This window comes from Acinetobacter sp. PW68 (genome assembly GCF_020982655.1).
GTDB lineage: Bacteria > Pseudomonadota > Gammaproteobacteria > Pseudomonadales > Moraxellaceae > Acinetobacter > Acinetobacter towneri_A.
The window spans coordinates 1036984-1094654 of sequence record NZ_JAHZSX010000001.1 but is presented as its reverse complement, the minus strand read 5'-3'; the positions used below and the strand labels follow the sequence as shown (position 1 = coordinate 1094654).

The 57671-nt window shown below is 42.9% G+C and carries 45 protein-coding genes, 9 pseudogenes and 1 other annotated feature (2 of these 55 only partly in view); of the genes and pseudogenes, 31 read left to right on the top strand and 23 right to left on the bottom strand.

Annotated elements, in window-relative coordinates; translation table 11 throughout:
• Positions 1–429, bottom strand: a pseudogene (locus K1T76_RS05225) (IS3 family transposase); its annotated part reaches 281 nt to the left of the window's first position; the annotation flags it as partial.
• Positions 41–154: a sequence feature (AL1L pseudoknot), on the bottom strand. (Overlaps the previous pseudogene by 114 nt.)
• Positions 430–644: 215 nt before the next feature.
• On the opposite strand from K1T76_RS05225, the gene K1T76_RS05220 reads away from it, so the two are divergent.
• Positions 645–2039, top strand: coding sequence for a serpin family protein (locus tag K1T76_RS05220; protein WP_230244425.1), 1395 nt, complete (start codon positions 645–647; stop codon positions 2037–2039).
• Between the two features lie 151 nt (positions 2040–2190).
• Here K1T76_RS05220 and K1T76_RS05215 read toward each other — a convergent pair.
• From K1T76_RS05215 to K1T76_RS05195, 5 genes and pseudogenes are all read right to left on the bottom strand, one after another.
• Positions 2191–2376 (bottom strand): annotated as a pseudogene (locus K1T76_RS05215) (hypothetical protein); the annotation flags it as partial.
• Positions 2377–2405: 29 nt separating this feature from the next.
• A complete protein-coding gene (gene tnpC, locus K1T76_RS05210) occupies positions 2406–4031 on the bottom strand; it encodes an IS66 family transposase (protein WP_230244423.1) in 1626 nt (541 codons plus the stop codon).
• Positions 4032–4105: 74 nt separating this feature from the next.
• Positions 4106–4441: an IS66 family insertion sequence element accessory protein TnpB gene (gene tnpB, locus K1T76_RS05205; protein WP_004780063.1), complete on the bottom strand. Its 336-nt coding sequence runs from the start codon at positions 4439–4441 to the stop codon at positions 4106–4108.
• On the bottom strand, positions 4438–4821 hold the full coding sequence (locus K1T76_RS05200) for a transposase (protein WP_230243836.1): 384 nt from the start codon (positions 4819–4821) through the stop codon (positions 4438–4440). Before K1T76_RS05200 ends, tnpB (K1T76_RS05205) begins: the two co-directional genes overlap by 4 nt.
• 87 nt (positions 4822–4908) lie before the next feature.
• Positions 4909–5577: pseudogene (locus tag K1T76_RS05195) on the bottom strand (IS5 family transposase); the annotation flags it as partial.
• A 188-nt stretch (positions 5578–5765) separates the two neighbouring features.
• Here K1T76_RS05195 and K1T76_RS05190 point away from each other — a divergent pair.
• Genes K1T76_RS05190 through cap3 form a run of 4 tightly spaced genes read left to right on the top strand, consistent with a single transcriptional unit; the run spans position 5766 to position 10389 of the window.
• Positions 5766–6869, top strand: coding sequence for a CBASS cGAMP-activated phospholipase (locus K1T76_RS05190; RefSeq protein WP_230244416.1), 1104 nt, complete (start codon positions 5766–5768; stop codon positions 6867–6869).
• Positions 6866–8167 carry a CBASS cGAMP synthase gene (locus tag K1T76_RS05185; protein ID WP_230244414.1) on the top strand — a complete coding sequence of 434 codons (1302 nt, stop codon included), beginning with the start codon at positions 6866–6868 and terminating at the stop codon, positions 8165–8167. Before K1T76_RS05190 ends, K1T76_RS05185 begins: the two co-directional genes overlap by 4 nt.
• Before the next feature lie 4 nt (positions 8168–8171).
• On the top strand, positions 8172–9938 hold the full coding sequence (locus K1T76_RS05180; RefSeq protein WP_230244412.1) for an E2/UBC family protein: 1767 nt from the start codon (positions 8172–8174) through the stop codon (positions 9936–9938).
• Positions 9928–10389: a CBASS system CD-NTase/cGAS isopeptidase Cap3 gene (gene cap3 / locus K1T76_RS05175; protein ID WP_230244410.1), complete on the top strand. Its 462-nt coding sequence runs from the start codon at positions 9928–9930 to the stop codon at positions 10387–10389. The genes K1T76_RS05180 and cap3 overlap by 11 nt, the downstream gene beginning before the upstream one ends.
• Before the next feature lie 81 nt (positions 10390–10470).
• On the opposite strand, the gene K1T76_RS05170 is transcribed toward cap3, so the two are convergent.
• Complete coding sequence (locus K1T76_RS05170; protein ID WP_268259889.1) at positions 10471–10734, bottom strand: Imm63 family immunity protein; 264 nt, start codon at positions 10732–10734, stop codon at positions 10471–10473.
• A 65-nt stretch (positions 10735–10799) separates the two neighbouring features.
• Here K1T76_RS05170 and K1T76_RS05165 point away from each other — a divergent pair.
• Positions 10800–11622 (top strand): IS5 family transposase gene (locus tag K1T76_RS05165; RefSeq protein WP_107010335.1). Its coding sequence is split into 2 segments (ribosomal slippage): positions 10800–11180 and positions 11182–11622, totalling 822 coding nucleotides; the frame shifts between segments, so codons are not numbered across the junction.
• Between the two features lie 179 nt (positions 11623–11801).
• Positions 11802–13010, top strand: coding sequence for an IS256 family transposase (locus K1T76_RS05160; protein ID WP_042090285.1), 1209 nt, complete (start codon positions 11802–11804; stop codon positions 13008–13010).
• A 75-nt stretch (positions 13011–13085) separates the two neighbouring features.
• Here K1T76_RS05160 and K1T76_RS15105 read toward each other — a convergent pair whose 3' ends face one another.
• From K1T76_RS15105 to K1T76_RS05120, 7 genes and pseudogenes are all read right to left on the bottom strand, one after another.
• Positions 13086–13373 (bottom strand): TNT domain-containing protein, encoded by a 288-nt coding sequence (locus K1T76_RS15105; RefSeq protein WP_131261663.1) that lies wholly within the window; start codon positions 13371–13373, stop codon positions 13086–13088.
• 4 nt (positions 13374–13377) lie between these two features.
• A complete protein-coding gene (locus tag K1T76_RS05155; protein WP_131261659.1) occupies positions 13378–13629 on the bottom strand; it encodes a hypothetical protein in 252 nt (83 codons plus the stop codon).
• 1 nt (position 13630) lies between these two features.
• Positions 13631–19504: pseudogene (locus K1T76_RS15100) on the bottom strand (hemagglutinin repeat-containing protein); the annotation flags it as partial.
• Between the two features lie 3 nt (positions 19505–19507).
• A pseudogene (locus tag K1T76_RS05135) lies at positions 19508–20526 on the bottom strand (IS4-like element ISAba1 family transposase); the annotation flags it as partial.
• A 6-nt stretch (positions 20527–20532) separates the two neighbouring features.
• Positions 20533–21692, bottom strand: a protein-coding gene (locus K1T76_RS05130) for an IS3 family transposase (RefSeq protein ID WP_087514482.1) whose coding sequence is annotated in 2 segments (ribosomal slippage) — positions 20533–21458 and positions 21458–21692 — 1161 coding nt in all. Because the reading frame shifts where the segments join, the coding sequence is not laid out codon by codon here.
• A 285-nt stretch (positions 21693–21977) separates the two neighbouring features.
• Positions 21978–23330, bottom strand: a complete 1353-nt coding sequence (gorA, locus tag K1T76_RS05125; protein WP_002122354.1) for a glutathione-disulfide reductase — start codon at positions 23328–23330, stop codon at positions 21978–21980.
• 78 nt (positions 23331–23408) lie between these two features.
• A protein-coding gene (locus K1T76_RS05120; protein ID WP_085944217.1) for an IS3-like element ISAba22 family transposase occupies positions 23409–24574 on the bottom strand; the annotation gives its coding sequence in 2 pieces (ribosomal slippage) (positions 23409–24316 and positions 24316–24574; 1167 coding nt in all).
• Between the two features lie 66 nt (positions 24575–24640).
• On the opposite strand from K1T76_RS05120, the pseudogene istB (K1T76_RS05115) reads away from it, so the two are divergent.
• The 8 genes and pseudogenes from istB (K1T76_RS05115) to K1T76_RS05080 form a co-directional block, all read left to right on the top strand.
• Positions 24641–25333 (top strand): annotated as a pseudogene (istB, locus tag K1T76_RS05115) (IS21-like element ISPst3 family helper ATPase IstB); the annotation flags it as partial.
• A gap of 520 nt (positions 25334–25853) precedes the next feature.
• On the top strand, positions 25854–26297 hold the full coding sequence (msrB, locus tag K1T76_RS05110; RefSeq protein WP_003464965.1) for a peptide-methionine (R)-S-oxide reductase MsrB: 444 nt from the start codon (positions 25854–25856) through the stop codon (positions 26295–26297).
• Between the two features lies 1 nt (position 26298).
• Entirely contained in the window at positions 26299–26838 is a 540-nt protein-coding gene (gene msrA / locus K1T76_RS05105; RefSeq protein WP_023294902.1) for a peptide-methionine (S)-S-oxide reductase MsrA, read from the top strand.
• A gap of 140 nt (positions 26839–26978) precedes the next feature.
• Complete coding sequence (locus K1T76_RS05100) at positions 26979–27683, top strand: glutathione S-transferase N-terminal domain-containing protein (RefSeq protein ID WP_005006007.1); 705 nt, start codon at positions 26979–26981, stop codon at positions 27681–27683.
• Positions 27680–28648 (top strand): magnesium and cobalt transport protein CorA, encoded by a 969-nt coding sequence (locus K1T76_RS05095; RefSeq protein WP_002118270.1) that lies wholly within the window; start codon positions 27680–27682, stop codon positions 28646–28648. Before K1T76_RS05100 ends, K1T76_RS05095 begins: the two co-directional genes overlap by 4 nt.
• Before the next feature lie 445 nt (positions 28649–29093).
• Positions 29094–30107 carry a zinc-binding alcohol dehydrogenase family protein gene (locus tag K1T76_RS05090; RefSeq protein WP_002118279.1) on the top strand — a complete coding sequence of 338 codons (1014 nt, stop codon included), beginning with the start codon at positions 29094–29096 and terminating at the stop codon, positions 30105–30107.
• Positions 30108–30179: 72 nt separating this feature from the next.
• On the top strand, positions 30180–30611 hold the full coding sequence (locus K1T76_RS05085; protein ID WP_005006001.1) for a GlcG/HbpS family heme-binding protein: 432 nt from the start codon (positions 30180–30182) through the stop codon (positions 30609–30611).
• Positions 30612–30669: 58 nt separating this feature from the next.
• Complete coding sequence (locus K1T76_RS05080; RefSeq protein ID WP_010591688.1) at positions 30670–30963, top strand: DUF1330 domain-containing protein; 294 nt, start codon at positions 30670–30672, stop codon at positions 30961–30963.
• 528 nt (positions 30964–31491) lie between these two features.
• Here the strand turns inward: K1T76_RS05080 and K1T76_RS05075 are convergent.
• Positions 31492–31962 (bottom strand): DM13 domain-containing protein, encoded by a 471-nt coding sequence (locus K1T76_RS05075; protein WP_039048263.1) that lies wholly within the window; start codon positions 31960–31962, stop codon positions 31492–31494.
• 101 nt (positions 31963–32063) lie between these two features.
• On the opposite strand from K1T76_RS05075, the gene K1T76_RS05070 reads away from it, so the two are divergent.
• On the top strand, positions 32064–32735 hold the full coding sequence (locus K1T76_RS05070; RefSeq protein ID WP_230244406.1) for a phage integrase N-terminal SAM-like domain-containing protein: 672 nt from the start codon (positions 32064–32066) through the stop codon (positions 32733–32735).
• 94 nt (positions 32736–32829) lie between these two features.
• Here the strand turns inward: K1T76_RS05070 and K1T76_RS05065 are convergent, their stop codons facing one another.
• Positions 32830–34611, bottom strand: a complete 1782-nt coding sequence (locus tag K1T76_RS05065; RefSeq protein ID WP_442780670.1) for a transposase — start codon at positions 34609–34611, stop codon at positions 32830–32832.
• Positions 34612–35078: 467 nt separating this feature from the next.
• On the opposite strand from K1T76_RS05065, the gene K1T76_RS05060 reads away from it, so the two are divergent.
• The 5 genes from K1T76_RS05060 to K1T76_RS05040 all read left to right on the top strand — a co-directional run bounded on the left by K1T76_RS05060 (position 35079) and on the right by K1T76_RS05040 (position 37931).
• Positions 35079–35681, top strand: a complete 603-nt coding sequence (locus tag K1T76_RS05060) for a sulfite oxidase-like oxidoreductase (RefSeq protein ID WP_003464980.1) — start codon at positions 35079–35081, stop codon at positions 35679–35681.
• Complete coding sequence (locus K1T76_RS05055; protein WP_002118292.1) at positions 35674–36420, top strand: ferredoxin reductase; 747 nt, start codon at positions 35674–35676, stop codon at positions 36418–36420. Before K1T76_RS05060 ends, K1T76_RS05055 begins: the two co-directional genes overlap by 8 nt.
• Positions 36421–36873: 453 nt before the next feature.
• On the top strand, positions 36874–37146 hold the full coding sequence (gene grxC / locus K1T76_RS05050) for a glutaredoxin 3 (RefSeq protein WP_005005995.1): 273 nt from the start codon (positions 36874–36876) through the stop codon (positions 37144–37146).
• Positions 37147–37213: 67 nt separating this feature from the next.
• Positions 37214–37495, top strand: coding sequence for a DUF427 domain-containing protein (locus K1T76_RS05045; protein ID WP_003464986.1), 282 nt, complete (start codon positions 37214–37216; stop codon positions 37493–37495).
• Between the two features lie 169 nt (positions 37496–37664).
• The gene (locus K1T76_RS05040) at positions 37665–37931 is read left to right on the top strand and encodes a hypothetical protein (RefSeq protein ID WP_230244404.1); all 267 of its coding nucleotides are present in this window, start codon (positions 37665–37667) and stop codon (positions 37929–37931) included.
• An 860-nt stretch (positions 37932–38791) separates the two neighbouring features.
• Here K1T76_RS05040 and sdhC read toward each other — a convergent pair.
• A complete protein-coding gene (gene sdhC / locus K1T76_RS05035) occupies positions 38792–39166 on the bottom strand; it encodes a succinate dehydrogenase, cytochrome b556 subunit (protein ID WP_005005993.1) in 375 nt (124 codons plus the stop codon).
• Positions 39167–39236: 70 nt separating this feature from the next.
• On the opposite strand from sdhC, the pseudogene K1T76_RS05030 reads away from it, so the two are divergent.
• Positions 39237–39401: pseudogene (locus tag K1T76_RS05030) on the top strand (IS4-like element ISAba33 family transposase); the annotation flags it as partial.
• An 85-nt stretch (positions 39402–39486) separates the two neighbouring features.
• On the opposite strand, the gene K1T76_RS05025 reads toward K1T76_RS05030, so the two are convergent.
• Positions 39487–41121, bottom strand: a complete 1635-nt coding sequence (locus K1T76_RS05025; RefSeq protein WP_230244402.1) for an HNH endonuclease — start codon at positions 41119–41121, stop codon at positions 39487–39489.
• Positions 41122–41702: 581 nt separating this feature from the next.
• On the opposite strand from K1T76_RS05025, the gene K1T76_RS05020 reads away from it, so the two are divergent.
• The gene (locus K1T76_RS05020) at positions 41703–42452 is read left to right on the top strand and encodes a metallophosphoesterase family protein (protein WP_230244401.1); all 750 of its coding nucleotides are present in this window, start codon (positions 41703–41705) and stop codon (positions 42450–42452) included.
• Between the two features lie 514 nt (positions 42453–42966).
• A complete protein-coding gene (locus tag K1T76_RS05015; RefSeq protein ID WP_163120790.1) occupies positions 42967–43149 on the top strand; it encodes a hypothetical protein in 183 nt (60 codons plus the stop codon).
• 479 nt (positions 43150–43628) lie between these two features.
• On the opposite strand, the gene K1T76_RS05010 is transcribed toward K1T76_RS05015, so the two are convergent.
• From K1T76_RS05010 to K1T76_RS04995, 4 genes are all read right to left on the bottom strand, one after another.
• Positions 43629–43919 (bottom strand): hypothetical protein, encoded by a 291-nt coding sequence (locus K1T76_RS05010; RefSeq protein ID WP_125275018.1) that lies wholly within the window; start codon positions 43917–43919, stop codon positions 43629–43631.
• Between the two features lie 115 nt (positions 43920–44034).
• Positions 44035–47457 (bottom strand): tyrosine-type recombinase/integrase, encoded by a 3423-nt coding sequence (locus K1T76_RS05005; RefSeq protein ID WP_016167547.1) that lies wholly within the window; start codon positions 47455–47457, stop codon positions 44035–44037.
• On the bottom strand, positions 47454–49703 hold the full coding sequence (locus K1T76_RS05000; protein ID WP_016167546.1) for a hypothetical protein: 2250 nt from the start codon (positions 49701–49703) through the stop codon (positions 47454–47456). Before K1T76_RS05000 ends, K1T76_RS05005 begins: the two co-directional genes overlap by 4 nt.
• Before the next feature lie 334 nt (positions 49704–50037).
• The gene (locus K1T76_RS04995) at positions 50038–50247 is read right to left on the bottom strand and encodes a helix-turn-helix domain-containing protein (protein WP_125275013.1); all 210 of its coding nucleotides are present in this window, start codon (positions 50245–50247) and stop codon (positions 50038–50040) included.
• A 106-nt stretch (positions 50248–50353) separates the two neighbouring features.
• Here K1T76_RS04995 and K1T76_RS04990 point away from each other — a divergent pair, with 106 nt between their 5' ends.
• From K1T76_RS04990 to istB (K1T76_RS04960), 7 genes and pseudogenes are all read left to right on the top strand, one after another.
• The gene (locus tag K1T76_RS04990; protein WP_227555023.1) at positions 50354–51175 is read left to right on the top strand and encodes a hypothetical protein; all 822 of its coding nucleotides are present in this window, start codon (positions 50354–50356) and stop codon (positions 51173–51175) included.
• Between the two features lie 143 nt (positions 51176–51318).
• Positions 51319–51422, top strand: a pseudogene (locus K1T76_RS15095) (IS5/IS1182 family transposase); the annotation flags it as partial.
• A 127-nt stretch (positions 51423–51549) separates the two neighbouring features.
• Complete coding sequence (locus tag K1T76_RS04985) at positions 51550–51933, top strand: transposase (RefSeq protein WP_230243836.1); 384 nt, start codon at positions 51550–51552, stop codon at positions 51931–51933.
• The gene (gene tnpB / locus K1T76_RS04980) at positions 51930–52265 is read left to right on the top strand and encodes an IS66 family insertion sequence element accessory protein TnpB (RefSeq protein WP_000618091.1); all 336 of its coding nucleotides are present in this window, start codon (positions 51930–51932) and stop codon (positions 52263–52265) included. The genes K1T76_RS04985 and tnpB (K1T76_RS04980) overlap by 4 nt, the downstream gene beginning before the upstream one ends.
• A gap of 74 nt (positions 52266–52339) precedes the next feature.
• Entirely contained in the window at positions 52340–53944 is a 1605-nt protein-coding gene (gene tnpC, locus K1T76_RS04975) for an IS66 family transposase (RefSeq protein WP_230243837.1), read from the top strand.
• 327 nt (positions 53945–54271) lie between these two features.
• Positions 54272–55792, top strand: a pseudogene (gene istA / locus K1T76_RS04965) (IS21 family transposase).
• On the top strand, positions 55789–56553 hold the full coding sequence (gene istB, locus K1T76_RS04960) for an IS21-like element helper ATPase IstB (RefSeq protein ID WP_016167552.1): 765 nt from the start codon (positions 55789–55791) through the stop codon (positions 56551–56553). Before istA ends, istB (K1T76_RS04960) begins: the two are co-directional and overlap by 4 nt.
• A gap of 523 nt (positions 56554–57076) precedes the next feature.
• Here the strand turns inward: istB (K1T76_RS04960) and K1T76_RS04955 are convergent.
• Positions 57077–57671 carry the 3' portion of a hypothetical protein gene (locus K1T76_RS04955; protein WP_004911216.1) on the bottom strand. The gene runs 146 nt beyond the window's last position, so the window shows 595 of its 741 coding nt (coding positions 147–741); its start codon lies off the right edge, out of view; the stop codon is at positions 57077–57079.

The window sequence follows — 57671 nt, the reverse complement described above, 5'->3', positions numbered from 1 at the left end:
GATTTACTGTGAGATCTAGTGTTCGATAATAGGTAGAACCCGCGACTAGTAAAATCCTACAAATCGCTCCAACACCATATAACGCCTTATTGTTATGGATAAAATCCACCATTATTTGTGTGGGCGGTCGAGCTCCGCCTGGGCGAAAAAAGCGGCTGCTTTACGTAGAATTTCATTCGCACGTTGCAGTTCTTTATTTTCACGTTCAAGTTGTTTGATACGTTCTTGATCTGAAAATTGTTGTACTTTGATTGGATTTTGTTGATTCAAATGCTTCTGATGCCAGGAACGTAGTGTTTCAGGAGTACAGCCAATCTTAGGAGCAATTGCTGTGATTGCAGCCCAAGTAGAAGGATAATCTTTTTCGGATTCAATCAATAATTGAACCGCTCTTTCTCTGATTTCAGGGGTATATTTTGATTTTGTCATCGGGATAGTCTCTCAGAATATTGACTCTCCGACAAACCCGGTACGGTTCATATTCTGTTCGTGATCGGTGCGCTATACAGGCATCGAACTATCTGCTGTTTAAGCCCCTAATTAGCCTTGAAAATATAGTACGCTTACCAAACTAGGCTAAACGATTGTATGGAAGTGATAATAGAATGGCATCGTATAAACCCTAGATTATTAGTGAAGCAAATATGAAGAATAACCAGTATTGTTATCTTAAAAAAGTACCCAGTAACCGTATTATGAGCGCATTGGCAATCACTAGCCTATTATTGATTGTCAGTGGCTGCGACAGCACTATAAAAGAATCTAATCCTACTGACATTGTAGCCAATAGCGCACCAAACCCATATAACACATCCCTGTCAGATAAGAATAAAAATAACTCCAATTATAAAGCCGTTAGCAAAGATGGCTTTATTGCTGCTGATGACTCTACCTCTACCCCAGACGGTATTGAAAAAGTCATCAATGCCAACAACCAGCTCGCCGTTGATATGTATCAGCAGATAAATGGTCAACCTGATGAAGTAGATAAAAACGTATTTTTCTCGCCCTATAGCCTATCTACTGCCATGGCAATGCTCTATGCCGCAGCTGAGGGTGAAACAAAGCAGCAAATTCAAAAGACCTTTCACTATCCATCAATGGATACTCTTAATCCCAATAGCGCTGCTCTCTATAATCAATTTAACAAACCCAACCCCGATTATAAACTTGCCACGGTCAATGACTTATGGATGCAACAAGGGCTAACACCTAATAAGGCATACGTCGATACTGTGCAACGCTATTATGGCGGCCAAGTGACCACCCTTGATTTTGAAGATAATCCTGATCCTTCACGCCTCATTATTAATAAAAAAATCGCTCAGCATACCAACCAGCTGATCCCTGAATTACTGCCAAAAGGCAGTATTAAAAAAATTACGGTCGCCGTATTAACCAACGCCGTTTATTTTAAGGGCGATTGGAAAACGCCATTCAATATTCAAAGCACCAGTGAGCAGCCTTTTTATAACCATGTGGGTACAAGTCCTAATATAAAAATGATGCATACACAGGCGGATTTTGGTTATAGCGAGGACAAACAGGTGCAGGTCGTGCAATTGCCTTATAAGGGTGATGACTTATCTATGCTGGTGATATTACCAAAATCTAAAGACAAGACAGCCATGCAGCAGCTGGTGCGTGATTTAAGCGCTGATAAGATTAAAGAGTGGAATAAAGACTTAATTACGCAAGAAGTGAACCTTCACTTACCAAAGTTCAAGCTTAAAGAACGCTACGACATGAAAGATATGCTGTCAGATATGGGCATGCCCATTGCTTTTAATCAAGACAAGGCTACTTTCAAACTGTTTGATCAGCCTTTATCTACATGGATAGATGAGATCTATCATCAGGCGGTGGTCATCGTCGATGAAAAAGGCACCGAAGCAGCGGCAGCGACTGGCATTGTAGTATCTACTGAATCTGCCTCTGCTCCACCACCTGTTTTTAAAGCCGATCACCCGTTTCTTTTTATGATTAAAGACAATAAAACTGACGCAATACTATTTTTAGGTCAAGTGAATAAGCCTTAGTGGGAAACCACCTTAACTAGGGTATACCCCAAGGGAACTAGCTATTTCGCCATCTAAACCTATTAACGGACCACTTAAAACAGACTGGTATAATGGAACCGCTTATAACAGACTGTTCTAGGTAGTCAGTGAACCGTACCGGGGTAGTCTCTCAGAATATTGAGTCTCCGACAAACCCGGTACGGTTCAATCTGTTAAGGACTGCTACACGTGCATGGATCTCATTCACTTGGCTATCAAAACTCCTTGCACTGAGTTTATCTCCTAATAATTTGATGCAATGCATCTTAGTTTCAACCAAACTTCGCCGATGATAGCCTGACCATTTTTTCCATAGGTAAGCGTCCGCTGAATCCCATACCAATTTTAATTCGATTTAGGTTTCCAGCAGTGTGGCAGTAACTCTTCAATCTGGGTCACTTTATGTGTCGGCAGCCTTTTCAGCACATCACTTAAATAGGCATACGGATCCAAGCCATTCAGCTTTGCTGACTGGATTAACGTCATGATGTTTGCCGCTCGCTGACCACTGCGCAGCGAACCTGCAAACAGCCAGTTCTTGCGCCCCAACGCCCAGGGACGCATCTGATTCTCGACCCAATTATTGCAAATCGGTAGATTGCCATCATCCAGATAGCGGCTTAAAGCTGGCCAACGCTTCAGAGTGTAATTGATGGCCTTGGCGGTGGGAGAACTCGATGGCACTGTCAGATGATGTTGGTTGAGCCATTCATATAGTTGTTGCATCACTGGTTGACTATGCTGTTGTCGGTATTCGCGGCGGTCTTCCGCTGTACCATCGGTCTTTTTCCTGAGCTCTGCTTCTATCGCATACAGTTTCTGAATCAGCACTAATGCCTGTTCAGCGACCTGACTTTTCCCAGTTACATGCAGTTCATGGAATTTACGACGTGCATGGGCCATGCAGCCCACCTCAATGACCTGGCCTGATTTAAAGCGTGCTTTATAACCACTGTAATCATCACAGACTAGATAACCCTGCCAGCCTTTCAAGAACTCTGCAGCATGCTGGCCTGAACGACTATCCTGAAAGTCATAGATCACCGCCTGAACTGGATTGTACTGTGTAGTGGCATAGGCCCAGACATAACCTTTCTTCGGTTTTTTATCATTCTCACCCATCCGCATGATGGTGACCGGTGTTTCATCTGCATGCAGCACCTGCTGTTGTAGTACCACCTCTTTTAAGGCATTGGCCAGAGGTTCCAGTTCTACACCGCAGCGACCTATCCAGTCAGATAAAGTTGATCTAGAAAGTTCGATTCCCGCCCGCTGATAGATCAGACGTTGACGGTACAGCGGCAAATGATCGGCATATTTCGATACCAAAACATGGCTGAGCAGTTCAGGTGAAGCAATGCCTTTATCAATCACATAGGCGGGCATCGCTTGCTGAGTCAGGGTGTCACACTGATCACAGACCCATTTGCCACGGACATGCTGTTCCTTGTAGAACTGTGCCGGTCTGAAATGCAGTTTTTCACTGATATCTTCGCCGATACGACGTAACTGGCAGCCACAACTGCATTGGGTTGATGCAGGTTCATGCTCAATACGGATGGTGTGTAGATGATCTGGCAGCAGTCGACGTTTAGGTTTGTTGACTGTGGCTTTCTGTGTCACTGCATCGGTTTTATCTGCATTTAATCGTTCTAATTCCAGATCAACTGCGGCAATATCTTCTTCAACCGCTTCATCCCACAGGTGGATTTGTTTTGCAGTGAGATGTTCGTTTTTACTGCCGAATTTGTGCTGTTTAAACAGCGCCAGTTCATGCTCGTATTTTTGATTGAGAATGGAAAGATGTTGAACTTTAGAATCTAATTGCTGATTGGTGACTTCAAGATGTTGAACTCTGGCATCTAATTGCTGGTTTGATTCTGCCAGAGACTGATGCTGCATCGCCAACTGCCGGGTAAATTCCAGCAGTTGTTCATGGGTCAGTTGGCTTAAGTCAGGCAGCGTATTCATGACCGCAGTATGCCTGAGGTCATGACGCAGAGGAAATAGAACGTTTGGAGAATAGCAGAATAGCCGAGCTTGGTTTAGAGCATATTCACCACTTGCTGCAATCCAATGCGCTGCCAGGGCAAACCTTGGATCAGTGCCTGTAACTGTTCCGGGCTGAGGGCCACGGTTTCACCTTGGTGAACTTGAGCCCAGTGAAATTTGCCCTGTTCCAGCCGCCGGGCACACAGCCAGATGCCCAGTCCATCATGTACCAGTACTTTCATGCGATGGCCACGTTTATTACAGAACAGGTAAGCACAATGCGGTTTGATGTAGCCAAAGGCTCTCACCACCTGAGCCATGGTCGTATCCATACCTGCACGCATGTCCATGGGCTGAGTAGACAACCAGATTTCATCAATGCGGATCATGTTGCAAGTGCCTTGAGTAATTCTGCCAAGGCAGGTATTTCTGATGTCTGCCATTTTAGCTGAATATCATTATTCGTATGAGGCACGGTGATACACAACGTGATCCTCTCATCAATAGGTTGGCTGATTGCAGCAGTGTAAGGCAAAGCAATAAATGCTGGATTCACATGAGTAGGATCCTGCACGGCACCCTCATGATGCCTGAAGATCCTGATCCAACGACTGACAAGGTTGGCATTAATACTATGTTGCAGTGCGACCGAAGCGATCGAGGTATTAGGATTTTTACAGGCATTGACAATACTGAGTTTGAATTCTTTGCTGTATGTTCTGCGTTTTTTAGCAACAGGAGGTGTTGCTGAATATATATCCATGTTCATGGATTAAGTCCCCACTTGTTTTTAGGTGGGAACTAAATTAAGGCTTATAGGATCGCTTGGTAAGGCTGTGTTAGCCGGATGCTTACGTTTCGCATTTTTTCTAGGTGGAATCACCGCATGCGCTTGCCGATCTGCAATGACCTGACGGCATTGCTTGGTGTCATAAGCTCCATCGGTATAAACAGAGTCAATCCGCTCATCTTGTGGAATCTGATTAAGTAAATCACCAAGCACCTGTGAATCACTGACATTATTGGTTGTAAGCTGAACTGCTCGTATTTGTAGGGTTTTAGCATCTAAACCAATATGAAGTTTACGCCATTCGCGACGATATTCAGGTCCATGTTTCTTGCGTTTCCATTCGCCCTCACCTAGAAACTTCATGCCTGTAGAGTCCATGAGTAGATGCAGCCCATCGCTACTTTTTTGGTAGCTGATTACAATATCAATATGCTTTTGTCTTCTACAAAGCGTGGTGTAATCTGGAGCTATCCAATTTAATCCGCAATGTTTAATCAGACTTTGCACAAAGCCAGTGACCATACGTAAAGACAGACGGAATAAGGATTTAATCATTAAGCAGCATTGGATGGCTGCGTCGGAGTAGGTTTGATTTCGCCCTTGTTTACCGATGGACGGAGCATACCATTGCGTAGCAGGATCAAACCAAATGGCAATATTTCCGCGACTCATGAGTGCTCGGTTATATGCGGGCCAATTGGTTGTGCGGTAGATTTTGTGTGCAGGCTTCTTCATTTGAAAATTATATCGCTGAAAAACCCTTTACAGATAGGTTTGTGCAACAAAGCCATGTAACAGTGGAAAAACTCTATCTCATTGCATCGATTCTTGACATTGAGGTAAAAAAATTATTGCCCTAATTTTCTCTTGAAATGTATTTTTTTGACACAATATAAAAAAAACTTAATAAAAAAGAGAACACAATGACTACTTTTCAACAATCTGAACCGCAAAGTGTATCACCGCGAGACAATTCAGAAAAAATTAAAGTTTTAAGTTTAAATGGTGGTGGTGTACGTGGTTTATTTACTATCAGTTTGCTTGCCCAACTTGAAATAATTATCGAAAAACGAGAGAAAAGAACCGGTGTCAAAATTGGTGATTACTTTGACTTGATCACAGGCACATCTATAGGTGGCATTTTGGCACTTGGATTAGCAAGCGGTAAAAGTGCTCGGGAATTACAGGAAACATTTGAAAAAAGTGCGCCACATATTTTCCCGGCAAGACGTTTCAGATTAAAAAAATGGATCACACCATTCTATCCAATCTACAAAAGTGATCCTTTGTATGAAACTGTGAAAAGTATGATTGGTGACACCATCACATTCGATGATCTTAAACGTCGAGTAATGATTACATCACTGAACCTGTCTACTGGTAAACCAAAGTTTTTCAAGACACCACATAATCCTATGTTTACGCTTGATGGCGAAATCAAGTTGATTGATGCAGCAATGGCCACATCCGCTGCACCAACCTATTTCAAACCACATTTTATTAGCAAACTAAATCACTATTTTGCTGATGGTGGATTAGTTTCTAACAACCCTAGTTTTATCGGTATTCGTGAAGTCCTGATCGACATGAAAAATGACTTCCCAAATGCAGAGCCTAAAGATGTGAAAATCTTGAATATTGGTACTTTAAGCGAGAATTACTGTATCGGGCCCAAGACTTTATCCCAAAATTGCTCAAAGGGTTATTTAGGCCTATGGGGAATGGGCGAACGTCTTGTTTTAAGTACTATGACTGCTAACCAACATTTACAGCGCTTTATGTTGTTACGGGAACTAAAAGTACTTGGCATCTCAAATAATTACATTGAAATTGATGAAACTATTCCGAACGAAGCATCTTCTGATATTACTTTAGATAATGCATCACAGAGTAGTCTAAATGCCCTAAAAGGCATGGGAGAAAAATTGGGTGCTGAAAGATACAGCGAAATCAAAGAATTACGCGAATTTTTCTTAAGAACAGCAAAACCGTTTGTTAAATCTAATAATAATGGGGTGGCAGCATGACCTGGAATTTTCACAGCTACTATACTAATCGTGATACTGGTCTAATCGGTAAGCTAATCCTTGCTGATCATGAGAAAGATGGCTTAAAAGCATTACGTCAAATTGTCCGTGAACGAACACGCGATGTATTTGACGAAGCTAGAAAACTTGTAAAGTTATCCAAGCAATTTGATTCTGCAATTCTTCTTCGTTATGAGTTTAAGAATACCCATTTCAATTATCTTTCAGGTGATGACCAACGAAAGTTATCTGAACTCATTATGGAGCTTTCATCTGATCTTATAGCTGAGTTTATGAAGATTAATCCTCGCTTTTGGACGCAAGGAAGCTTCATGTATGACACATTGAATCGTCCATATAAACCTACTCAAGAAATGGACATTGATGATGGCACTTATCTTCCAATGCAGTTCTTTGAAGATAAGCCCGCAATTGGTCATCAGCTTCTATTGTTATTGGTAGATGCCTCTCTTAAATCTTTGGCTGCTGAACACTATGGGTGGTCATTTGAACCCAAAGAAACGTGTGGACGTATCAAAATACCTGCCGAAAGCGTCCATATAGACGTACCGATGTATGCCATTCCTTTTGAAAAATTCATTGAAAAAGAGGAGCTCATCAGAAAGTCTGCAGCCTCTCAGATCTTTGGTGAAATGTACGACAGCGTTTCAGCTGCCGACCATGCTCTCTATGATCAAATTGAAACTGACTGTGTAAATCTAGCTGTACGCAAGGACGATGCAAAATGGATTAAAAGCGACCCTAAAGATGTCCATTTGTGGTTCCAAGATGCGTGTCAACGTACTGGTCAGCATCTACGAAAAGTTTGTCGCATCCTTAAAGCATGGCGTGATGCTGGTGATTGGCAAGAAAGTAATGGTCCATCATCAATTTCTTTAATGGCAGCGGTGGTAGACATCTTGGACCGTACTACTGTAGATCCGAAAGATTTTGGATTATTGATGCTGACGGTAGCAAGAAAACTACCAGATACTTTCCGCAATGGCGTAGAGAGTCCTGATGAAAATGATGAACGTCCTTTGTTCCCTCCATACTATGAGCATGAACCTAAGCACAAAGAAGTCATGCAGAAGCTAGAGCAATTGGTTGATTCACTCGAATCCGCATACGCTGCACCTACCAAGCAAGATGCTTTAGATATTCTCAATGGTGAGTATGGCGATCGTGTTCAGGATTTAAGTCTTATCGTATCTCAAGCAGCCGCTCCGGCCTATGAAAGTGCCCCTTTAAAAGCTAAAGAAGCAGCTATTATCAGCTCTTCAATGAAAAGTGGTTGATTGAGTGTCGGAATTACATGCTGTAATGCTTGGTTGCGGATATAAATACCTGACAGCCAAGCAACGAAAGAAATATAAAGCTCTATCTTCAATTGAAGAGAAATATCCTGTTTACCTAAAAGATTTCTCAACTTCTGAAGGGATATTCACTATTGCCCTAGAAATAAACTATGACGTTTATACTATTTTGCCGTGGGCGCACATCATCAGCAAACCATCACAGTTTGATGACATGCTACTTCCCCATGTCAACAATAATGGGAATCTTTGCTACGTTGAACAAATGGAAGCCGATTGGAATCCTAATGATCTAGGTAATCTATATAGGACTATAGATTACCAAATTCAACACACTTTAAATATTTCGATTGAGTCTTTAAAGAACGGTAAAGTAGATCAGGTTGAACTTGAGGGTGAATTTGTCGCTTACTGGAAAGCTGAACGACTAGCCTATGTTCTGTCCGATTTAAACTCATTGAATGGTGAAATTGCTTATCTGACTCGAAACATTACTAAGGATGGTTTTAAATGTACTGAATCCTTATTGTTCGGTCCCAAAGATAAAGATATTCATGAAAAATGGCTAAGCCAAAGATCACTTGAAGAAACAGACAGGCGAAAACTTAATGTTTTTTGTCTTATGGTTAGACCTATCAAGCTTTCTGGCGTCCATTGGCCACCGAAAGATGCCAAGGCTCTCTTTCAATGGTTATCTCACGTAGACCACAATGCCAAAGCACATTTAATTCAGTATTTTGTGGCCCATCCAACCATTAAACATCACTTGATTGTACTGGATGTTGATAAACAAGATACATTCGGTGTAGTACTCGAATTAAATCTAAAAGCAGTACAGTTTACGACTTACGCCAATCCGAGAAAAAAAGGTAAAGGGGCAAGAAAACTTGATTTAGTAAGAGCAAGTAGCGTCCTTATGGGTAAATTCGCTTTTAATAAATTTCAAAGATTTGCATTTGAAAAGTCGGATAAAGATACGATTCTCTCCCGTAATAGATCTAGACCTGAGATTGGGGATCTTCGAACAAAGCGTATCGCTTTAATTGGCTGCGGTACCATTGGGGGGTACTTGGCAGAGCTTTTGATTCGGTCTGGTGCCGGCATGGGAAGCAAAAGTTTAGATTTATATGATCATGATACCTATGGACCACACAATTTTGGTCGCCATACATTGAGTACCAGAGATTTTGGTAAACACAAAGCAGTAGCATTAAAAGATAGACTTATTGATTCAACCCACCTCATGGTAAATGTTGAAGCTCATAAATATGGGTTTCCTATTATGAAGGCTTTCCTATCACTTTATGACATTGTGATTGATGCCACTGGTCGAGGGCCTGTTTCAAAGCGCTTAGCAAAAGTTAGCCGAGAGATTGATGCTAAAGATAGACCTATCATTGTTCATGGATTCAATGATGGCAATGGAATCGCATCAAAAGTATTCATCGATAGCTCAGATGGTTGTTACAATTGTCTATGCGGTGATCCGTCATTCTATAAAAATGGTACCGATATTCGTTTTGAGAAGCTATTAGATGTAAACCCAAAGAAAGTTTCATGTGGCAACACATACACACCGTATGATGCAGCAGTCAGTGTTATGACAGCAGCATTAATGCAAGAAGCGGTTTTATCCACTTTAGAACTCGAAAGGGACTGGAATTATAAAGAATATATCTTCATGGGTAGTCGCACGAAAAAGCCGACTTGGATTAAAAAACAAGACTTTTGTGACATATGTAATGGTCGATAAAGAACTCGTTTTCAAAGCTCTAGATGAATCCTTAGTTGTAATCTCGACTGAAGTGGCAAATATACTGCTCTCATACCGACAAATGAGCCTTTCTAGCCCCGAAAGTGCTGGAGTCTTGATAGGTGAGCGTAGAGGCATTCATATAGTCATAACAGATCTATCAGAACCTAGCCAATTGGATATCAGAAGCAGATTCATGGTGGATAGAATAAGTAAACATCATCAACAGGCTATTGATGATGCTTTCAAGAAAAGTAATGGCGAATGGCACTATTTAGGTGAGTGGCATACACATCCAGAAGATGTACCAAACCCTTCCATGACTGACTACACCAGTTGGCATAAGAGTCTCAAATCAGAATTACCGCTGATTTTGATTATTGCTGGACGAACACATTTTTGGGTAGGTAAGAAAATCCAAAACAAGATTGAAATATTAAAACAAGTTTAGAGTTTTATAACTTATATAGTTTTTACTAGTAATTTTCACTTTGAATTATTCATTTATTAATAAAAAAAGACCTTAACAAAATTAATCATTATAAGGAGTTTCTTCTAATATTTGATTAATACGTGTCTCCGTAATATTTCCCCACTCTTTTTTTAAAACTTTAAAAAGTTCAATTTCCTTCTTAAATATTAACCTTCTACTATCAAAACCTTTCGCCCTATTTTCAAGCTCGTATTGACTTGCCAAAAAAAATATAACATCAGACATTATCCAATATAATAATACGTCTATGTTAGCCGTTCTTCTACGTTCTAGCTCCATCCCCCTCTCTTCCACAATATACAAATATTCATTATTATTAATTTTAATAGATCTCTTGCGAAAGTAAAAACCACCTCAATCTAAGTTTCATGAGATATCAGAACTTAAACCGTTTTTCAGATTCTGAATTTAAACGCTTGGTTGGCGTACCTCGACCAGTTTTTACCGAAATGGTAGAGGTTTTAGAAAAAGCAGAATCACTCAAAAAGAAATCAGGTCGTCCTCATACTTTAGCTATAGAGGATCAGTTGTTATTAACGCTCAATTATTTACGCAACTACAGTACTCAACTGGAATTGGCGGCACACTACCATATCGCTGAAAGTAATGTGAATCGAACCATTAAAAAGGTTGAAGATGCATTGATGAAATCAAGATGTTTTACTCTGCCAAAACGAAGCATTACCACAGCAGACGAACACTTTAACTGGGTCATTATCGATGCGACAGAATGTTCAATAGAACGCCCGAAAAAAAAATCAGAGTAAGTTCTACAGTGGTAAAAAGAAGAAACATACGCTAAAAGCACAAGTGATCTATCATCCGAAGAGCAAACAAATCATAGGGCTAGATATATCGAATGGCAGTCAGCATGACATTAAACTGGCAAGAAAAACGGTTAAGAAATTCAAACATTGTGAATATGTTATGACCGATTTAGGGTACTACGGATTAGAGCAAGATGGCTTTAAATTATTGATGCCAATAAAGAAAAAGAAGAATATACCCTTATTTGATGTTGAGAAAAAGTACAATAAAATGATTGGAAAAATACGAGTTGTGATCGAACACATCAATAGTCAATTGAAGACATTTAGAATATTAAGTGAACGCTATCGAAATAGACGGAAAAGATTCGGTTTACGCATTAACTTAATCGCTGCACTGGTAAACCGGATAAATTTTCAATAATGACTTTCGCAAGAGATCTAATATATGGAGTGCCATCTGGCTGAGGAGATGGATAGATTTTTAAAACATCTTTAGGAGCATTTATAATGCTCCCATACTCATATATTGAGACTGTAAATTAAATTGTGTAATTGCCTGAATTTGCTATGTTCATATTCACAACGGAGTCAGGCAACATGATGAACGAACAAAAACTAAAAGACCTTGCAGCAGAATTTGCTAAAGGAATCAAAACAGAAGACGATCTCAATCAATTCACCCGATTGTTGACTAAACTCACTGTTGAAACGGCTCTCAATGTCGAACTTACCGAACATCTCGGACATGAAAAGAATGCTCGTAAGAACGGTTCAAATGCTCGTAACGGTTATTCCAGTAAGACCGTGCTGAGCGATGATGGTGAGATTGAGATCACCACACCACGAGATCGTGATGGCACATTTGAGCCACAGCTAATTAAAAAGAATCAGACTCGTATCACGCAAATGGATAGCCAAATTCTATCCCTTTATGCCAAAGGCATGACTACCCGTGAAATCGTGGCTACTTTCAAAGAAATGTACGATGCTGATGTATCGCCAACGCTTATTTCCAAGGTGACTGATGCTGTTAAGGAGCAAGTCGCTGAATGGCAAAACCGTCCGCTGGATGCACTCTATCCCATCGTCTATATGGACTGTATTGTAGTTAAAGTCCGTCATAATGGCAGTGTTATCAACAAGGCTGTATTCCTTGCCTTAGGCATTAATCTTGATGGACAGAAAGAACTGCTCGGCATGTGGATGGCTGAGAATGAAGGTGCAAAGTTCTGGCTGAATGTCCTGACTGAGCTTAAAAACCGAGGGTTGCAGGATATTCTGATCGCCTGTGTGGATGGACTAAAAGGCTTTCCTGATGCCATTAACAGCGTATACCCGCAAACCCATATCCAGCTGTGCATTATCCATATGCTGCGTAACAGCTTGAAATATGTATCATGGAAAGATTACAAGGCGGTCACTCAGGATTTAAAAGCCGTTTATCAGTCACCTACTGAAGAGGCAGCCTTGATGGCCTTGGATCAATTCGCCCAAACATGGGATGACAAGTACCCACAGATCAGCAAAAGCTGGCGTACACACTGGGAGAATCTAAATACCTTCTTTGCTTATCCAGCCGAGATACGCAAAGCCATCTATACCACCAATGCGATCGAATCATTAAACAGCGTAATACGTCAGGCGATCAAAAAGCGTAAAGTCTTTCCAACGGATGATTCTGTACGTAAAGTGATTTACCTGGCAATTGATGCAGCGTCTAAAAAGTGGAATATGCCTATTCGCGACTGGCGTTTAGCCATGAGCCGCTTTATTATTGAATTCGGTGACCGCTTAAGCAATCGCCTTTAAATTTATGAAAAGCAATTACACAAAATTATTTACAGACTCCATATATTTTCTCTTGAATTTCGTTAAAATTAAGCATCATTTAATCTCTTTAATATAGCCTTTTTCTATTAAACATTGAACATTAACTCTCTGTCCTACATTTGGTAATATCTGAATACCGCCACCCTTTTGCCCAAATGCTGGAGCAATCTCACCTTTAATAATAGATAATGGCTTTATTACTTCATAATGATAAACTTTTGCCGATGCCGATCCAGAAGCTAATGCTCTTGCCTCGTATGGTGTTCCTGCAGGAGCTAAAAAGCTACCCGTTGGCTCTCCAACTCTATCTAATTTTGCTCCAACTTCTAATGTGCTTTCAATTTTTTTAACTTAAATCAATCTCCATACCTTTATGTAAGCCTTTACAACACTCTAAAACATATGAATAAATCTTTTCTGGTTCTGAATAAACATATTTTGAATAATTTACTGGTAACCAATAATATATTTCATAATCACTTTTCCTATTACTGGTAGGAACAAGAAAAGATACGTAATATTTCTCTATGCTTTCTTCTACTCCAATACTAAATTTTAAATTTCTTGATATATAAATATCTTTAAAATTATAATCCATTTCAATTTCCTATTTTTTTCACTTTTAACATATCTTTTGTGACTTTAGGTGCATCAATAACAGCTTCTAAACTACCATTAGGTAATTTACCACCAGGAATCCACTGACTATTTGCACCAGCCTCATTACCAGATGGTAGTCTTAAACCAGCATATTTTGGATTAGATATATCAATCCGTACTAACCCACCTGTCTTAAGTTGACCCTGAGGTATTCCTAATGCATTAGCAATTTTTACTGGATCATTATTTGCTGCTCGTATGATTGCATCTGCTTCTCTTTTTGTCATAACAAATGAAGTTCCATCAATTTGTCCAATACCATATTTATTAAATGATGTATCGACCATAATTCTTGTTACACCACTATCAAATTCTGATAAATGTTTATTAATATAACTTTGTGATAAATAAGTAGATGGATCAGGTCTTTCATTAATTGGTTTTTGTATAACCCCTTTGAATACTTGTTCAACCGAAACTCCTTGTTTAAGTTCAACATCACCTCTTTTCATTATAGACTCTAAAACATGAAGATTACCTATTTGAGATGGTTGCCATCTAAAATCAGCTCGATTTAGATATGGTGACAATAAATCATCATCACGATAAAAATTATTAGTAATTTTTGCTGCAATATCAGAACCATATTTTTTCTCAATAGCAACTAATGTATTATCTGTTAATTTAATAGGGCCATTTAATGCTTTTGAAAAACCCAGACCTAACATTGCAACTTTTGCATCTTCTCGCTCTTTAGGTGTAATTTTCTCCTTAGTCAAAGGGTCATATTCAGCACCCATCACTGCAGCAATCTGTTTTAACGTTAAATCATTAATAACCTGTGCTGCCTTTTGACCTAAAGTTTTCTCGGGTATTGGACAAACATATCCTGTCGGACAAGGAACTTTTACTTTAGTATTTTCTTTAACTACCTTTCCATAATTCTCATCAATAATCGAAAACCCATTATTCTCCACCGCATTCTGCCCAATCACACCTGCCAATTGCGCGTTAAAACTCGAGTCTCCTGCAGCTCCACCTATCACAGCACCAATCCCTGCTGTTAAATCTCGAATTTGCGCCTTTTCCGCCTCTGACAGAAAGTTCGCTTGGAACTCACCATTTACAAAGTATTTTGGATCATCTTTATATTTTTCTGAAAGTTGGTTGATTAAGTAATTCGCTGCAGCTTCACTCGCAACGGCCGCACTTCCACCTGCCGTTGGGTCACCGCCATTAATATAAGCTAGCGTTGCACCTAATATCGCATGAGACACCAACTGTGCTGCTGTATTTTTATTCTCACCATGACCATATTCTTGCCCAATCACTTGCGCTGCATATGGTGCAAGCGTATTGGTCACCACTTGCAGGTCGGTTTGTCCACCTAACGCTGCAGTAATGGCTGTGGTCACAGCATTCAGTGCTCGACTACTATCTCCACCCATACCCCATGACTGTGCTTGGTCTAATGCATCTTTGTATGCAGGTAATGCCCCTTTTAGAAGATTTTGTTTAGTTACATAGTCATCTATACTGTTATATTCAGTCCACTTTTCTCCACCTTCTGCTTGCAGCTTTTCTAGGGCCTGCTGCTCTGCTGCTTGCTTTTGTTTTTCTGCTTCGGCTTGTTTGTTTTGGCTATAAGTACGTGTTGCAGCAACAACCGTCGATGTCGCATCAGATACAACCTTTTGTTTGTCTAAGATAGCTTGTAAGTCAGGAATATTATTTACTTGTTGGTTCGCCGTGTTAATGTCACTATGAATGCCTAATTCTTCTACCCTAGTCTCTTTACCGCCAATATTAATATTGCCAGCACTCAAAGTCGCATAGGTCGTACTGCTGTCTTTTTCAGAATCAGACTGCGGCAAATTTGGACTAAAGCTTGTACCATCTCTCCAGTTGGTATTGCTGGTCGGCTGCGGTGTCTGGGTTGAACTGTCTGCTTTGCCCAGCACTGTACCGCCAGATAAGCTGACACTTTTCGCATCATAGGCGCTTTGATTTTCCAGATTGCTAAACGTTAGGCTGTTAGCGGTTAAATCATTATTTTCTTTGTTCGCCGTTGAAACAATTGCGCCGCCCTGCAAATCGACACTGTCTGCTTTGACATGGTAACCGCCATCACCTGCAAATAAGCCAGACTGCTCATTTACACTAGTAGATGAACCCTCAGCCTTACTGCTGCTGACATTGCCTGACGCCTGCCATGCAGTCCCAAATGATGCTTGCACACGACCGCCAGCATTCGTTTGCTTAATTTTTTGATCTGCACTGTCTTGAGTGCTAATCACATTCAATTTACCACCAGCATTAACATCAATACGGTTTGCTTCGGCTTTTGCACCTTGCAAAGTCGTATCGCCTTTACTGTTTAAACTGATATTTTCAGCATTCAAAACAGTTTGCGTATGTGTATTACTATTGCTGTGATTGCTACCTTTTCCATAGCCCACTTCTGCATAAATATATGCACCAGTTTGCGCGCCTACAGATGCACCATAACCGATACTTGCACCTGCATTGCTATTTTTACCATCTGCTTTCGCTTGGCTTTGACCTGACTGTAAAATAATATCTTTAGCCGAATTCAGTCGAATCGCATCATTTGCCGTAACTTGAGTATTTTGCAGATGAATATCACCTGCTGTACTGCTTAAATTGACATCTCGGCCAGCTGTGATCTTATTTTCCTGAGAATTGGTATAACTGCTGTTTTGCTGGTTGCTGCTCGTACTAAAACCAATCCCCGCCTCAGCTTTAAACAATGCACCACCCTGAATATCGCTATAGCTTTGATATGCCTGAGCACCTGCAGCCACAGCTTGCAGCGCTTGAGTTCGATCATCGGCTTTGTTTTTCACGGCTTTGTCCGCACTGCCAAGTAAATCCAATATTGGAGAGCTAATGCGTTTAAACAAGCCAACTTTTAAATCTTTAGAAGATTGCGACGCACCGCCCCTGTTGTGATTTTCTAAAACTTGAATAGTTTTTGCATCAATATTCACATCCTGTTTTGCCACAAGATCTGCGCTTTGCTGTAGATAATCATTACCCGCCTGAATATTTACATTCCCGCCTAAACTTCCAACCTGACTGCGTTGCTGTTCTATATCATTACTGCTGCTTTGGCTGTTGCCTTTCATATAGCCAAAGAACTGCTCAGTATCTGAAATCTGCGCGCTGCCTATGCCTTTATTACTGCTGCTTTCAGCTTGCGACTTGGTATTTTGTGCTGACAGAATATTTACATCACGCGCAGCCAATATATTCACATCACCTTCTGATGCGACCGAACTGGCGATAATATTGACATCACCTTGCGTCGTTTGCAGTGTCGATTTACCACCTGCAGACAGCTGAGTACCCGTTACGCGGTCAATACTGCCTGTACCCTGATTTTTATTGTTGTATACCCCTGCTGGCGCAGATTTATCACGGTTATCAATACTGAAGCCGCGTTGCTTGCTTCTAGACGTTTGCGATTCTGTATCTGTGGCATAGCTCAAATGAATATTGTCTTTTGCATGCAGCAATGCATCTCCCTCAGCAGAAAGCTGAGCGCCTTGACTACGGATACTGCCTTCAGTGGCAATAATATTCAGATTGCCCTGAGCCTCAGCTTGTGTCACAACTGCCTGCGTGGTGCTGTAGGTGCTGTTCTGCGTAATTTTTTGACTGCCCCCAGTTACTACTACTGCTGTAGTCGCAGCCTGAGCGGCTTTATTCACTGCCTCTGCATGCGACATAACTTGACCAACAGCGCTATCAGAAAACTCTGTGTTGTCAGAACTCTTCTTATATGCAGAAACAGCAGCATCAATTGGGTTATAGGTGATACCCACAGATAGACCTGAATTTTTGCTCTGCACTTGCAATTGCTGATTACTGCTTGCTGTACCAGCATTCAAATCTACATTTTTCCCCTGCAGCGTTAGGTCTTTGCCAGATTGAATTAAGGCTGCTTCAGTAGTCAAATCTTTAGCCGCAGCAATAACCGTATTTCCCTGACCACTGCTGATGACACTTTGCGTTAATGTCTCTGCTGTATTTTCCTGTTGAATATTAGCATTTGATTTGCCATAGCCTACACTAGCGACGCCATCTGAAAGACTGGCGCTAAAGCCTGACTTTTTCTTAATGACTTCTGATTGCTGGGCAGATTGGTTTTTAGCCGCCACAATATTAATATTATTGCCTGCTGTGATATGTGCCGCATCATCTGCTTTAATTTGACTGCCTTGCACCGCTATATCACGACCCGCGTCAAGCACAATATTTTTGCCAGTGATATTGCTGGCAACAGCCGTATTCTGCTGATTTGCGACATAAGTTTGAGTAGATTTTTTACTCAACAAACCGCGGGATTTTTCATAATCCATCGCTTCATAATCTAGACTGGTTCGGCCTTCACTGATATTCAAATCATTTTTGGCCAAAAGTGCTGTTGTACCATTCTTGCTATCTATATTCACAGCACGTGCTGAAATATCCTGCCCCTGCACAAGCACTTTGCCTTGGCTTTGAATCTGTGTCCCTAACTCTTCTGTGCGGCTGTCATTTAAAAAGTGCTTACTATCGTTATATGATTTTTCTATTTTTGACAGTTGCACGGTATCCAGTTTGACATCGCCTTGCGCTGCAATTTGAGTTGCACCATTAGCATTTACAATTTGCGCACCATTCAACTGCGTATTTCCGCCACTGCGCAGTACAACCGTTGTACTTAAATTTTCTGTATCACTGTTTTGTCCACTTGCCTGTCCAACATATAAGCCTGCAACTCTGCCTACCGTTTCTTTGGCAAAGTAATTTTTGCCAATGGCGTTCTCTGATTTTTCTGTGCTCGTTGTCAGCGTTAAATTTTCACCAGCATCAATGCTTAAGCTTTGACCCGCTTTAATCTGACCGCCTTGTAGTACGGTGTTTTTATCCGTTTGCAAACTTACTTCATTTGACTGAATACGCCCATTGAGCAATTCTAAGTTCGCTGCTTTTAAATCAACTGCCTGACGGCCAGCAATGGTTGCACTGCTCAGCACATCACCTTTACTAATAATCGACACTTTTTCAGCTGCAATTAAACTGCCATCACCTGTTAAATCACCTTCACGGCTACGTACATAAACAGCTGGCACTAAAGCTTTTACAGATTCACCATTTGGCAAGCGTACTGTTTTTTCTTCTAGCCATACAATATCTGTAGTCAACTGTGCAATTTGTGCGGCAGTGAGTGCAACACCTGCCGTCAAATTAAATTGCTTGGCAAAACTCAAGCCATTATTCATAAGCGCTTTATATTGTGTCTCATTACTTTCATAGCCTGACAAATAGCGAAAACCTGTCAGCTGGGCAATCTGATCTTGCACCAAACGCTGTTCATAATAGCCATCGCCAATGCGCTTTTGCGTATTGGCAGGATCAAGACCCAATGCCTTTATCATAAAGTCCGAAGACAGCCAGTTTTGATAATTCGCATAAGTCGGATCCGTCTCTACCCAGTAACTGGCTTTAGAATCTGGATTAACACTGTACAGTGCATTATTCGGCACTTTAAATGCCTCATCACTCATCGCACGAATTTGCTCATTGTCTGTTATCTGCAGACTTACTGATGTATCACTGTGCTGAGTTTTAGCCGCCGTAGCATCTGTATTTAAAGCACCAGATAAATCTTTTCCTGCTTGCTGCACCTGCTCAGCTTCAGTACTGTATTTAATAACTTTATTACTGCCATTTTCGGCTTCATCAATAAAGATGGGCTTGTTCTCAGGCTCAGGTGCATAGGCTAAAGTATCTTTGCCGCGCGCTTCATAATGCCCGCCAAAGGCATTACGTTTTTTTTTGATAATTTTCTCTGTACACGACAAATTTCACAGAACCCTTATCCTATCAGGATTCTGCCTTCTTAAAATTGCCAAAATTTCCTTAAACTCTTCTTTTTTCCCAAAACCAATTAAACGCTGAATCGCCATTTGAACATAGTCTAAACCATAGCGAAATAAACTCATTGAGAGTCGTCCATGCTTCTTTATTTTTATCGCTTTTTTTTGATCATGTTGCCATTCACCCGTTAAGTAACACCAACAGAAGCTTATAGCTAACACCGCAATCAATTTTTTCACTCGTCTAGGGTCTGTCAAGCGCGTATTTTCAAGATTAAACCCGCGTCCTTTGAGACAACTGAATAAGGTTTCAATTTCCCAGCGTAATGCATAATCCTGAATAGCATTGGCATTAAACTGAGGAGAAACGACGAGTAAAAGCTCTCCATTTTCTAACTGTAGTGCACTTATATATAGTTTCACCCGACCAACCAAAATCCGTCGTTTACGACATTCAATTTGACCAACTTTAAGATGGCGAAATAAATCACTAATTTTATGATTCTTTCCTAAATGATTGGTGACAATGAAGTTTTTTTAACACGAATGCAGAAGTTGATGTCTTGTTCAATTAACCATGTAAACCACTGCTCACCGATAAACTCTCTGTCTGCGAACACATTCACAATACGGTCTTTACCAAAAATGGCTATAAAGCGTTGAATCAAAGCAATACGCTCTTTCGTATCTGAATTTCCACGTTTATTAAGCAATGTCCAAAGGATAGGTATCGCTATTCCACGATAAACGATTGCGAGCATCAGGATATTAATATTTCGTTTTCCCCATTTCCAATTGGTTCTATCTAAAGTCAGTTGCACTTGGTCGAATGAAAACATATTGAAAATCAACTGAGAAATTTGACGATAATCAAAATACTGACCTGCAAAGAAGCGCTGCATACGTCGATAAAATGATTGTGGTAAGCACTTGATGGGCAAGGCTTTAGATGCAGAAGAAAGATTACATGTTTGCTTTAAAATAATCACAAGCATGATGAGCGCAAAGTGATCCTAGACAGTATCGTGGACAACCAGCCCCTCTAAACTTTTAATATATTTCTGTTCAAAGGCTTCTGGACTTAACCAGCCGTTTGCAGAATGTCTTCTGACTCGATTGTAATAAATTTCAATATAGTCAAACAAGACAGCATTCGCTTCTTTTCGAGTCGAAAACACACTGCCATGTACCACATGACCTTTTAATGTATGAAAGAAGCTTTCAGTCACTGCATTATCCCAACAGTTTCCACGTCTAGACATACTCTGAGTACAATCATTTTTCAGTAACAGCGCTCTAAAATCACGACTACAGTACTGTGAGCCTTGGTCCGAATGAACCATAACACCAGTTGGATAACCCTGACGAGCCATTGCATAGTTAAACGTATCACACACCAACTGGCGGTCTATTCGATGGCTGGTTTGCCACCCCACGATACGACGGCTAAATAAATCTAGCATCACACATAAATACAACCAACCTTCTTTAGTGCGGATATAGGTAATGTCTGTTGTCCAGACTTTATTAGGCTGAGTAACTGTAAATTGGCGATCCAACAAGTTGGGTGCTGTAGGCAAACGATGGGTTGAATCAGTCGTATGCTTGTATTTACGTGCAATCCTGCTACGTAAACCAAGCTTCTTTAGCATCCTTCCAATAGTACGTTCGCTCATGTTGTAACCTAAATCATGCATGTCATGTACTAATGAAGGTGCACCCAATCGTGCATGATGCTGCCAATATACGGCTTTTAAGTCATTATATTTCTGTGCCGTATTGGCTTGACGTTTTCGCCAGGCATAATAGCCTGAAGTGCTGACACCTAGGTATTTACAGGCAGAAGATACGGTGACTTCATTCATATCTAGATCTTGAATTACCGTGTACTTTTCTTGGCATGATCTGTTAGAAAGTACACATGCGCTTTTTTTAAGATGTCATTGGCTTCCTTGAGCTGTTTGACTTCTTTCTCTAATTCCACGATCCGCTGTTGTTCTGGTGAAAGTTGACGTTTACTTGAACCTGCCGGATTGGTTTCACGAATCCATTTATCTAATGTTGAATAACCCACACCTAATTTCTGGGCGATTGCAGCTACAGACTCGTGTGAGTTTGAAAGTGCATAATCAATCGCTTGCTGTTTAAATTCGGGACTAAAACGTTTAGCCATTTCTTGAATCTCCAAAGATTAAAGTTACGTTATCTTTAGAGGGACGTGCTGTCCATTATTTTGTCTAGGATCAAAGCACTTTAAATGTGACTTGTTCCATTTTAGAGATTTGTTTAAGATAAGATATAACTCATTGAGATGTGTCATAGTATTCGTCGTTAGAAAACAATTATTATGACATTATTTCAATGAGTTATCTATTTTTGTCGTGTACAGAGAATTTGGATATAGAATATAAAAATAAGAGCAAATATATAAATAAATGCTCTTTTAGATGATCAATGATTAACGCATTGTGACGAATTCTTCAGCAGAAGTCGGATGAATTGCTAAAGTGTTATCGAAGTCTTTTTTAGTTGCTCCCATTTTTAAAGCAACAGCAAAGCCTTGCAGAATTTCATCCATACCGTATCCAATACCATGAATTCCGACCACTTTCTCATCAGTTCCTACACAAATTAATTTCATTTTTGTGAGTTGTCGATGTTCTGTTATCGCTGTATACATGGATGTAAAGGAAGAACTATAAATTTTGATGGCATCTTTACCAAATTTTTCTATGGCTTGATCTTCGGTTAATCCAACTGTTCCAATAGGTGGGTGACTAAACACCACAGTCGGAATATTTTCATAATCTAAATGTTCATTTGGCTTATTGTTAAATAAACGTTCAGACAGTCTTCGACCCGCTGCCACAGCAACAGGTGTTAACTCGACTTTACCTGTAATATCACCCACTGCATAAATGCCAGACTGTGTTGTATTTTGATATGCATCAACATGAATAAAGCGATTCTCGTTCAATTGAACTTGAGTCTTATTAAGATTGATCGCTTCAGTTGCAGGTTTTCTACCAATTGCCCAAATCAAGCAATCTACACTATGTTCTGTACCATCTTCTAGGTGTAATACAAGTGAGTTATCTTGAACTTTAGTCACTTTGTTAATCTGACTATGAGTATGCACGTTAATATTTTCACTGCGCATATTCTCTAATAGTGTTTTACCAAGGAAATGATCTAATCCACGCAAAGGCTGATGTTTACGAATAAATAATTGTACATTCGAACCCAATGCATTAAGAACACCTGCCAATTCCACAGCAATATAGCCAGAACCAACAATAGCAGTCCGCTTCGGTAAGTGTTCTAATCCGAAGAAACCATTGGAATCAATACCATATTCAGCACCTTCAATTTCAGGTTTGAATGCTTGAGTCCCCGTAGCAATTAAAATATGGTCAGCTGTGTACGTTTCACCATTTACTTCAATTGTTTGAGCATCTAAAAATTTTGCAAAACCTCGAATGACATCAACATTATTTTTAGCTAGTCCTGTGTCATACGATGTATGTATTCGGCTGATATAGGCTTGTCTGTTTTCAACTAATTTCTTCCAGTTAAAGGATTTCAATTCTGTATTAAAGCCATAGTCAGGACCATATTTATGAATCGCATCGGCAATTTGAGCTGAATACCACATCACTTTTTTAGGAACACATCCTACGTTGACACAGGTTCCACCAATATCACCCATTTCTATCAGTGCACATTTCTTACCATACATGGCAGCACGATTGACTGATGCAATACCGCCACTGCCTCCGCCAATCGCAATATAATCATAGTGTTTAGACATAAATGAAATTCCTGTTTTTTAGATTTAAAAAGTTAATGATATACGCTGAATTATCAGGAGACTTTCCCTTGGGAGATTCTAGGCAGCCAACTTATAAAAGTCTTCGGCCATTTGATTTGGTGTCTTAAAACCCAAACCCTTTTGAATTCTTCGATGATTATAAAATAATTCAATGTATTTTATAATATCTGCTTTGGCTTCTTCTCTGGTTTGATAGTTGTAATGATGCACTAACTCATTTTTCAGTATTCCCCAAAAGCTTTCAATCGGTGCATTATCGTAACAGTCTCCGCGCTTGCTCATTGAACCTTGAAAACCATATTGCTCAAGTATATTTCGATATTCATGGCTGCAATATTGACTTCCTCTGTCTGAATGCACAATCAGTTCTTTGGTTGGTTTTTGATTGTGAATAGCCATATTTAGCGCATTACAAACAAGCTGTGCTGTCATGCGCTCATTTAAGCTATAGCCAACCACTTGCTTCGTGTAAAGGTCTTTTACCGCTGCTAAGTACAGCCATCCTTCAACAGTCCATATGTACGTAATATCACTTGACCATGCTTGATTTGGTCTAGTCATTGAGAATTGTTGCTCCAGCAGGTTTTCATAGATCGCTCGATTATGGTCACTATTCGTAGTCCTTTTAAAACGCTTGTGTCGCTTACAATACAGGTGGTTCAGCGCTTTTATCTGACGTACAGCGTACATACTCATTTTTATGCCCTGAGCTTGTAAGTATTTGGTTAATCGAATATAACCATAGCTCTGCCTTGTCTCCTCATGGGCTATTTTCACCAATATCGTCTGTTGATTTCGTTGAATCGTTCTTTTGCTCACGCCTCTCTTGAGCCAATCATAAAAACATGAAACTGAAACATGAAGTAATCGAGCCATTAAGGTAATTGGAAAAGAATATCTTTTTTGTTTCATATAGGCGTACCTTACTGACTTTCTTTGGCAAAGTACGCTGCTGCCTTTTTTAAAAATTCACGTTCCATTTCAGCTATTTTGAGCTGTTGTTTGAGTTTTTTATTTTCTTCGAGTAGAGCGTTTAGATCAGGTGAATACTGTTTTGTACCTGCTAAAGTTCCAGCCTTTGCTTTGGTATTCCAATTTGAAAGAGTTTGCATTGAAATGCTAAGTTGTCTAGCTGTTTCCGAGACATTGCCTTGATTGGCTTCAATTAATTTGATGGCTTCAGCTTTAAATTCTGTGGTGTAAGTCTTGTGTTTCTTGCTCATGGTAAACTCCTGATGAGTGTGTTTAGTTTACCAAGTTAAAACCTCCTGTTTTTTCAGCACACATCACTCGAACACCTGCTGGAACAAGAGCACACAGATCGCGCCATGCGCTCGGTGAGCCACCAGATGAACATGGCCAAGCTGCCGATGCACCGCGACCTGGCCGGCTTCGACTTCAGCGCCTCCAGCGCAGACGCTCGTTTGATCAGCGAACTGGCCAGTCTGGCCTTTACCGACACCGCGCAGAACGTGGTGCTGATCGGTGGGCCTGGCACCGGTAAAACCCACCTGGCCACTGCGCTGGCCGTGTCCGGCATCACCCGGCACGGCAAGCGCGTGCGCTTCTACTCCACGGTCGATCTGGTCAATCTGCTGGAGCGCGAAAAGCACGACGGCAAAGCCGGGCGGATCGCCCAAGCTCTGCTGCGCATGGATCTGGTCATCCTCGACGAACTGGGTTATCTGCCCTTCAGCCAGGCCGGCGGTGCGTTGCTGTTTCACCTGCTATCCAAGCTGTACGAACACACCAGCGTGGTGATCACCACCAACCTGAGCTTCGCCGAATGGTCGAGCGTGTTCGGCGACGCCAAGATGACCACCGCCCTGCTGGATCGGCTGACCCACCACTGCCACATCGTCGAAACCGGTAACGAGTCCTATCGCCTGCAACACAGTAGCTTGGCGGCCCAGGCCAAGATCAAATCACGGGAGCGAAAGCGTAAGGGCGGCCAGGAACCGGAGGACGATGAGCCGTTCTGATTTCATGGCGACGACGGCCTGCTACATGGCTGCGTGTGGCAGGTCTTAAACAACTGAACTGGGCTAGCGAAGGAGTGGGGGCAACAGCAGCTGCGCTGGTAGACTTATCCACAGTTGCTGGTAACAAAATCAGCAATCCGCCCTGGGTCAAATTTCAATCGGCAGGGTGGGTCAATTTTCCATCAGCGCCAACACACTAAGCAACCATCAGAAAATTTTGACTGTACGCCAAAAAATTCGCATCTACCAGCATCTAAACAGGCGTTGTTGATTATCATAAAACACTGACACTGTATTATATAATCGTGCTTTTGTGTTATTTTTTTAATATTTACTGATTACGTACTTGCTTAACCACTCAGTTGCGCTAGAATTAATAGACGCGAAATTTAAATCTCTAATTTTCCAACACTTAGTAAAACCTCGTTTGCCATCCCACTACCATTGTAGGAGCAAATCAGGAGACATAAAAAATTAGCGGTAGCGTGCCTGGCCCTCTAGATAAGTATTGGAGACTGTAATGAAGTTTGAAAAGTCACAGACAGCAATCGACCACCTGACTCCCGAGCAACACCGAATTACCCAGGAGGCGGGCACCGAAAGGCCCTTCACGGGCGAGTACAACGACAACAAGGAGCCTGGCATCTACGTCGACATAGTGTCGGGAGAGCCACTGTTCGCTTCGACGGACAAGTTCGATTCGGGTACTGGCTGGCCCAGCTTCACCAAGCCGATCGTTTCGGCAAACGTGAACGAGGTGCGGGACAGCGCACACGGCATGGTCCGGACGGAGGTCAGGTCAGTACACGCAGACAGTCATCTCGGCCATGTGTTCCCCGATGGTCCTTCCGACCGCGGCGGTCTGCGGTACTGCATCAACTCAGCGTCCCTTCGCTTCATCCCGCGCGACGAGATGGAGTCCGAGGGATACGGTGAATATCTCGATCAAGTAGAGGAGGCTTAACATGCATCAGCGCGCTGTTCTCGCAGGAGGATGTTTCTGGGGCATGCAGGATCTGATCCGCAAGCGGCCCGGCATCATCTCGACCCGTGTGGGTTACACGGGCGGCGATATTCCGAACGCCACGTATCGTAATCACGGCACGCATGCCGAGGGGATCGAGATTGTCTTCGACCCGACAGTGACGAGCTACCGGAACATCCTGGAATTCTTCTTCCAGATCCACGATCCGACGACGCTGAACCGCCAGGGCAATGATCGTGGGCTCTCCTACCGGTCGGGCATCTATTATGTCGACGAGGAGCAGAAGCGCGTCGCCGAGGATACGATCGCCGATGTGGATGCCTCGGGGCTGTGGGATGGCAAAGTGGTGACCGAGGTCCAGCCGGTCGGCGAGTTCTGGGAGGCCGAGCCCGATCACCAGGATTATCTGGAGAAGCACCCGGGCGGCTACACCTGCCACTTCGTCCGTCCCGGCTGGGTGCTTCCGAAGCGCCAAAAGGTTGACGACGTACAGCCAGCGGCCGGGACCGCGGCGGAATAGGCTTCACTGCCGTTGCCACTGCGCCGGTCCGGTCCGCAATCTTCGTGACCGCGTCGTTCAGCGACGCGGTCATCGAACCCTACTTCAGAGTGACGGCTCGTTCCAGTCAGTCGCCATCGCAACACCAGGATCGCAGATTTATGCCAGACCTCTCGTCCTTTCCGATCACGCAGCGCTGGCCGGCATCTCATCCCGATCGCCTGCAACTCTACGCAGCCCCTACGCCCAATGGCGTCAAGGTCTCGATCATGCTTGAGGAGACTGGCCTGGCGTACGAGCCCCACCTGATCGACATCTCGAACAACGAGTCGAAGGATCCGGCGTTCGTGTCGCTGAACCCGAACGGACGCATACCGGCGATCATCGATCCGGCTGGCCCTGACGGTAGACCCATCGCCTTATGGGAATCCGGTGCGATCCTCCTCTATCTGGCCGACAAGACGGGTCAGTTCATCTCCACCGAACCAGGCCAGCGTTACGAGACCCTAGCGTGGGTGTTCTTTCAGATGTCGGCCATCGGGCCGATGTTCGGACAGCTAGGCTTTTTCCTGCGATTTGCCGGCAAGGACTATGAGGACAAGCGACCTCGGCAGCGCTTTGTTGATGAATCCAGGCGTCTTCTCGGGGTCCTGGATCACCGGCTGGAGGGCCGCGAATGGATTGTCGATGATTACTCGATCGCGGACATTGCGACGTTTGGCTGGGTGAATGCGCTGGTCGAATTCTACGCAGCGGGCGACATCCTCGGCCTAAGCAGCTATTCGAACGTGCAGGCATGGCTCGAACGCGGGCTGGCGCGACCGGCTGTACAGCGTGGCCTGCGAATTCCTGCGAGGCCTGCATGACCATTATCGCCGCATATTATTACAACGAAGGTAAGCGAGTCCGTGAAATCAGGCTCGATGAGCACGTCGAACTAAACGAGAATCGCTCGGGCTTCTGCTGGATCGCGCTTAGCGAGCCCACCGCAGACGAACTCAGCGCGATCCAGACGACGTATAACCTCCATCCTTTGGCGATCGACAACGCCATGCACCCGCTGTGCCCGCCCAAGCTCGAGGTCTACAACGATGAGTTGTACGTCGTCGCCCAGACCGCCGAGCTGGTCGGCGACCGGATCAGCTACGGCAAGATGGCGATCTTCACCGGTCACAATCACCTTATCACCGTGCGGCACGGCAATGCCGGAGCGCTGGGCAAACTTCGGGAGCAACTCGAGGCATCGCCGACGCAGTTCGGCAAGGGTGTCGACTATGTGCTGCACGCGATCTTGCACCGAGTGGTCGACCAGTATCTGCCCATCTTCGAAATGATCGAGGACGACGTCCTGGCGATGGAGCGACGGTCGCTGCACGATTTCCTCGGGCCAGAAGAGGTGGCGCGAATCTTCGAACTAAGGTCCGAACTCACGCGGTTCCAGCGCACGCTCGGGGCTATGGCCGAGCTGGTGCGAAAGCTCGTTCGCGGCCACTTTCCCTGCATCAGCGCCGAAATGACACCATATTTCCACGACGTCGCGGACCATGTCCACCGCGTGCAGTCCATGGTCGACGGCCTCCTGCTTGTCCTGTCCACGGTCTTCGAGGCCAGCAGCCTTCTGGAAGCGCAAAGGATCGGTGTGGTCACTCGCCAGCTCGCGGCCTGGGCGGCGATCTTGACGGTCCCGACGGCGATCGCCGGAATATATGGCATGAACTTCAAGCACATGCCGGAACTGGACACGCCATATGGCTACTTCGTCGTGCTCGGAGTGATAGCGGTGTTCTGCCTTCTCCTGTTCATGCGCTTCAAGAAGGCCAAGTGGCTATGAGTAACGCACTTCGCGAGCTTCTCCGTCCGCCGAGTCACAGCGCGCTTTGTGCGCGAGCGTGTCCAATCCAGTTCAAGATGAAGGTGCTTCCATGACATAGCAGCTGACCGACGCTCTACAAGCAGTTCAGTCCTTCATCGCCAAGGGCTAAGACCGCGAATAGCGCGTCAAGGACAGCAATCTCGTCGATCTCGAGCCAGGATCAACCATCGGTCCGTGCGGCATCTGCGTCGACGCGGCGTTGCGCCTCGAGAGCGGGGACGACGGCGAAGATGCCTCCAACATCTACGCGATCACCGATCCGGCGACAGAGCATAAAGGCCTGTTGATCGACGTGTTCGATGAAATCTGCTACCGCGACCCAGTTCAAGAGTCGGGACCTCAATGTAGAAGAAGTTGACTAACGAGCATTCGCGTCATCCGATCAAGCAAGCTGGAGACATTTATGAAAGCCATTGGTTACAAGGTTCCGGGACCCATCGCCGCGGATGCCGCGCTGGTCGACATCAATCTGCCTCGGCCTGTCGCTGCAGGATACGATATCCTGGTTGAGGTGAAGGCCGTCTCGGTCAACCCGGTCGACTACAAGGTCCGCAACAGCACGCCGCCGGCAGATGGCGATTGGAAGGTGCTGGGATGGGATGCCGCCGGGATTGTGCGCGAGGTCGGCCCCGACGTCACGCAGTTCGAGTTAGGCGACGAGGTCTATTATGCCGGATCGATCACACGGCCCGGTACCAATGCGGAGTTCCATCTCGTCGACGCCCGGATTGTCGGTCACAAACCTGCGTCGCTCTCCTGGGCGGAAGCGGCGGCGCTGCCGCTGACGACGTTGACGGCCTGGGAGGCGATGTTCGACCGCCTGGACGTGGCGAAGCCCGTACCCGGTGCGGCGGAGGCGATCCTCATCATCGGTGGCGCGGGCGGGGTTGGGTCGATCGCCGTCCAGATCGCGCGACAGCGCACGGACCTCACCGTCATCGCCACAGCCTCTCGACCGGAAACCCAAGAGTGGGTAAGAGGGCTTGGAGCTCACCACGTCATCGACCATTCTCGTCCGCTCGCGCCACAGATCGCCGAACTCGGCATCGGTGCTCCCGCTTTCGTCTTTTCGACCACACATACCGAGCAACATGTCGCCGACATCGCCGAACTGATCGCCCCACAAGGACGGTTCGGACTGATCGACGATCCCAAGGCATTCGATATCATGGTTTTCAAGCGCAAGGCGGTGTCGATCCACCACGAGCTGATGTTCACGCGGTCGATCTACGGCACGCCCGACATGAATGAGCAGGGCGAGATTCTGGATGCGATGGCAGCGCTGGTTGACGACGGCAAAATCCGCACGACGCTGACCCGGCGACTGTCGCCGATCAATGCCGCCAATCTGAAGACGGTGCATGCACTGATCGAAAGTGGCGCGGCTAAAGGCAAGATCGTCCTCGAAGGCTTCTAACGACCGCGATCGCCAAACATCTTGTCCAACCTCAAAAAGCCGAACGGGTTATGCCCCAGCGATGAGAATCCCATGACCAAATCTATTGCCACCGCCTCGATCAACCGCGAAACCGCAGTCGCCCTCATCGACGCGGCGCTCGCTGCGGCCCGTGCCATCGGCATCCCGGCTGCCGTCGCCGTCGTCGACGCCACCGGTAACCTGCGCGCGTTCGAGCGCACCGACGATGCGCCGTTCCTTACCGTCGATGTTGCCATCGACAAGGCCTGGAGTTCCGCCTCGTTTGGGTTCCCGACCCATGTCTGGAACGACTATGTGACCAACGATCCAAAAGTGGCGCCGCTAGCCTATCGCCCTCGGATGGTCGCTGTCGGCGGCGGTTATCCGATTCTGGAGGATGGGAAGTTGATCGGCGGCATAGGCATCTCCGGAGGCAACTATCAGCAGGATCAGGATGCGTGCGTCGAGGCACTCATGAAAATCGGGTTCCAGTTGCCAGCCTGACGACTGTGAGGCCATCACCGGTGGTAATGGCCAACAGATCCAACCTTTGAGAGGCCTAATGATGGAAGCGTTCGTCGTCTTTACGCGGGAAGAAACCAGCGACCCACATGCACTCGCAACCTATTCTGCAGGCGTCGGACCATCGTTCGATGGTCACGACGTTACCTTTCTCGCCGCTTATGGCGCGATCCAGCATTTGGAGGGGCCGCCCATCGAAGGGGCCGTAATCTTGCGTTTCCCGACGATGCAGGCCGCTCGCGACTGGTATGACAGTCCCGCCTACCAAACCATCGCTGCTCAACGCTTTGCCGGTTCCCGTTACCGCGCCTTTATCATTGAAGGGCGGCGGTGACATACCGACAGAAGCACTTCGGCGCTGACCACGAGGTATCGGCGTGTGAACTCGCATCTTGGGAATCTGTGGGGGGGACCAAGACAGCGGCGCTAGGGGCTCATATCGTCGATCGGATCAGAGAGTTGCTCGGCGAGAATGGGTTATCTATTGCCGAGCTGACGGAGCGGAGCCGCCCTCTCCCAACGGATTGATTCAATCGTTGACGCTCCTCCTATCCGGATCCGGGTTTTCGCACGCTGATCAACAGAGTTACAGCGCGCAACGCCTGTAGTGGGCATCAGGGGATGGGTGGCAATCAGGATGATTGCCCACCTTCCAACGATTAACCTTGCTCAAGTTGCTTCACTAGTCGCTCTGTGGGATCATCGAATGTAGCGTTTTCTGCGTAGCCACTGATTGCCTTAGAGTCTGAAAATGATGACATAGTTTTATTGCCTAACGTTTGACATGAGGGGCGGCCGAGGGCGACAGCCCTTGGACGTCCCTCTCGATGGAAGTGTTGGGCGTCTTTGCACTGAGCATGGACTACCTGTATTCAGCGGCAGTAATGAACTGTGAGAAAGACTCACACCAGACGATGACGGCTTTGTACTGCGAGACGTCTATTGATTCAGGCACAGGAACCACGAAGTTCTCGAAGGTACGAACATCGCCTATGCGTTTCATCTGCGGCTTCAGACGTGCAAAGTCTTTTTCCGTTTCCACGAACTCAGGAGATAGGTAGAGCTTGTAGTCAGGGCCAGGCGCTAGCTTGCCGGTGAACGCAATGCTCTTTGAGCCCACGTTCACTGTGCCTTGCCCCCAATGGAGGGCGTCACTGTCTTTGAGGTCGCGCCGGAACTCCCCCTTGTAGATGCTTTGGCTCGCTGCTAGCGAGGTTTCGGCTAGCGTGGGTGCAGTAGGGGCGGTAAGGATAGGAAGCGCATAGACACCAAGCGCGAAGCCCGCCGCGAGAACGCACACATGAGACACAACGAGAAGGATTGCTTTCTTCATTGGATGAAAGCCTCACAGATTGGATGAAGACGCCCAACTACTCTTATGCGGCAGAGGTGACACATAAGATGAAAAAAAAACTTGCTGCATAAGACACCTATTTGATTAAAAATACAACAAAAAGCATTGATTTATTTAAACTAAAATTATCATTAAACAAAAAAAATAACAAGGATAATATGATGACAACTCAGCACCCAAAACTATTCGATTTAGTTAGACAACGTATACGCTATAAGCATATGAGTTATCGAACTGAGCAAGCGTATTGTGGTTGGATAAAACGCTATGTAATTTTTCATCAAATGCGTCATCCACAAGAGATGGGTCGATTGGAAGTGGAATCTTATCTGTCACATTTGGTGAACGTGGGAAATGTTTCACAATCTACACATCATCAAGCACTTTCAGCATTACTTTTCTTATATAAGGAGGTACTTGGCGTAGGGCTACCTTGGTTACTAGAATTAAATCGACCCAATAAACCCAAAAGATTACCTGTAGCATTAACACACCTAGAGGTTCAGTCCGTTTTTAAACATTTATCAGGTATTCATCTGTTAATGGCTAAAATGCTCTATGGCACAGGCATGAGATTGACAGAGTTATTACAACTACGCATTAAAGATATAGATTTGAGTATAGGAAGTATAAAGCACCTTTTCACCCCTAAGCTGAAGTATCATACCCGAAATTGCTGCTCATTTTTATTGCCTAAGCCCCAGAATTTAGCTTCACAGTGCCTAAAGCAGGTCGTATTTTGGTCGATTTGACCGAAAAGTGCCTGGCGAATGGATCTCTAGCCGACAGTTGCCCCACCGGCCTGCCGCAAAGGCTGACAGTGCATGGATTGAGAACTTAGGCGCGTCAATTAAATAGGCAAGTCTGCGATGGGTCGAACAGGCTGGGAGTCAGTGGCGGGGCTCGCTCTGGCGGCAATTCGTGCTGTTTGGCAGCGTCAACCTTAGCGGCTTTCTGCCTGAGGTAATTAAGAATCAGCTCAATCACCTTCGGGTCTTCAATGCTTGCAATCACTTTGACTTGGCCACCGCAGTGTTCACAGACCTCGATGTCGATGTTGAAAACACGCTTGAGTCGTTGCATCCAGGTCATAGCGCGGTGGCGCTCTGCGGGGCTCTTGTCACACCAGCCAGTATCGAGACCTTCCGATTGATCGGGCTTTTTGCCCCGCTTAGCGGGTGTTACTTGAACGCGGTGTTTGCTGTTCGGTGCAAAAAGCCCGTGGAATCGAGTAAGGTTGACCCTAGGCTTGGGTACCAAAGCCGCTAGCTTGGCAATGAAATCCAGTGGTTCGAAGATCACATGCGTAGTGCCATTGCGGTAAGGGGTTTTGAGCTCGTAGCGGATTTGTCCATTGGCGGTCAATGCCAGACGCTTTTCCGAGATCGCTGGCCGACTGATATAGCGACACAGGCGCTCAAGCTTATCTCGCTGATGCGCTTCGGCCATGACACCGGCGTGTAGCGAGAAGCCGGCATAGTTCGCCACTCGGCTGTTGGTGTCGGCCTGATTCTCTCGCCCCGGTAAGGTTTGTAGGGTGAAGACCTTGCGCCCCTGCTGAGGACCGGTGGCGATGCGATAGGTCACTGATGCGCCCTGCAGTTGCGTCAGCACATCGCCTTCCTCCTCTTCCAGAGTCAACCAGGTATTCTCGGCATCGCGCTCTAATACGCCTCGCTTTTCCAGACAGCGAGCAATGCGATGGCTAAGCGTGTGGACGAGGGTATTCAGCTCATCGTGGGTCGGCGCTTTGACCCGATGGAAGCGCTGTTTACCATGGTCGTCTTCGGTGTAAATCCCGTCGAGAAACAGCATGTGGTAGTGTACATTCAGATTCAGCGCGGAGCCAAAGCGTTGGATGAGCGTTACCGATCCACTTTGTGCCGTAGCCTTGGTAAAACCCGCTTTCTTAATCAGATGGGTTGAGAGTATACGGTAAACGATGCTCAAGACCTTGCCCATCAGCTCCGGGTAACGGGCCAGCAAAAAGCGCAACTGGAAAGGAAAACTCAGCACCCATTGGCGAATAGGCTCTGCGGGAAATACTTCATCCACCAAAAGTGCGGCACTCTCCACCATCCGGCGGGCACCGCAGCTGGGGCAGAAACCACGCCGTTTGCAGCTGAAAGCGACCAAACGCTCGTGATGACAATCTTCACAGCGCACACGCAAAAAGCCATACTCTAGCTCCGCGTCGAGATGGAAGTCCGAGAAAACAATGCTACCGCCAGCGTCGATAACCGTAAACCACGGAGTTCCTCGTGTGCGGTAGTCTTCCATGAAGGTTGGAAACGGCGAGCCGGTCGGTTGCTCGTCGTGACCGAAAACGATAGGAAGCTCATACTTGAGCTGGTTCACGCGCAACTTCTCGAAGGTATTCTCATGCGTTCCTTCGAAGACGGTCTGGATCACTGCGAACCCCACGTCTTTTGAGCTCAACGCTGCATGCAACTTTTGTAGCGTCGGAAACCCATGCAAATGGCAACCTTGGCACCAATGCTGGAAGGCAAACAAGATTTTCGGGCCGGGCCCGATATCTGACAGTTTGAACGGCGCGATACTTTCCCCATCTTTGCCAATCCATTTTTGCACCCGCAGCTCAGGCGCTTGTCGTTCGATCTCGTTCATCTGATCCTCCAACCCCGATACAGAAGCTTAGTGGATGATCGCGCGTCGCGACGGTGCGCGAACGTCCGACCTTATTTTCCCTATTTCCTGAAGCCAGAATAGATCAGATCGACATTTCGTCCTTAATATACTCAAGCTGCCGGCGAGCGCGAACTGGGCAACCATGCGCTGGTGAGCCTTGAGCTTTGCACGCTGCCCATCCGTTTGAGAGCGAACCTGCAACTTCCGCTCCGCATACCGCAGATCAGCGTACGCAGCCTTGGGGTTATCTACCCTATAGCCATTGGGTATTGGGAATCATGCTGGCCTGACGCTATGTTCGATACGCGATTTTTTACGATGATAGAGCATCTGTATCTGATTTTTAGTCGATTGGCTTATTCGGCGGATGTGCGGGCAAATGCTTTACGCAGAGTACTGAAATGAAGGCCGGCTTCGGTCTGCCGTATCGAGCAAGAGGGGTCACTATGGTCACCAGAGGTTTCACCGGTCGCGGTTCAGGCGACCAGTCCGATCGGATTCCGCCAGGTCAGCATCTGGTGGAGGATTTCCCTGTTCTGTCGGCCGGCCCTACGCCGAGGGTAGAGCCCTCCGACTGGAAATTCACAGTCAAAATTGGTCCGAAGCCCGTCAAAACGTGGAATTGGGGCGAATTCAACACTCTACCAAAGACCCAGGTGACAAAGGATATTCACTGCGTCACCTCTTGGTCCAAACTGGATACCGTTTGGGAGGGTGTACTCATTGAAGACATCCTTGCAGATGCAGAGCTTGATCGGCCTACCGATTTCGTCTTGGCGCACTGCTACGATAATTATTCGACAAACGTCCCTCTGACGGATCTGCTTTCCGGGAAAGCGATGGTCGCCCTCAGTTATGCGGGCAAGCCACTTTCCCGCGATCATGGGGGGCCGGCGCGTCTTCTAGTGCCGCACCTTTACTTCTGGAAATCCGCCAAATGGGTGAATGCGCTGCAATTCACGACGCGTGACGAGGCCGGCTTTTGGGAGCTGCACGGCTATCACATCTACGGCGATCCGTGGCGCGAACAACGATACACCCATGACTGAAAACGAAGCGCAAGTCCGTTCGTGGCAATCATGCGTGATCGACGACATCATCCAGCAAACACCGAGTATCAAGAGCTTCTTCCTTCGGTTGAGCAAGCCGTTCGCGCACACCGCAGGTCAGCACGTCGATATCCGGCTGACCGCGCCCGACGGCTACAGTGCAATGCGCAGCTACTCGATCGCGTCATCGGCAGTTTCGACCCCGATCGTCGAGATAGCTATCGAGCGCATGCCGGATGCCGAAGTTTCGCCGTTTTTTCACGACATCGCGGCGATTGGTGACGAAATCGAAGTTCGCGGTCCGCTCGGTGGCCATTTCCTTTGGCCTGAGCCTGCCATAGATCCGGTTCTGTTGATCGGGGGAGGCTCCGGCCTCGTGCCGTTGATGGCAATGATCCGGCAGCGCCGCGCATTGGCCCAAGCCGTTCCGACAGCGTTGCTCCTGTCCGCACGAACCGCCGAGGACGTTCTCTTCTCAGAAGAACTTCATTGCATCGAAATCAGCGATCCGGCGTTCGTCCTGGCGCTCGCGATTACGCGCGAGAAACCGGTTCGCGCATCGGACTTTGCGCGACGGATCGACGGCATGATGGTCCAAGAAATTCTAACCAGGCTTCAGGGAAAGCCGACGCAAGTGTTCGTCTGCGGGTCTAACGGATTCGTCAACATCGCAACCGATAGCGCGCTGCTGGCGGGCTTGGACGCCTCCATCATCAAGACGGAGCGCTACGGGGGCTAGCGGCGCGAGCTATCTCACGTCGCGCCGATCGTAGACGTGCGCCCTGGGAAGCTTTGGCGATCAACGTGAACCGTTTTGCCGAACACAGTCTTCGTACCCCCCGGCCTCTAGAACGCCTTCGCTCGCGATACCTGGCTCGACATCAAGCTCAATTTGAAAGTTCCTGCACTATCCGTCGTCCTGATATGCTCGACCAGCATGATGGGCGATTCGAGCGGGACCGCTTCCGTCCCAATCGAGGCTCGGTTACCTTAGAGCATCGGCTCGGCGCTACAGGAGGCGCGTGCGGCCTCTGCCTGGCGGTGAAAGCACTTTGGGCCATGTCGCCTGGATAGCGGCCAATCGTCAGCATCTGCTCCGATGTCGGCCAAGGTGCAGTCGCCATCTTTGAACGCCGCGAATTGGAGATCAACGCCATGACAGCGATCCGCGTGCAACTGCCGGAGATGCAATATGACAACTGATGTATTGCTGTACACCACGAATTGGTGCCCGTTCTGCCGCCGAGCGAAGGCGCTCCTCAAGGAAAAGGGCGTGCGATGGAAGGAGCTCGATATTGAGGCGGATCCGGCTCACCGGCAGGCCATGGCGGAAGCGTCGGGGCGAAGCTCCGTGCCGCAGATCTTCATCAATGGCACCCTTATCGGTGGCTCCGATGAGCTATTCGCGCTCGATGTCAGAGGCGAGCTCGACAAACTTCTCGGGCGCAACCCGCCTGCCACCTGAGGAGGTGCGGCTTGGGGCAGCCAGCCCGCGAGCCTTCGCCGGTTGATGAATACAAAAGGAGAGTCCGTTGGTCTCAGCCATCTGGAAAGACACTACTATCGCCACAAGCGACGAAACAGTCATCGTCGAGGGAAATCACTACTTCCCACCGTCAGGAGTCGACCTGAGCCTGCTTGAGATGAGCCCGCACACATCTGTCTGTCCGATCAAAGGCGCCGCGCGCTTCTTTCATGTTCGCGCGGGTGACGCGCTCAACGTGAACGCCGCTTGGACCTATCCCGCCCCCACTCCGGATGCCGAGGGTATCCGGGATTACATCGCTTTCTGGAAAGGCGTGGACGTTGCCTAGCAGACTGGACGGACGACTTCGCTGATAGCCATGCGGGCGCCGACATCTCAATTATCCTGCCCACCCCGGGCCTCGTCGGCTGCAGGAATCTGCCCGGCACCTTAGCGCGACCCGGCACTGGCGGTCTCGCACCCGCCGCGCCTCTGTTCTATCAATAAGGATGGATGACATGGAGCATTCCGAGTTCGATGCCGCTTTCGCGAAGCTTGCGGAGGGATACAGAGAAGGGACTTATGAAGGCCGGCGTTTCAGCTTGATCGTCCGGCGATCTGGGGACGGACGTCTCAACAGTCTGTTCGCCAGGGAGTTGGACGGGACTGACATTGTCAGCTTCAACCTCTTCCGCGTTACATCAGATAGGACATTGTTGAAGCCGTGCGAAATGTCCGCCGAAAAGGTCGTAGCGTTCGTGCTGGAGTTCCGACCGGACACCTGACGGGCAGAAGAAGATCCCGGCCAACCGGCGCGCCTGCGACGGCCGGCTATCTAAGGCTGCGCAAGCCTATAGCCGCAGCTCATTGCACTTCGTCTGGCGAGGAATTCAACATCGATACGTCGCCATCCGCGGGGATATCGGTACAGGCGCCCGTGTAAGCCAGATTGAGAAATCCTAAGCGATGACTAACACCAATGACGCCACCTTTCCGACACATTCTATTCTTGAGGAATGCACAGCGATGGCTGTCGTCAACGCTCTGAAGATTATTCTGAAGAACAGCTACGCGATCTACCTTAAGACAAAAAATGCCACTCGGGCGCATCCCGCCCCTACTTCAGGGACTTTCACTTGCTTCTCGCTCTGTCACTCACAGCATCGGCACGCCCATGACGCATGGTATCCAGGCCTCATAATTTTCCCATATAACCTTCTTGTCTTTTGCGCACCCAGAAAGACTCGAGGCTTTAACTGGACAGATGAGCCCTCGAGGGTAGTGTTCACCTGATTGGCTTTCTCATATCTGATGTTGATTCGCACAGTGTGCCAACCAGGTGATAGTTTCAAAAAACCTGCGCTTCAGAGCGAATTAGACGATCTTCGATAAGAGCGATCCGCCTCAAAATCCAAAACATCTAACATTGTCCTAGAGCCATATTTGTACCTAGTACTATGGCGCTCCCATTAACACATTTGATGATGCACAGAAAACTTAGCTCATGATAGCTTTCAGCTAACAGCTATTCGGAAGCCCGAAAGGATTCAACCGTTTAAGCGTGAACCGTCGATTATAAATACTTTCGTAAGTTAGCTTTAAAGGACGCTTTTAGTCCTTGTAAATACGCATTACGACTCCACAGCTACCAAATCCATACGGCGCCAGCAACCATTAAAACACCCGACACTACTAAAACAATAGTAGAGGCGCGATTGCTGCCTTTCAAAGTATGACCAACACCCACATCCATAACTAGGTGTCGAATTCCGGCTACGAGATGATAAATAAATGAAGAGTATACCAACCAGAAACTAACTTTGCCGAAAGGTGAAGAAAAAATCTCCTTGACTTCATTAAAACCCTTTTCTGACTCCAACGATTTGCTCAGCATATACAGTATCAGTCCCAGAAAAATAAAGAGCATAATTCCTGAAATCCGGTGCAGAATCGATGTAAGCGCCGTGAGAGGAAGCTGAATGGTTCGAATATCAAGATTAACCGGCCGCTTTTTATTCATTTTGACTCCAGTCAACAATTCTAGTGGGGGATTTCAGTTTTCGATCTCATTCATCATAGCAGCTGTAACAAAAATAAAGAAGCATGGACGACTCTCAATGAGTTTATTTCGCTATGGTTTAGACTATGTTCAAATGGCGATTCAGCGTTTAATTGGTTTTGGGAAAAAAGAAGAGTTTAAGGAAATTTTGGCAATTTTAAGAAGGCAGAATCCTGATAGGATAAGGGTTCTGTGAAATTTGTCGTGTACAGAGAGGCTAAACACTGACCCCAGTCTACTAAAAAACAAAAAGATAAGGGAGCATTTGCTCCCTTATCTTTTTAGTCAAATAAATCTGCTCTTACTTCTTCCAAAGCACGATCTGACTTAAAACGATTACATATCGGGTGAATAATTGCTCCATTTTCTAAAACACCATAGCCACCTTCTGCTTTCGATTCTCGATGATCTACTTCAGTCGACTCAAGGTATAGAGCGCTATCACATACTTCGCAATAGCTCCATGTTTTCCTTTCCTCACGTTGATAAAGATTTCTTTTGGTCGCGAGTGAAAAATTTAAAGGTTTTTTCTTCTTTGTTAGTCTTACTGATTTCACAAAGCTCACAACATCATCCACAATGCTCTCATCATAATCTCCACCAAAACGGTCAAGATAAAAATCATTAAAATTAATATAATCAAATGATTGACTCATCGAAAGAATGACGGTGTTCAAACAAACTTCATCTTCAAAATCTAAATCCATATTGAGTCCAATACAGATAAAGGCTTGATACACGTTCTTCAATCGCTCATGTGATCTGATGCCGCTACCAAACTTACCGACAGTTTCTTTGATGGCCACAGGAATTTTTTCAATTAAACTTTCAACACCACGGCGTGCTCGAGTAAATCCAATAAAATCTAACTTCTTATTCTGTATTTCAAAACAGTCTTGTTCAATTTCACAGACGATAGAGAACCAGGCCAAAAAGGATGTCACTTGAAAACGATTCTCTTTATAAAAATATAGTTTTGGGTGTAAGCCCAAACTTGGAATCCGAATACTAATCGGTGGTGTAGCGATACGACACAGCACAACTCTAAGTTTTAGCATTAAATTTTCTACACGCTGACCTTGGTCTATATTCACAGTATTCTGACTAGTATCACCAAACATGATATTCAGGAGTTCATTGACCAAGCCGATTTTTTTACCGTGTGTTAAATCCGGCTCTAAAAGTATTATCTTAAAAAGATGATCATGAATTTGCTCACCCAAAGTGATCACTTCATTTATCCGCTCGTAATTCAGTTCAGCCAAGTTAGATTTATTATCATTTATATAACAACACGCATAAATCACATAAAAAGCATCACTTCCCCTATTTTGTAAATGATATTCTTCATCTGGATCTAATCGTTTCGTATCCGAATTGATTGAACAAAAGGCTTTTCGAGCTTCCTCAGGTGTCCCAATGACTTCAATAAAATTAATTTTGGTTGATTTTAATTTTTGCTGAAACTCAGAATCGCTACATAACTCTTGAAAATCAGCTAATCCACCTAATCGATTACGAATCTGACGAATATCTCGTTTTTGTGGTGCCGTGAATTTTGGGGCTCCTATTACTTGCTCATCAATAAAGTATCTTTTGATCCAAGCATAGATAATTGAAATCCTGTGCCCACCATCGATGATATAAATATTACCAGCAGCATCTTTCCAATAGCGAACGCATAAATTGACATTACGATCATTCAAACAGTTTAGAATAAACTCCTGAATTTCAGCAGGGCTCCAACACTCTGTGGAGCGTTGATTGTCTGCTTTATATAGTTTTTCTAGGATCTCATGGTTGGCGAAGTCATAAAGTGATATTTCAAAGTTATGGTGCAGATTTGAGTGCGACATTTCGTCAGGCACCATCATTTTTCTTTGAATAATATTGGTTAAAAGCTTAGTACGGGCCATTTTATTTTCTCTAGGCAATACTTCTCTATATCTCGTAAGATTACGAAATTAGAAGTAATTAAAATTAAAGTTAGTGATTAATGAAGTAAATATTCATTAATTCAGAAGTATCTTTTTGCTAGAGAAAAAACAGATAGAAATAATATAAAGACGCATTTTAAACCTCGTTGATAGATTGTCGTTTGCCAACATCCTTTCCACGAGATGGAGGCAAACCAAATAGGGTGTGGAAATACCGCTCAACGAAACGGCCAGTCAAAGACTGCCCTACCTGGCTTACCATAAAAGCGCCATGTAGACACAAAAGAGCCACTAAAAGCGACTCTTTAGTTCGTTGAGTAACAGGTTTCCACGCCTGGTCACAGATTTTGCTGTAACATCTTTATCTTATGTGCATAAATTCAATTGGTCAAATTTTATGATCAATATTTGATCAATCAATTCAAAAATAATTCCCTATATTTTTAGAGGCTTAAGAATACAGATAAGTATCTTATAATTTCTACAATATTTAGTTGCTGTAAACTGATCGCAATGAAACTCTATATATTTAAGCAGCGTGATTTAATAAAGGAAGTAGATTGAAACTGCAAATTTTATCGGATACTCACAATTCCAAATATTCAATATCAGAGCAAGCTGATGTCATTATTCACGCTGGCGATTTTTCTAATCGCTTAAGCGGTGCAATTGAGTTTGCCGAAAAATGTAAATCTCTCAATAAAAAATTTATCTTTGTTTTAGGTAATCATGATTACTACAGCTCTAACTACAGTTCAGTCGTGAATTTCTTGAAAGAAAACTACCCAAAAAATGCACTACTTGATGACAACCATATCAAAATTCAAGATAAAATATTTGTAGGTGGCACGCTGTTTACGAACTTTCGCTCCAATTCACCACTTACATCTCCTGAGGTACTTTTACAGTCCCAAAAAGATGCTGAACAATCGATTTATGATTTCGATCAAATCATGATTGACAGTGATCATCGAACGATAACTGCTAATGACTACATTGAACTATTTAAAAAATATCATCAAAATATTATGCAATTTAAGGATCAAGATAATGTGATTGTCATTACGCACTTCCCGCCTCATTTAGCTTGTCTTGATCCATATTGGGGTACGCATCCTGTTGCATCAGCCCTCAATCCCTATTTTATTAATGACCTAGATATAAAAGGCTTTAGGTTATGGATTGCAGGACATACGCATACATCAGTGGATACTGTAGTCGACGGATGTAGATTAGTGATCAATCCTTTGGGTTATCTGCCAGAACAAGGTAAAAATGGGTTTAGAGAAAATTTGATTATCGAAGTTTAAATAGATATATTTTTCTGAAACCTTTTTAAAGCGTCAGATAACTCGATTTTAAAATTGTCTGCAATATTAATGATGAAGCATCAGTCCCTTCAAAACCTAAAATAAGTGATGTCACATGGTTTTTTGATACTCAATAGTACAATTAGGACTTTTAAACTTTAGCTCATGGTTCTAATTAGTATAAAATTACATAACACCATTAAAATTTTATGGAAAAATGAGAAGACTAATCAATTTTAAAAATATTGAACAAAGATCACGCCCAATTATTGAGGTTATACCTATGGTATTTGAAAACAACCAAGCGACGCAACGTATTGTATCACATCATTTAAAACGTATAATTCATCAACATAGAGATGAACTACAAAAGCTTGCCTATAAATAAAGCTCATTATCCACATTTAAATGTTCATACCTATATTTGGCCACTTTTTCCACCACATCAATTTATTTCAAATTTTCTGTGATACTGATAATGAAATTTATACCACATCCGAACTAGGAGAAACTCATGTCGATTTCTTTAGATCCAGAAAATGATTGGAAGAATAAAATTGCAGATCAAATACTTAAAGATCTGCTCGAGATCAACAAACTCCAAGGTAATTCTATTAAAAAAATGAAAGCAGACCAAAATGGTGTTTTCTATGTAGAACAGGAAATCTCAGTTGAGGACTTCCTTAAGACCCTCTGAATTTCATCTTGCTGATTTTTTACTACGGACCCAACTGTTATTTGCGCTCTCTCTAGAAACAATCCGCTCTACCATAATATTTACCTCACTTTACAGATTGCTCTAGTTCTTGCTTTTCAACACTCTGATACGAAGACGAACTATTCATTAAAGCATGCCCACTTTTGAATGCCAATTCTTGATGAATCTCTTGCTCAGCATACAGGTCGCACCGTGATTTTTTATGTATTCAGCTCGTTTTAGCATAAATGCTCGCTCACGCTCTTGAACGTTGGAATTCAATTCCATATTTTCCGCTTGACGAGTAGCAATATAATTATATGTAATGAATCCGCAAAGTACGATTAAAAAGAAACTGAGTTGCCTTTTTATACTTCTACTCACAAATAATCCTTTTATATCCAGTTGATACTGAAGTTATCACGTGCTCGCACTAATAAATTTAAAAACTAGAATGGATGAGACACTATAAGGGTTAATCACTCATCTCTAGGATTGAAATCTTTAAATTCATCAGCATTGCTAGCAAATTTAACAAAAAAGTTATGCCATGCAAATAATGACTCTAATTCCTGTTTATTTTGAATCGGTTTAGGCAACTCATATCCAATGATCCAGTATGGTGCTGTACAGCAAACATGCTCAGGTATAAGGACTTGCTGTAAGGCTGTTTCAGCACTTAAAAAATATAAATTATCGTTTAAGTGGACAATATTCCCTTGTAAAGCTTCTTGAATACAATGATCTACATCTATATACGTATGCTTCATTTAGTCCGCCTCCATTTTTTGAAATCGCACTCTTAAACCTGTTAAATTATTTAACGCACGTATAAATATTTTTATTTAAAGTACAACATATAAAAATACTTGCTCAATATGCAGCTTAAGTAACTGTATCTAAATGTTTATTTACAATCTTCAAAGACAAACTATAAAAAAGAATAGAAATCAATATCTGCATATACTTAGCTTTAGGATTAATATTCTTTAAAACTAGTACTTCATATTTTTTATTTTTCCGAATCTTCATCACTTTACTAAATTCTTCCCATTCATGCTCTCTATAATAGATATTGCGAAAAAAATCATTACCTACAATTGCCTTTAGATTTACTAAAAACTCCAAATAATTTGCATAACTTATTTCATCTCTAATATAAAATTTAATTTTAGCATCTACAATCAAAACATGATCGAGAAAAAGATTTGATAACCGAGTCAGTTGATCCTGAAATCTTATTTGATCTTGAGCTTTACCATAAGCCTGTTTTATCAAACGCATTGCTTGATAATTATCATGCTGAGCATATTCTGCAAGAAACTCCAATAATTCTTCAGAGGATCTTTTATGATTCCCACGTTTTTGGGTGTAATACCGATTGCTATATATCAATTCTATATATTCTAAAAAAAATTTTCTTAGTTCGGAGTCTGAACTAAAAACTATAGGATTTTGTATTGTATTTAGCTCTTCTAAAAAAACATCTTGGTCTAAGCTCAATGTATGATCCCCTCCCAAAAAGTGTGACTGGTGACCATTCATTTTATAATCAGGGGTCAATTCATTTTTATAACCTACCCTATTTCTCAAATAATCACATAATATTTTTCTGTAATTCAAAATATTAATATCAATAATAAACTTTTTACTACGACCTACTCCCGCTTTAGTATGCTTAGGTAGCAAATGCTGTAACAACTTTCTAGGTATGTAATTTTCTTGTCGATTACATGCATCGGCATACAAAATCATTCCAACATGCAAATAGTGGTTTGCTGTCATTTCTATCGATGAATGACCTAACATATAAGCCAAATGTTTCCAAACATCGGCTCTATCTTCCAAAGAAGTCGATTCAGCTAAAATATAGTTTCGAATATTTTTAACATGATTATCTGAATAATCTGTCCAAGCTATTCTGAGTTGATCACTACCCTTCAACACAATAGCAAGATTATTCGCTGCACTGTGTCTCAATGTATGAAAAGAGAAATTATATTGTTCATCACCAAAAATTAAATCCAAACAACATTTGAATACTTGTCTAACTGAACTTGCTTTAATAAGTCCAGCACCATTTTTTTCAAAGATGAACCGGTTAGCACCTAAACAAATACGATTTTCTTTTTTATTTATAACTATCATTTTGAGCAGATGACAAAATTCTAGCAATTCTTCTTCAGTCAGTAATTCACTTAAACACAAAGCACGTTGTGCATTTCTAGTTTTAAGCTGTCGATCATAATTATTTCTAATTTGTATTTTCAAAAACTCTATTTTTTCATCAAATAACCAATATTCAATTTTATTAGAATTATTTTCATGTTTTTCTAAGCTTAACGTCGTTAAGTCACTTAGTTTAAGCCCTAAAATTTCACTTATTCTCAGACCACAACGATATCCCAAAATACATATCATTCTTACCATTCGTAAGTCATGACAATCCATCTTTAGGTTAAAAAGTCTTTTTGAGTTAGGCAATAATTTATCAATAATGTATTTAAACATATCTTTTGATATATATCCGCTACGACAAACTTGAGTATTCTCTGTTTTATAATATGAAAACCAATCATCCAAATTTGGAGCATTGAACACACTAGAAATATGTTTATGAAATGCCTTAAGCTGCTTTAAAGCAGCTGAATATGTATCATGCTTTTTTTCATAACTCTCTAAGTTAGTTTCCTCAAGTGTGGTATTTTTATCATTTTTTATCTTCACGCTTAATATGTACTCATACATATCTTCAAAATCACTTTGATCTGCATCTAATAAATTAATTGAATGTTCAACAGCATAGCAATAAAGCTCTACTGAAAACACCGACTTGTAGGTTTGAAGAGAAGATAATTTAATACCATTTGTCAAATTCATTTCAAACCAACTTAGCAAACAAATTTGAACACTTAATGATGCTATATCTGGATCACTTTCGCCCTTAATAAACTCTAAATCATATTCATTTCTTACCTTTGCCAAATTAAATTTTAAAGATCTTTTGAACCGTTTTTGATCATTGCTTTTAGATCCTATCCTTAAAATTCTCTTTACTTCTTTGGGCATAGTATTAGAAAAATTATCCGTACACTTAATGGCTTGAAAAGATAACTGATTTACTTTTTCACTCTTAATTAGTTTGTTTTGGACATATTGAATCCTTAACTCCTCTAAAGGAATTTTTAATCTTTGCTCTAGCTGATTTAAGTAATTTATTGAAATTGCTGACGTAGCATACTTCCCTACATTTAATGCGGATAAAAACCCATCTATTGATACCTTTCTCTTATTCCATGCAATATAATCAATATGGTTAAATGCCATAAACCCTTTAGCTTTAAATTTTTTAACAACTTCATTATTCTGAGAAATTTTTCTTAACTCATTTAACATCCAATTTTTAAATTTATTAGTATCATTTATATCAAATCCTAAAATTTGATCTAAACTCAAATAATGTGTTTTAGGTATCTCGGCAACTAATCTATTCAAAATAATCAATGTAATAGGTTCAAGACTGACCTGACAACTCTGGTACGTATTCCCATCCAAAAACAAATTTGCATATCTTTTATTTGGAATTAGATAACTCAATAAAAAACCATTTGCTTGTAATTTTGATGCGTCCTTAACATCATAAATATATTCTAATCCATCAATAGGGCTGAGATCACATACACCATATTCAGTAAAGTTTTTAAAGACTGTTTTAACTATACTAACTAGATGATTTTCAAATGGACAATTTGAGTGAAAAATTAAACTTAATGTCAACTGAGCAAATAGAATCCTCAACAGACAATGATTAGTAGATAAATTTTCTTTACTTTCTATATCTTTAAAATATTCTGAATCACAGTTAAAAACTTCTTTTTCTATCCAAAATTTCTCTAATTGATTCTTAAAATTATTTAATTGCGAACCCTCTATTAATTTGTGTGGAGTAGCATTAATTTCCTTTTTTGCACTATTAGATATAAAATAATCAGGTATCGATAAATCTACCACTTTCGTAATATCATAATATTTATCAATAATTTTTGTTTTTTCTACAAACCACAATTCGCGCCAATACGTTAAATATTCATTTTTTAACTGTATTTCACTCATTAACTTAAGTTGAGCGTTAAGTTCATGTTGCATAACTCCAATTAATTTTTGAGTATTAACATTAAGATTACGCCATGACTTATCAGTTTTTCGCTTTTTAGAATTAAATTCATCAAATAACTTAGTGATATCACAACATAAATTTATTGCTTTATTTTTTAAGTCAGTCTGAAGTTCTAATGATAATTTACTCATACTTTTATCACCAAGCCAAGCTCAATCAACATTCCGTCAACAGCATTGAGAATTTTCGTTTTATATGCATAAAAACTAAGTGAAGACCCATAACTAAATCCAAGATCTAGACTATCGTGTGCATACAATGTCTTTTGAATATCTATCGGTAACTTCACAGAATTGATTAAAAAATGTCTAGCCCAATTTTTATACAAATAAAAATTCATTGACTCTAAATTACATTGGACGAAATCTGCCGTGATTTCCTGCAATTTTTTCCTTTTATCCATGATATAAATGAGGGATAAATCTGTATCTTTTTCAACCTTATTAGCTAAACCCTGTTCCATTAAGAAATTTTGGTATTTCGATATTTCTTCTTTCAAAAAACTGGTTATCGGTATATAACGACCAAAAGGACGACTTTCGCTTTTTTTATCATGAACGTAATAAAAGCCATTTGTTGCATCGTAATACTTCAATGGTCCTGGAGCACCTGAATTAGGGCGGATACCAAGAGTTAATAAACAAATTGTCCACATCCATATGGCATAACTATTCACCTTTTCATAAAGCGATTTTTTTTCATTATTGAGAGTTGACTCCAAATCACTTTTTAATCTATGAATAAAATTCCGAGCATCTTTTGTATTCCATAGTTTCCTACTCCCAATTTTTCTTTCGTTTCGCTCCCAAATGACAGGATAATCTATTGCTTTATCGGAGCTAGAATCATCACTAGACTGGAATTGTACGTCAGTGACGTTCTCAAGATATTTTTGATAATATTTATTCATTTCAATGGCATTGAAAACAGCATAGGCTAATTCAGGTTCATGATGAATTTTTTTATTTTTAATAAATTCTTTCAAAAGGCCTTTAGGATCAATGCGTGCCATATGGAAATGTAGTTGCTGCGCTATAGAACCAATATTTATTACACCTAAACAATATCTGGAGAACCAGTCTTTAATTTTCAAATTCAAATCCACTATTAACAAATTTTGATGATTTAAAATAGTGTCTACCCACGAAGCTGGAACATGAATATCCCAATTCTGTGCTGTAGTAAGACAAAGTTGGTTGATTAGCGTTCTATTCTTACTTTTTTCAGTATTATCTAAACCAACGTAATATCTAAAAAGATAACCATCTGCATCCTTAGCTTTAGAAATTCGCTGATCTTCTAAGAGAAGGTCTATATTAAGAAAATGTGTCGCTGACACCCCAGTAAATAACGACATTAAGAACATTGCAGCAATAGCACTTTCTTGTGAGTCTGGCTGAGCTTGAAATTTATCTATCAGTACCTGAAATACTTTTCGTAATAGAATTTGTTCTAAAAACGAAGGATTTGATACTGTAGGATAATTTCTCCTGATTATAATTTCAGCTATTTTTTTATCTGATTGTACATACCCACTTACTCTACCAGCAACACTATCAGCTTTAACATTAAGGATTGTTTGAGTATCGTCTTCAGATATTTCATCCTCAATAGAATCATAAGATCCTTCTGGAACACAAATACTTATAGCCTCTTGTGGACTAGGGTCACTAACTTTAATTCTTTTGAATTTTGATTTAGCCTTTGTGCTTTTCTTATTGTTTTTTAAATTTTCGATATTTTTTATTTTTACAATGAATATTTTTAAATATTCAAAAATCTTTTTTACTATAGTTATTTTATCAATATTAGTAACCGAGAAAAATAATTTATTAAATTTTTTATTATAATCTGAAACAAATTTTTCATCTAAATCATCAACTATTGATTCACATGATTTTATTAAAAATATATTAATCGATTCCAAAATCTCACTAAAACCATCTTCATCACGATATTCACAATTTTTCGGTGAAATCAATTTTAGTAACAAATAAAAGTAATAGTAAAGTGTTGAAATATGGCTTTCACTATAACCTTTTTTTTGTAAATTATGAGCAATATATGAAATAACAACATTCAACTCAAATACAATTTTGCTTTCAATGATTAAATTTGAAAAATAGGATTTACCATATTCAGCTTTATATAGATCAATTAATTTATTATTTTTTATTAAAAATGATTGTTCTGAACATGATTTTATCGCACTAGTATAAGAACCACTTTCATAATTTAACATTATACTGTCTATTGATTCTTTAAGGCTATACTCCTCAAAAAATCCTGCAAAATCGATATGCATAAGAGCAATACTTTCAGAAAGACTTCTTAATCTAGATTCTATTTTATTTTCATCTACTGGCATTTTTAACACTATTGATCCTTTAACGTAGGACAATTATTTATAAGTATATTTGTGATTAACTTTTTTACCTGCAGGATGATAGCTTTGAAGTTTGTGCTCATACAGTCTGAAAGCATTGAATTTTTTCAAAAGTGAAAATTATTCAGAGTTAAGCTTTAAAGCCTTCTAACCCCACCCAATCAATCACAAATTAAAAGCTTCAAGTAATTGTTCTCTTTAAATAAAATTTATACAACCCAAATAAACTTTCTGCTGGCTTGTAGATAATTCGTTATTACATTACCTAACTCGCCTAGCAGTCTAATGAATAGATATGAGCAACTAGCTCATATCATCTTCAAATTTAGTCTTCTTGTGAGCAAGCAAATTTGTAGACTTCTGCTTTACTCCATCGAAGACTACGACCATGTCTAATAGGATTTATTGGTCCATTTTCATACAGTGCCCATTTACGCAATGTTTGTTCTGCATATCCCAGCAACCTAGCTGTTTCCTTAGTTGTTAACAAAAGCCGATCATCTGTAATGGGCTTTTGTTTGTGCTTAAGTACCATATTTTGTAATTCCAGTTGATTTCAACTTATAAAAACATAAATAAATTGGTAATGAAATTGTCTTAAAATCTATTTTTTCTTTACCAGAATTTGGGTTAAGATATTTATGAGCTTAAATAAAAAAGAGAGATATATGGGACGCCCACTAAGAACTAGGATAGATTTCGCTAAAACATTGAGTTGGTATGATTTCTTTCATAATCAATTAATAGCTTTTGGGAAAATTAAGAATGATTTCGGTTTAGCAAAGTTATTATGTAAAGATACTGAAAAAAGTCATGAATCAAATTTATTTAAAAAATATAAGTTTGGATTATCTACCCCACAGCAAGAATGGATTGATATTATTGATTCGAAATGTATTGGCTCATCCAATATCATCAATCACTCAATATGGAAAAATTTAAAATATCGAACTACAGAAGAAAAGTTAATTTTAATAGAGTTAAATAATCTTCCTAATTATATATTTGAAAATTTAATAATAAATGGACATATAAAAGATTTTAATAAATCTGATTTAGAAAAATTAGCTCAATATGGATCTTTAGATAGCCTGTGTGCATTATATTTATTACATCAATGGGGTTATAGTATTGGCAGTACAAGTCTAGTAAATGATTGCTGTTCATTTATTATAAATACTTTGGAATTACTGCTAAAAAGACATGATTATCTTGAGCGCTCACACATATTTTTATTCGATGAAATATGTGATCAGATATTCATTATGGAGTTAAAGGGCTATAATCGTCCTCTTAAAATTAAATTAAATTGGCGACAATACAGAGATAGGAATTGGACTATTGAAATTCGAGAAAAATCTAAAAGAACTGAAGCTGATCTTATTGCTCACCCTAAAATCAATCATTTAATTCCTTGCATAGATGAGAACCTTGTAAATCTATATAAACAGATTCTAGGATAGAGTGGCTTTATCGCATAAACTCATTCTGGGAGCTTATTCAACAATACTATTTCCAAATGAATAAGCTCACACCTAAAATTTATCATACAAGCAATTGACACTCTTATAATCTCCTCTGAATCGGTTTAGGGAATATCTCAATTGGGTTTGGTTCAAAGCTTATTAGGCTATCTAGCTTGAATTTTTCAACGCAAGATACTCCACCCTATGTAGAAAACAAAAGCATATTGATATTGCAATTAACTATTAAAAAAGCAGCAATGGACTGCATCTAATTGTCGATTGTACGTAAGCATCCGGCTAACACAGCCTTACCAAGCGATCCTATAAGCCTTAATTTAGTTCCCACCTAAAAACAAGTGGGGACTTAATCCATGAACATGGATATATATTCAGCAACACCTCCTGTTGCTAAAAAACGCAGAACATACAGCAAAGAATTCAAACTCAGTATTGTCAATGCCTGTAAAAATCCTAATACCTCGATCGCTTCGGTCGCACTGCAACATAGTATTAATGCCAACCTTGTCAGTCGTTGGATCAGGATCTTCAGGCATCATGAGGGTGCCGTGCAGGATCCTACTCATGTGAATCCAGCATTTATTGCTTTGCCTTACACTGCTGCAATCAGCCAACCTATTGATGAGAGGATCACGTTGTGTATCACCGTGCCTCATACGAATAATGATATTCAGCTAAAATGGCAGACATCAGAAATACCTGCCTTGGCAGAATTACTCAAGGCACTTGCAACATGATCCGCATTGATGAAATCTGGTTGTCTACTCAGCCCATGGACATGCGTGCAGGTATGGATACGACCATGGCCCAGGTGGTGAGAGCCTTTGGCTACATCAAACCGCATTGTGCTTACCTGTTCTGTAATAAACGTGGCCATCGTATGAAAGTGTTGGTACATGATGGACTGGGCATCTGGCTGTGTGCCCGGCGTTTGGAACAGGGTAAATTTCACTGGGCTCAAGTTCACCAAGGTGAAACCGTGGCCCTCAGCCCGGAACAGTTACAGGCACTGATCCAGGGTTTGCCCTGGCAGCGCATTGGACGACAGCAGGTAGTGACGATGCTCTAAACCAGGTTGGTGCATTCTGCTATTCTCCAAACGTTCTATTTCATTCTCTTCATGACCTCAGGCATACTGCGGTCATGAATACACTGCCTGACTTAAACCAACTGACCCATGAACAACTGCTGGAATTTACCAGACAGTTGGCAATGCAGCATCAGTCTCTGGCACAATCAAATCAAGAATTAGAAAAATCAAACCAGCAATTGGATGCCAAAGTTCAGCATCTTTCTATTCTCAATCAAAAATACGAGCATGAACTGGCGCTGTTTAAAAAGCACGAATTCGCCCAAAAGAATGAACACTTAACGGCAAAACAAATCCATCTGTGGGATGAAGCGGTTGAAGAAGATATTGCCGCGGTTGATCTAGAACTGGAACGGCTAAATGCAGATAAAACCAATGCAGCGACACACAAAGCAACAGTCAACAAACCTAAACGTCGACCACTGCCAGATCATCTACACACCATCCGTATTGAGCATGAACCTGCATCAACCCAATGTGCTTGTGGCTGCCAACTCCGTCGTATCGGCGAAGATGTCAGTGAAAAACTGCATTTCAGACCGGCACAGTTCTATAAGGAACAGCATGTGCGTGGTAAATGGGTCTGTGATCAGTGTGACACTCTGACTCAGCAAGCGATGCCCGCCTATGTGATTGATAAAGGCATTGCTTCACCTGAATTGCTCAGCCATGTGCTGGTATCGAAGTATGCCGATCATTTGCCGCTGTACCGTCAACGTCTGATCTATCAGCGGGCGGGAATCGAACTTTCTAGATCAACTTTATCTGACTGGATAGGTCGCTGCGGTGTAGAACTGGAACCTCTGGCCAATGCCTTAAAAGAGGTGGTACTACAACAGCAGGTGCTGCATGCAGATGAAACACCGGTCACCATCATGCGGATGGGTGAGAATGATAAAAAACCGAAGAAAGGTTATGTCTGGGCCTATGCCACTACACAGTACAATCCAGTTCAGGCGGTGATCTATGACTTTCAGGATAGTCGTTCAGGCCAGCATGCTGAAGAGTTCTTGAAAGGCTGGCAGGGCTATCTAGTCTGTGATGATTACAGTGGTTATAAAGCACGCTTTAAATCAGGCGATGTCATTGAGGTGGGCTGCATGGCGCATGCACGTCGTAAATTCCATGAACTGCATGTAACTGGGAAAAGTCAGGTCGCTGAACAGGCATTAGTGCTGATTCAGAAACTGTATGCGATAGAAGCAGAGCTCAGGAAAAAGACCGATGGTACAGCGGAAGACCGCCGCGAATACCGACAACAGCATAGTCAACCAGTGATGCAACAACTATATGAATGGCTCAACCAACATCATCTGACAGTGCCATCGAGTTCTCCCACCGCCAAGGCCATCAATTACACTCTGAAGCGTTGGCCAGCTTTAAGCCGCTATCTGGATGATGGCAATCTACCGATTTGCAATAATTGGGTCGAGAATCAGATGCGTCCCTGGGCGTTGGGGCGCAAGAACTGGCTGTTTGCAGGTTCGCTGCGCAGTGGTCAGCGAGCGGCAAACATCATGACGTTAATCCAGTCAGCAAAGCTGAATGGCTTGGATCCGTATGCCTATTTAAGTGATGTGCTGAAAAGGCTGCCGACACATAAAGTGACCCAGATTGAAGAATTGCTGCCGCACTGCTGGAAACCTAAATCGAATTAAAAAATAGGTATGGGATTCAGCGGACGCTTACGATTGTACTGACTTGAAATTTTTAAGTAAAAGCAATTGGAAACGTACGAAGCATCAGCCTTAATATCAGCGGCAGTGGCTTAAGCTACATATCGATATAGATGCTAAAATCCTGGAAACAAGTACTGTACAGTAACTGCCAACGATGTCAGTGATTCACAAGCATTTAGAAACTTACTTGCTCAAATTCCTATAGATATCGACTGTTCGGCGACAATTAGGATGACCGGTTGACGACAATTATCTTGGCCGGTTGGGTGTCACAATAGGTACCTTGTTTTCTGTTCGGAGTTCAAGGTGCCTGGACAACATATCACCCACCGACAAGAGGAGCTGTATATGCAGCATCGCCAACAAGGCATGACTCAAGAAATCGCTGCTGCGAAGTCTGCCATTTCCCCCCGCACTGCCCGACGTATTGAGCAGTCCAACACCTTACCCCGCGCTAAAGCTGATAGAGATTGGCGCACCCGCTAAGATCCACTGGAAGCCGTATGGGAAACCGATCTAGTTGTTCTTTTAAACGCTAAACCAGAGCTTACGCCTATTACTTTGCTGGAGCATTTGCAGGCGCTCTATCCAAACCAATATGACCAGCGAATTCTGAGAACATTGCAGCGTCGGGTTAAGAAATGGAAAGCACTACATGGCCCGGAGAAAGATGTCATCTTCCGCCAGCAAGCTCAACCCGGTTTACAGGGCTTCTCTGATTTTACTCATCCTGATAGCCCGATCACCATTAAGCAGCAACCCTTTGCTCATTTGCTGTATCAGTTCCGCCTCGCTTATAGCGGCTGGCGTTCCATCACTGTGGTTCAGGGTGGTGAGAGCTATTCTGCCTTATCTACCGGTTTACAGCGTGCGCTGACGCAGGCTGGTGGCTGTCCGGTGGAGCATCGCACCGATAGCCTCAGTGCCGCCAGGAACAATACGCAAAATGTCTGGACAGATGCCTATCAGGACTTGTGCGAGCATTACAACATGACGCCAACGCGCAATAACCTGGGGCAATCGCATGAGAACGGCGTAGTGGAGTGCGCTAATGGCTCATTTAAACGCCGTCTGGCGCAGCACCTGCTACTTCGCGGCCACAGTGACTTTGACAGTATCGAAGCCTACCAGGCCTTTATTGATCAAATCGTCGGCAAGCTAAACCAGCGCTCACGCAGCCGCTTTTTAGAAGAACAGCAAACCCTGCAAGCCTTACCGGAATATGATGCTGTTGATTACACCTTGCTGAGCATTAAAGTCACCCGTAGTGCCACCATTGAAGTGCGCCGGGTGGTGTACAGCGTGCCATCACGACTGATTGGCGAACGCCTGCAAGTACGGCTGTATCATAACAAACTGGTGCTCTATGTGGGCCAGCAAGTGGCGCTGACCTTGCCACGAATTTACCCGGCCCTCGGCCAAAGCCGTGCACGTTGTATCAACTACCGGCATATTATCCGCTCACTGGCCGCTAAACCGCAGGCGTTTCGTTACTCGCAACTGCGGGATGATATCTTACCTGACGACAATTACCGGCAGTTGTGGCAGTTAGTGGATGATGCGTTACCAGCACAGGATGCCTGTAAATGGATAGTCACGGTGTTATGGCTGGCGAGCGAATACGATAGCGAACAAGAGCTGGGAGAGACCTTGTTGCAAGAGGCCAGAGCCGGTCTGTTTGAAAGTGCCAAAACCATTCAGGAGCGCTTTTACACCCCGCAAAGCGCACCAGACATTAAGACAAAGCAACATAACCTGCAAAGTTATGATGCACTGCTAACGTCATTAAAGGCACAGGCGAAACACGATGTGGAGGTGCCATTTTGACTTCCTCCGTTGCATTACTGCTCAAAGAATTAAGGCTGCCGGCGTTCGTCAGGCACTATGAAAAACTCTGGCAAACCGCGGTAGAAAAAGGCTGGTCGCACAGTGACTACCTTGCGGCATTATGCGAATACGAGCTCGCAGAGCGCTTTACACGGCGCACACAAAGCTGGGTACGCGAAGGGAGGCTGGCACCGGGAAAAACCTTAAGCACTCTGGATAACAGCGTGCTCAGCCGGACAAATCAAGCGCTCATCGCCAAGTTGCACCAAGACCTGTCCTGGGCACATCACGCCGATAATATCCTGCTGATTGGCCCCAGTGGCACCGGCAAAACACACATAGCCAATGCATTGGGTTACCGGCTGATTGAGCAAGGCATACGCTGCAAACTGTTTCCAGCCATTGGCTTGGTACAACAGTTACAACAAGCCAAGCGCGAACTGGATCTGATGAGCGAGATGAGCAAGCTGGATAAGTATCAGGTGATCATCATTGATGACATTGGTTATGTGAAAAAAACCGATGCAGAAACCCAGGTACTGTTTGAATTTATCGCGCATCGATATGAAAGCGGTAGCCTGATCATCACAGCCAATCACCCGTTTAGTGCATGGGATCAGATCTTCCCAGACAGCATGATGACGGTAGCGGCCATAGATCGGCTGATCCACCACGCGACAATTATAGAATTAGAAGGAGAAAGCTATCGAAAACAACATCAGTTAAAACAAGCTGGAAGTAGGAAAAATGAGAAAACCTAACCGGCCATCATAATTGACGCGAACCGGCCAAGATAGTTGACGCCGAACAATGATTGACGATCTAACGCTCCAGAACCAAATCAGGGATCTGGCTTTAGCGAGTCGGAGCGAACCGACCGATGGTTGGCGTACCGAAGAGCTTGACCCTAAGTTGTGGAACGGTTGGCGTAAAATGATTCAGGGGGACCGGCTAGAAATCGCTGAATACGATCTGACGGCTAAGGTTAGCCAAGGGGACTCTCCTAGTGACAAGCCCGGAGTGGTTGAAGGTCTAAAACAAAGAATAAGGGCTTACAACTTTAGTAAACAAAGGACGTCATCAATAGCAGTGATATAAAAAGTTATCTTTGCCGCCCCGATAAGGCTTTACGGGGCGACTAAGTCTCACCCAACCGACAATTCCGATAGTTTCAGAATAAGCTTTGAGTTTTCTAAGATTGGAATTACTACACCACAGCACGTACTCGAGATACTACAAATAGCTTTTTGGTAGGACCGATACCGAATAAATATCCATAATACATCAGGAGAAACTTTTTTTAATTTTCTGTAACCGGTCATAAATCAGTGGCGGATAATTTGCATGATATTCACCACACTCTGGGCAATGCTCTTGTTTTAGGTACGCTTGATTGTCGAGATCTTGATAAGGAAAAACGCTGAAGAGAAGTTCGTGCTGCATAAGCGTTTTATAAAAACTCTTATGATAAGGTGCAATCTCGCTGTCTTTGATTTTGTCGAAATATAGGTCAACGCTGTTCAAAATGCTCATAATTTCTTTAACCCCGTCGAACCTTAAAATGTCGTCATCTTTGTGAATATCAACATCTAAGCTCTCTAGATCCTCAATGAAACATTTAATCGCTCGCCGGGAATGCAAAAGGATCATTTGCGACTTGCCATCAATCATCTTTTCCTGATCGTAGCTAAAATTTTTAATGTTTCTTTCGACGAACATATAAAGTTCGTGAAGCTGATTCAACTCGTGCCTCAGTTGCTCCTTCGTATATTCCTTTTCGATTTGCTGATGGAGGATGCCATTAGCGTCAATCTGAGCTTTTAACACCAGAAAGAGAAGCACTGAACCCAGAATTTGTAGAAATGGGCTTGAAATACCT

Excerpts from the sequence above, each read along its gene's own strand:
- grxC (WP_005005995.1), top strand. The coding sequence starts at position 36,874 with ATGACAACTGATGTATTGCTGTACACCACGAATTGGTGCCCGTTCTGC.
- K1T76_RS05085 (WP_005006001.1), top strand. The coding sequence starts at position 30,180 with ATGACCAAATCTATTGCCACCGCCTCGATCAACCGCGAAACCGCAGTC.
- msrB (WP_003464965.1), top strand. The coding sequence starts at position 25,854 with ATGAAGTTTGAAAAGTCACAGACAGCAATCGACCACCTGACTCCCGAG.
- K1T76_RS05220 (WP_230244425.1), top strand. The coding sequence starts at position 645 with ATGAAGAATAACCAGTATTGTTATCTTAAAAAAGTACCCAGTAACCGT.
- tnpC (WP_230244423.1), bottom strand. The coding sequence starts at position 4,031 with ATGAATACGCTGCCTGACTTAAGCCAACTGACCCATGAACAACTGCTG.
- K1T76_RS05185 (WP_230244414.1), top strand. The coding sequence starts at position 6,866 with ATGACCTGGAATTTTCACAGCTACTATACTAATCGTGATACTGGTCTA.
- K1T76_RS05040 (WP_230244404.1), top strand. The coding sequence starts at position 37,665 with ATGGAGCATTCCGAGTTCGATGCCGCTTTCGCGAAGCTTGCGGAGGGA.
- K1T76_RS05060 (WP_003464980.1), top strand. The coding sequence starts at position 35,079 with ATGGTCACCAGAGGTTTCACCGGTCGCGGTTCAGGCGACCAGTCCGAT.
- K1T76_RS04985 (WP_230243836.1), top strand. The coding sequence starts at position 51,550 with ATGAACATGGATATATATTCAGCAACACCTCCTGTTGCTAAAAAACGC.
- tnpB (WP_000618091.1), top strand. The coding sequence starts at position 51,930 with ATGATCCGCATTGATGAAATCTGGTTGTCTACTCAGCCCATGGACATG.
- msrA (WP_023294902.1), top strand. The coding sequence starts at position 26,299 with ATGCATCAGCGCGCTGTTCTCGCAGGAGGATGTTTCTGGGGCATGCAG.
- cap3 (WP_230244410.1), top strand. The coding sequence starts at position 9,928 with ATGGTCGATAAAGAACTCGTTTTCAAAGCTCTAGATGAATCCTTAGTT.
- tnpB (WP_004780063.1), bottom strand. The coding sequence starts at position 4,441 with ATGATCCGCATTGATGAAATCTGGTTGTCTACTCAGCCCATGGACATG.
- K1T76_RS04990 (WP_227555023.1), top strand. The coding sequence starts at position 50,354 with ATGAGCTTAAATAAAAAAGAGAGATATATGGGACGCCCACTAAGAACT.
- tnpC (WP_230243837.1), top strand. The coding sequence starts at position 52,340 with ATGAATACACTGCCTGACTTAAACCAACTGACCCATGAACAACTGCTG.
- K1T76_RS05055 (WP_002118292.1), top strand. The coding sequence starts at position 35,674 with ATGACTGAAAACGAAGCGCAAGTCCGTTCGTGGCAATCATGCGTGATC.
- gorA (WP_002122354.1), bottom strand. The coding sequence starts at position 23,330 with ATGTCTAAACACTATGATTATATTGCGATTGGCGGAGGCAGTGGCGGT.
- sdhC (WP_005005993.1), bottom strand. The coding sequence starts at position 39,166 with ATGAATAAAAAGCGGCCGGTTAATCTTGATATTCGAACCATTCAGCTT.
- K1T76_RS05005 (WP_016167547.1), bottom strand. The coding sequence starts at position 47,457 with ATGAGTAAATTATCATTAGAACTTCAGACTGACTTAAAAAATAAAGCA.
- K1T76_RS05065 (WP_442780670.1), bottom strand. The coding sequence starts at position 34,611 with ATGAACGAGATCGAACGACAAGCGCCTGAGCTGCGGGTGCAAAAATGG.
- K1T76_RS04995 (WP_125275013.1), bottom strand. The coding sequence starts at position 50,247 with ATGGTACTTAAGCACAAACAAAAGCCCATTACAGATGATCGGCTTTTG.
- K1T76_RS05025 (WP_230244402.1), bottom strand. The coding sequence starts at position 41,121 with ATGGCCCGTACTAAGCTTTTAACCAATATTATTCAAAGAAAAATGATG.
- K1T76_RS05190 (WP_230244416.1), top strand. The coding sequence starts at position 5,766 with ATGACTACTTTTCAACAATCTGAACCGCAAAGTGTATCACCGCGAGAC.
- K1T76_RS05155 (WP_131261659.1), bottom strand. The coding sequence starts at position 13,629 with ATGGATTATAATTTTAAAGATATTTATATATCAAGAAATTTAAAATTT.
- K1T76_RS05095 (WP_002118270.1), top strand. The coding sequence starts at position 27,680 with ATGACCATTATCGCCGCATATTATTACAACGAAGGTAAGCGAGTCCGT.
- K1T76_RS05075 (WP_039048263.1), bottom strand. The coding sequence starts at position 31,962 with ATGAAGAAAGCAATCCTTCTCGTTGTGTCTCATGTGTGCGTTCTCGCG.
- K1T76_RS05160 (WP_042090285.1), top strand. The coding sequence starts at position 11,802 with ATGAACGAACAAAAACTAAAAGACCTTGCAGCAGAATTTGCTAAAGGA.
- K1T76_RS05090 (WP_002118279.1), top strand. The coding sequence starts at position 29,094 with ATGAAAGCCATTGGTTACAAGGTTCCGGGACCCATCGCCGCGGATGCC.
- K1T76_RS05080 (WP_010591688.1), top strand. The coding sequence starts at position 30,670 with ATGATGGAAGCGTTCGTCGTCTTTACGCGGGAAGAAACCAGCGACCCA.
- K1T76_RS05200 (WP_230243836.1), bottom strand. The coding sequence starts at position 4,821 with ATGAACATGGATATATATTCAGCAACACCTCCTGTTGCTAAAAAACGC.
- K1T76_RS05010 (WP_125275018.1), bottom strand. The coding sequence starts at position 43,919 with ATGAAGCATACGTATATAGATGTAGATCATTGTATTCAAGAAGCTTTA.
- K1T76_RS05100 (WP_005006007.1), top strand. The coding sequence starts at position 26,979 with ATGCCAGACCTCTCGTCCTTTCCGATCACGCAGCGCTGGCCGGCATCT.
- K1T76_RS05015 (WP_163120790.1), top strand. The coding sequence starts at position 42,967 with ATGTCGATTTCTTTAGATCCAGAAAATGATTGGAAGAATAAAATTGCA.